This is a genomic window from Granulicella mallensis MP5ACTX8 (assembly GCF_000178955.2).
Taxonomy (GTDB): domain Bacteria; phylum Acidobacteriota; class Terriglobia; order Terriglobales; family Acidobacteriaceae; genus Granulicella; species Granulicella mallensis.
Window position 1 is genome coordinate 2,408,884 of record NC_016631.1, and the last position, 57,671, is coordinate 2,466,554.

General features: G+C 58.1%; 48 protein-coding genes (1 of these 48 running past the window's edge). 30 read left to right on the plus strand and 18 right to left on the minus strand.

What is annotated here, in order from left to right; genetic code table 11:
• From aroB to ACIX8_RS10090, 5 genes are all read right to left on the minus strand, one after another.
• Positions 1-963 carry the 5' portion of a 3-dehydroquinate synthase gene (aroB, locus tag ACIX8_RS10070; RefSeq protein ID WP_014265233.1) on the minus strand. The gene continues 165 nt to the left of window position 1, outside the view, so 963 of the gene's 1,128 nt are visible here — the first part of the coding sequence; the start codon lies at positions 961-963; its stop codon lies beyond the left edge, outside the window.
• 101 nt (positions 964-1,064) lie between these two features.
• Positions 1,065-1,982 (minus strand): TerC/Alx family metal homeostasis membrane protein, encoded by a 918-nt coding sequence (locus ACIX8_RS10075; RefSeq protein WP_014265234.1) that lies wholly within the window; start codon positions 1,980-1,982, stop codon positions 1,065-1,067.
• Positions 1,983-2,100: 118 nt separating this feature from the next.
• Positions 2,101-3,036: a M28 family peptidase gene (locus ACIX8_RS10080; RefSeq protein ID WP_014265235.1), complete on the minus strand. Its 936-nt coding sequence runs from the start codon at positions 3,034-3,036 to the stop codon at positions 2,101-2,103.
• On the minus strand, positions 3,036-3,830 hold the full coding sequence (tatC, locus tag ACIX8_RS10085; RefSeq protein WP_014265236.1) for a twin-arginine translocase subunit TatC: 795 nt from the start codon (positions 3,828-3,830) through the stop codon (positions 3,036-3,038). The genes ACIX8_RS10080 and tatC overlap by 1 nt, the downstream gene beginning before the upstream one ends.
• Positions 3,820-4,428: a Sec-independent protein translocase subunit TatA/TatB gene (locus tag ACIX8_RS10090; RefSeq protein WP_014265237.1), complete on the minus strand. Its 609-nt coding sequence runs from the start codon at positions 4,426-4,428 to the stop codon at positions 3,820-3,822. Before ACIX8_RS10090 ends, tatC begins: the two co-directional genes overlap by 11 nt.
• A gap of 198 nt (positions 4,429-4,626) precedes the next feature.
• Here ACIX8_RS10090 and ACIX8_RS10095 point away from each other — a divergent pair, with 198 nt between their 5' ends.
• Complete coding sequence (locus ACIX8_RS10095) at positions 4,627-5,796, plus strand: lactonase family protein (protein ID WP_014265238.1); 1,170 nt, start codon at positions 4,627-4,629, stop codon at positions 5,794-5,796.
• Positions 5,797-5,884: 88 nt separating this feature from the next.
• Positions 5,885-7,090 (plus strand): SH3 domain-containing protein, encoded by a 1,206-nt coding sequence (locus ACIX8_RS10100; protein ID WP_014265239.1) that lies wholly within the window; start codon positions 5,885-5,887, stop codon positions 7,088-7,090.
• A 494-nt stretch (positions 7,091-7,584) separates the two neighbouring features.
• Here the strand turns inward: ACIX8_RS10100 and ACIX8_RS10110 are convergent, their stop codons facing one another.
• Positions 7,585-8,721 carry a DegT/DnrJ/EryC1/StrS family aminotransferase gene (locus ACIX8_RS10110; RefSeq protein WP_014265241.1) on the minus strand — a complete coding sequence of 379 codons (1,137 nt, stop codon included), beginning with the start codon at positions 8,719-8,721 and terminating at the stop codon, positions 7,585-7,587.
• Positions 8,722-8,975: 254 nt separating this feature from the next.
• Here ACIX8_RS10110 and hfq point away from each other — a divergent pair, with 254 nt between their 5' ends.
• From hfq to ACIX8_RS10160, 10 genes are all read left to right on the plus strand, one after another.
• Entirely contained in the window at positions 8,976-9,281 is a 306-nt protein-coding gene (hfq, locus tag ACIX8_RS10115; protein ID WP_014265242.1) for an RNA chaperone Hfq, read from the plus strand.
• Between the two features lie 134 nt (positions 9,282-9,415).
• Positions 9,416-10,873 (plus strand): GTPase HflX, encoded by a 1,458-nt coding sequence (hflX, locus tag ACIX8_RS10120; RefSeq protein WP_014265243.1) that lies wholly within the window; start codon positions 9,416-9,418, stop codon positions 10,871-10,873.
• Positions 10,874-11,242: 369 nt separating this feature from the next.
• A complete protein-coding gene (locus ACIX8_RS10125) occupies positions 11,243-11,707 on the plus strand; it encodes a F0F1 ATP synthase subunit B family protein (protein WP_014265244.1) in 465 nt (154 codons plus the stop codon).
• Positions 11,707-12,450, plus strand: a complete 744-nt coding sequence (locus tag ACIX8_RS10130) for a F0F1 ATP synthase subunit B family protein (RefSeq protein ID WP_014265245.1) — start codon at positions 11,707-11,709, stop codon at positions 12,448-12,450. The genes ACIX8_RS10125 and ACIX8_RS10130 overlap by 1 nt, the downstream gene beginning before the upstream one ends.
• The gene (gene atpH, locus ACIX8_RS10135) at positions 12,450-12,998 is read left to right on the plus strand and encodes an ATP synthase F1 subunit delta (RefSeq protein ID WP_014265246.1); all 549 of its coding nucleotides are present in this window, start codon (positions 12,450-12,452) and stop codon (positions 12,996-12,998) included. The genes ACIX8_RS10130 and atpH overlap by 1 nt, the downstream gene beginning before the upstream one ends.
• Positions 12,999-13,054: 56 nt before the next feature.
• On the plus strand, positions 13,055-14,602 hold the full coding sequence (gene atpA, locus ACIX8_RS10140) for a F0F1 ATP synthase subunit alpha (protein WP_014265247.1): 1,548 nt from the start codon (positions 13,055-13,057) through the stop codon (positions 14,600-14,602).
• Between the two features lie 6 nt (positions 14,603-14,608).
• Positions 14,609-15,700 (plus strand): F0F1 ATP synthase subunit gamma, encoded by a 1,092-nt coding sequence (locus tag ACIX8_RS10145; protein ID WP_014265248.1) that lies wholly within the window; start codon positions 14,609-14,611, stop codon positions 15,698-15,700.
• A gap of 107 nt (positions 15,701-15,807) precedes the next feature.
• Complete coding sequence (gene atpD / locus ACIX8_RS10150; protein ID WP_014265249.1) at positions 15,808-17,250, plus strand: F0F1 ATP synthase subunit beta; 1,443 nt, start codon at positions 15,808-15,810, stop codon at positions 17,248-17,250.
• A gap of 68 nt (positions 17,251-17,318) precedes the next feature.
• Entirely contained in the window at positions 17,319-17,753 is a 435-nt protein-coding gene (atpC, locus tag ACIX8_RS10155; RefSeq protein WP_014265250.1) for an ATP synthase F1 subunit epsilon, read from the plus strand.
• 403 nt (positions 17,754-18,156) lie between these two features.
• Positions 18,157-20,445, plus strand: coding sequence for a PQQ-binding-like beta-propeller repeat protein (locus tag ACIX8_RS10160; protein WP_014265251.1), 2,289 nt, complete (start codon positions 18,157-18,159; stop codon positions 20,443-20,445).
• 114 nt (positions 20,446-20,559) lie between these two features.
• Here the strand turns inward: ACIX8_RS10160 and ACIX8_RS10165 are convergent, their stop codons facing one another.
• Both ACIX8_RS10165 and ACIX8_RS10170 read right to left on the minus strand, forming a co-directional pair.
• Positions 20,560-21,390, minus strand: coding sequence for a CPBP family intramembrane glutamic endopeptidase (locus ACIX8_RS10165; RefSeq protein WP_014265252.1), 831 nt, complete (start codon positions 21,388-21,390; stop codon positions 20,560-20,562).
• Positions 21,391-21,549: 159 nt separating this feature from the next.
• Entirely contained in the window at positions 21,550-22,053 is a 504-nt protein-coding gene (locus ACIX8_RS10170; RefSeq protein WP_014265253.1) for a GbsR/MarR family transcriptional regulator, read from the minus strand.
• A gap of 220 nt (positions 22,054-22,273) precedes the next feature.
• Here ACIX8_RS10170 and ACIX8_RS10175 point away from each other — a divergent pair, with 220 nt between their 5' ends.
• Positions 22,274-22,900 (plus strand): hypothetical protein, encoded by a 627-nt coding sequence (locus ACIX8_RS10175; protein ID WP_014265254.1) that lies wholly within the window; start codon positions 22,274-22,276, stop codon positions 22,898-22,900.
• Positions 22,901-23,013: 113 nt separating this feature from the next.
• Here ACIX8_RS10175 and ACIX8_RS10180 read toward each other — a convergent pair whose 3' ends face one another.
• On the minus strand, positions 23,014-23,436 hold the full coding sequence (locus ACIX8_RS10180) for a hypothetical protein (protein WP_014265255.1): 423 nt from the start codon (positions 23,434-23,436) through the stop codon (positions 23,014-23,016).
• A gap of 7 nt (positions 23,437-23,443) precedes the next feature.
• Complete coding sequence (locus ACIX8_RS10185; protein WP_014265256.1) at positions 23,444-24,244, minus strand: SDR family oxidoreductase; 801 nt, start codon at positions 24,242-24,244, stop codon at positions 23,444-23,446.
• Positions 24,245-24,349: 105 nt separating this feature from the next.
• Here ACIX8_RS10185 and ACIX8_RS10190 point away from each other — a divergent pair, with 105 nt between their 5' ends.
• The 3 genes from ACIX8_RS10190 (at position 24,350) to ACIX8_RS10200 (ending at position 26,628) form a co-directional block, all read left to right on the plus strand.
• Positions 24,350-24,976 (plus strand): TetR/AcrR family transcriptional regulator, encoded by a 627-nt coding sequence (locus ACIX8_RS10190; protein WP_223295506.1) that lies wholly within the window; start codon positions 24,350-24,352, stop codon positions 24,974-24,976.
• A 123-nt stretch (positions 24,977-25,099) separates the two neighbouring features.
• Positions 25,100-25,768, plus strand: coding sequence for a helix-turn-helix domain-containing protein (locus ACIX8_RS10195; RefSeq protein ID WP_190273763.1), 669 nt, complete (start codon positions 25,100-25,102; stop codon positions 25,766-25,768).
• A 140-nt stretch (positions 25,769-25,908) separates the two neighbouring features.
• Positions 25,909-26,628 (plus strand): TlpA family protein disulfide reductase, encoded by a 720-nt coding sequence (locus ACIX8_RS10200; protein WP_190273764.1) that lies wholly within the window; start codon positions 25,909-25,911, stop codon positions 26,626-26,628.
• A gap of 124 nt (positions 26,629-26,752) precedes the next feature.
• Here ACIX8_RS10200 and ACIX8_RS10205 read toward each other — a convergent pair whose 3' ends face one another.
• The 3 genes from ACIX8_RS10205 to ACIX8_RS10215 all read right to left on the minus strand — a co-directional run bounded on the left by ACIX8_RS10205 (position 26,753) and on the right by ACIX8_RS10215 (position 30,606).
• A complete protein-coding gene (locus tag ACIX8_RS10205; protein ID WP_044178323.1) occupies positions 26,753-27,973 on the minus strand; it encodes an amidohydrolase family protein in 1,221 nt (406 codons plus the stop codon).
• Positions 27,974-28,149: 176 nt separating this feature from the next.
• The gene (locus ACIX8_RS10210; protein WP_014265261.1) at positions 28,150-28,638 is read right to left on the minus strand and encodes a nuclear transport factor 2 family protein; all 489 of its coding nucleotides are present in this window, start codon (positions 28,636-28,638) and stop codon (positions 28,150-28,152) included.
• A 231-nt stretch (positions 28,639-28,869) separates the two neighbouring features.
• Positions 28,870-30,606, minus strand: a complete 1,737-nt coding sequence (locus ACIX8_RS10215; protein WP_014265262.1) for an FAD-dependent oxidoreductase — start codon at positions 30,604-30,606, stop codon at positions 28,870-28,872.
• 371 nt (positions 30,607-30,977) lie between these two features.
• Between ACIX8_RS10215 and ACIX8_RS10220 the strand changes: the two genes are divergently transcribed.
• The 5 genes from ACIX8_RS10220 (at position 30,978) to ACIX8_RS10240 (ending at position 37,386) form a co-directional block, all read left to right on the plus strand.
• The gene (locus ACIX8_RS10220; RefSeq protein WP_014265263.1) at positions 30,978-31,427 is read left to right on the plus strand and encodes a DUF1569 domain-containing protein; all 450 of its coding nucleotides are present in this window, start codon (positions 30,978-30,980) and stop codon (positions 31,425-31,427) included.
• A gap of 92 nt (positions 31,428-31,519) precedes the next feature.
• Positions 31,520-33,505 (plus strand): ATP-dependent DNA ligase, encoded by a 1,986-nt coding sequence (locus ACIX8_RS10225; RefSeq protein WP_014265264.1) that lies wholly within the window; start codon positions 31,520-31,522, stop codon positions 33,503-33,505.
• Positions 33,506-33,561: 56 nt separating this feature from the next.
• On the plus strand, positions 33,562-34,488 hold the full coding sequence (locus tag ACIX8_RS10230) for a metallophosphoesterase family protein (protein WP_014265265.1): 927 nt from the start codon (positions 33,562-33,564) through the stop codon (positions 34,486-34,488).
• A gap of 60 nt (positions 34,489-34,548) precedes the next feature.
• The gene (locus ACIX8_RS10235; RefSeq protein WP_044176522.1) at positions 34,549-35,379 is read left to right on the plus strand and encodes a helix-turn-helix domain-containing protein; all 831 of its coding nucleotides are present in this window, start codon (positions 34,549-34,551) and stop codon (positions 35,377-35,379) included.
• Between the two features lie 198 nt (positions 35,380-35,577).
• Positions 35,578-37,386: a serine hydrolase domain-containing protein gene (locus ACIX8_RS10240; RefSeq protein WP_052310592.1), complete on the plus strand. Its 1,809-nt coding sequence runs from the start codon at positions 35,578-35,580 to the stop codon at positions 37,384-37,386.
• Between the two features lie 60 nt (positions 37,387-37,446).
• Here the strand turns inward: ACIX8_RS10240 and ACIX8_RS10245 are convergent, their stop codons facing one another.
• Positions 37,447-38,283: a DNA-methyltransferase gene (locus ACIX8_RS10245; RefSeq protein WP_014265268.1), complete on the minus strand. Its 837-nt coding sequence runs from the start codon at positions 38,281-38,283 to the stop codon at positions 37,447-37,449.
• Positions 38,284-38,458: 175 nt separating this feature from the next.
• On the opposite strand from ACIX8_RS10245, the gene ACIX8_RS10250 reads away from it, so the two are divergent.
• From ACIX8_RS10250 to ACIX8_RS10270, 5 genes are all read left to right on the plus strand, one after another.
• Positions 38,459-39,325: a 3-hydroxybutyryl-CoA dehydrogenase gene (locus tag ACIX8_RS10250; RefSeq protein WP_014265269.1), complete on the plus strand. Its 867-nt coding sequence runs from the start codon at positions 38,459-38,461 to the stop codon at positions 39,323-39,325.
• 62 nt (positions 39,326-39,387) lie between these two features.
• Positions 39,388-39,843, plus strand: coding sequence for a MaoC family dehydratase (locus tag ACIX8_RS10255; protein WP_014265270.1), 456 nt, complete (start codon positions 39,388-39,390; stop codon positions 39,841-39,843).
• Between the two features lie 52 nt (positions 39,844-39,895).
• Positions 39,896-40,849 (plus strand): MBL fold metallo-hydrolase, encoded by a 954-nt coding sequence (locus tag ACIX8_RS10260; RefSeq protein ID WP_014265271.1) that lies wholly within the window; start codon positions 39,896-39,898, stop codon positions 40,847-40,849.
• A gap of 95 nt (positions 40,850-40,944) precedes the next feature.
• Positions 40,945-41,454 carry a hypothetical protein gene (locus tag ACIX8_RS10265; protein ID WP_014265272.1) on the plus strand — a complete coding sequence of 170 codons (510 nt, stop codon included), beginning with the start codon at positions 40,945-40,947 and terminating at the stop codon, positions 41,452-41,454.
• Between the two features lie 26 nt (positions 41,455-41,480).
• Positions 41,481-42,392: a rhomboid family intramembrane serine protease gene (locus ACIX8_RS10270; RefSeq protein WP_223295507.1), complete on the plus strand. Its 912-nt coding sequence runs from the start codon at positions 41,481-41,483 to the stop codon at positions 42,390-42,392.
• A 123-nt stretch (positions 42,393-42,515) separates the two neighbouring features.
• On the opposite strand, the gene ACIX8_RS10275 is transcribed toward ACIX8_RS10270, so the two are convergent.
• Together ACIX8_RS10275 and fabG are read right to left on the minus strand one after the other, a co-directional pair.
• On the minus strand, positions 42,516-42,929 hold the full coding sequence (locus ACIX8_RS10275; protein ID WP_014265274.1) for a helix-turn-helix domain-containing protein: 414 nt from the start codon (positions 42,927-42,929) through the stop codon (positions 42,516-42,518).
• Positions 42,930-43,112: 183 nt separating this feature from the next.
• Positions 43,113-43,859: a 3-oxoacyl-[acyl-carrier-protein] reductase gene (fabG, locus tag ACIX8_RS10280; protein ID WP_014265275.1), complete on the minus strand. Its 747-nt coding sequence runs from the start codon at positions 43,857-43,859 to the stop codon at positions 43,113-43,115.
• Between the two features lie 523 nt (positions 43,860-44,382).
• On the opposite strand from fabG, the gene ACIX8_RS10290 reads away from it, so the two are divergent.
• On the plus strand, positions 44,383-45,960 hold the full coding sequence (locus ACIX8_RS10290; RefSeq protein ID WP_014265276.1) for an FAD-dependent thymidylate synthase: 1,578 nt from the start codon (positions 44,383-44,385) through the stop codon (positions 45,958-45,960).
• Between the two features lie 264 nt (positions 45,961-46,224).
• Here ACIX8_RS10290 and ACIX8_RS10295 read toward each other — a convergent pair whose 3' ends face one another.
• The gene (locus ACIX8_RS10295; protein WP_014265277.1) at positions 46,225-46,932 is read right to left on the minus strand and encodes a queuosine precursor transporter; all 708 of its coding nucleotides are present in this window, start codon (positions 46,930-46,932) and stop codon (positions 46,225-46,227) included.
• Positions 46,933-47,067: 135 nt separating this feature from the next.
• Between ACIX8_RS10295 and recA the strand changes: the two genes are divergently transcribed.
• Positions 47,068-48,141, plus strand: a complete 1,074-nt coding sequence (gene recA / locus ACIX8_RS10300) for a recombinase RecA (RefSeq protein ID WP_014265278.1) — start codon at positions 47,068-47,070, stop codon at positions 48,139-48,141.
• Positions 48,142-48,209: 68 nt separating this feature from the next.
• Here recA and ACIX8_RS10305 read toward each other — a convergent pair whose 3' ends face one another.
• Positions 48,210-50,465 (minus strand): winged helix-turn-helix domain-containing protein, encoded by a 2,256-nt coding sequence (locus tag ACIX8_RS10305; protein WP_083836657.1) that lies wholly within the window; start codon positions 50,463-50,465, stop codon positions 48,210-48,212.
• Positions 50,466-50,763: 298 nt separating this feature from the next.
• Between ACIX8_RS10305 and ACIX8_RS10310 the strand changes: the two genes are divergently transcribed.
• Together ACIX8_RS10310 and ACIX8_RS10315 are read left to right on the plus strand one after the other, a co-directional pair.
• Complete coding sequence (locus tag ACIX8_RS10310) at positions 50,764-53,595, plus strand: beta strand repeat-containing protein (RefSeq protein WP_014265280.1); 2,832 nt, start codon at positions 50,764-50,766, stop codon at positions 53,593-53,595.
• Between the two features lie 153 nt (positions 53,596-53,748).
• Entirely contained in the window at positions 53,749-57,582 is a 3,834-nt protein-coding gene (locus ACIX8_RS10315) for an Ig-like domain repeat protein (RefSeq protein ID WP_223295508.1), read from the plus strand.
• The last annotated feature ends 89 nt before the right edge of the window (positions 57,583-57,671 follow it).

The window sequence follows — 57,671 nt, forward strand, 5'->3', positions numbered from 1 at the left end:
GACGAGCTCCGTGGCGTTTGCCGTGAAGCTGCGCAGGGGGCCATAAGCTCGAACGACGCGTTCTATCTGGGCCGCTTCGTCAGCGGTGATGAGGTTGCGATGGGCTGCGATTCCAGTTGCTGCGATCATTCCCCAGGCGATGGCTTCGCCATGCAGCAGTTGTTTGTACTGTGTTGCGGCTTCGATGGCGTGGCCGAGGGTGTGGCCGAGATTGAGAATCATGCGCAGGCCCAGCTCGCGCTCGTCCGCGCTGACGACATCGGCCTTGACGCGTACGCTGTCGGCGACGACGCGGGTCAGGGCGTCGCGATCGCCACGGAGTACGGCTGCGCTTTCGGTGTCCAGGAAGTCGAAGAGGGCACGGTCGCGAATGATGCCCGCCTTCACGGATTCCTGCAGGCCCGCGCGCAGCTCGGCAGGAGGGAGCGTGGAGAGGATGCTGGTATCGGCATAGACCGCGAGTGGATGATGGAATGCGCCGGCGAGGTTCTTGCCTGCGGCGAGATTGACGCCGGTCTTGCCGCCGATGGAGCTGTCGACCTGTGCCAGCAGCGTGGTCGGCACCTGCACATAGCGAATGCCGCGCATGTACATCGCAGCGAGGAAGCCGGTCATGTCGCCGATGACACCGCCGCCGAAGGCCAGGAGGACGCTGTCGCGGTCTGCGCCGTGCTGGGCCATCTCTTCGGCGAGGCGTTCGACTGTGGCGAGGCGCTTATGCTGCTCGCCCGCGGGAACACTGAGAAGGACGGGGGCGGAAGGAAAGCCGCTCGCAAGGCGTTCGCCGTGCAGCTTCCAGATCTCCGGCGAGGTGACGACGAAGACGCGCTGTTTGCCCGCGCACAGACCGCCGTTGAGCAGGGAGTCGACGCGCGCTCCGATATGGGGCAACAGGTCGCTGCCGATCTCGACCTCATAGGTGGAGGACGCTGTGCGTACTGCAATCTTTGTGTTGTTGCTCATCTTTATGAGGATATCGTGCCGGGTTGGATTTGGTTTATGCGGGTGTTTGGGATGCGGGGAAAAGAGGGGATCTGTAGAGCAGAGAGCGATGAGGGAGGGAGCTAAGAGGAGACTGATTGTGTTGGGGGGTGGGTGAAGATCAGCGACGCTCCAATGGTTACGCTGAGCAGGCCTGCGATTACCGCAAGCGATACCAGGGGGCCGATCTCAATCCAGGCGGCAAGCAGCATTTTGATGGCGGCGAAGGCCAGTACGGCCGCGAGGCCGAAGTGTAGAAAGCGCAGCTTGGCGAGCATCGCCGCCAATAGTACGTAGAGCGAGCGAAGGCCCATGACCGCCATGATGTTCGAGGTGTAGGCGAGGAAGGGCTGGCGTGTGATGCTCAGGACCGCAGGGATGGAGTCGAGGGCGAAGACGATGTCGGTGAGCTCGACGGCGACCAGCGCCAGCAGCAGGATGGTGCCCATTACGCGCCCGTTCTGGCGGACGAAGAAGTGGTCCTGGCTTTCGCTGATCGGAGAGAGCTTGGAGAGCCAGCGAATCCAGCCGGGGGTCTGCGTGGCGTCGTTCGGGTTTTCGGGGCGGAGCAGGCGGATGGCGCCGAACAAGAGAATGGCGCCGAAGGCGTAGCTGATCCAGTGGAAGCGGTGCAACAGGCCGAGGCCCGCGGCGATAAAGGCGCCGCGCATGACGATGGCTCCGGCGACTCCCCAGAAGAGCACGCGCGGCTGGCGAACCTCCGGAATGCGGAAGAGCCGAAAGAGCAGGAGGAAGACGAAGAGGTTATCGATGGAGAGCGCTTCTTCGATCGCGTAGCCGGCCAGATACTGTACCGCTCCGGCGGAGGTATAGAAGCGCACCAGAACGGCTGCAAGCGAGAGCGCGGCGGCGACCCAGAGGATGGTCGCGTAGATGGCCTTGCGTTTGGTGTTGGGGACCGCGAGGTGCAGGAGGTACTCAAGTGCCAGAAGAGCGACGATGGCGACGTGAAACCAGATCCAGTGGGAGAGAGGTGTCAAGGTGAATAGATGTTCTTAATTTAGCCCACATATTTTCTGGGCGATACGAACAAAGAACGGGAGGAAGCAGATTCGCTCACTCCGCTCGGAATGACAAACAAGAAAAGCAAAAGCGAGATTAGTGCTGATCGATGAGCTTGACGACGTCCAGGAAGAGATCGGCTGAGACCTGCAGGCTTGCCGGGCTGATCTTGTCGATGGTGTCCTTTTCGGTGTGGTGAAAGGCCTCGGGGTCCTGCGAGGTTCCGTACTGGTAGTCGATGATGTCGAGAACTGGAACGCTACGCTGCTTGAACGGCAGGTGATCGTCTTCGATCGCCTGCGAGTCGCGGAAGAGATAGCTGACGTGGCCGGTGTCCTTGCCGGACTTTGCCAGCAGGTCGAGCAGCCAGGGGGTCGAGTTGCTCTCCTTCGTGATGTTCATGCTCTTCCAGCCGATCATGTCGGCGACGATGAAGGCCTTGATGTGGCTGATGGTGCCGTCGCCCGACCACTTGGCGGCGAGGTGGCGCGTGCCGTAGAGGGAGTCGGAGCTGGACCATTCCTTGATGGCTTCTTCGCCGTCGTCGAAGACCAGCCAGACGGAGTAGCCTTGCGGCGGATGCTCGCGATAGTACTGACCGAGCGCGATGAGCAGCGCCGTGGTGCAGGCGCCGTCATTGGCTCCGAAGAAGTTGATGTCCTTGAGCGGGTAGTTGGTCTCGTAGTGCGTGGCGAGGACGATGATGCCGTCCTTCTTGCCGGGGAACTTGACGATGTAGTTCGTCATGCTGAGCTGCCCGATGGGCGTATGCGCGGAAAAGTTGTCGGTGATGAGGTTGCCCTTGGCGGCCTCAGGCTTGAAGTGCTGCTTGATGAAGCCTTCCGCGGCGGTATGGCCGGGCGAGCCGATGTAACGCTTCGGCGCGGCTGCAAGATATTCCTGCGTGAGCTTGTAGACGGCCTGGCCGGAGACGGCATGTGCCTGGGCTCTGGCTGACGGCATCGACACGCAGGAGACTGCGAGCGTGAGCAGAACTGTCAGTCGACGCAGGGCTCTTGAGCGAAAGTTCATTAGGCGGCTCCCTTTGCCTGTTTGCGCTTGTCGCGTGCCGCCGGATGGACGAGGAATGCGACGGCGACGCCGATGAAGTACAGCGCGAGCATGGGCGATGCGAAGAGGCACATGCCGATGGGATCGGGCGTCGGGCAGATTACTGCGGCGATGAGAAAGATCGCCAGCACGGCATAGCGGAAGTGCTTCAGCAGGAACTTGGCATCGACGATGCCGAAGAGCGCCAGAAAGAAGATCAGGATGGGCAGCTCGAAGGTGATTCCCAGGCCGAGGATCACCGCGAGGAAGAAGCCTGTATAGTCCTCAATCGTGAGGATGGGGTGGAACTGCTTGCCGAAGTCCAGAACGAGTACCTTGATGGCCTCGGGCAGCACCCAGACATAGCCGAACCAGGCCCCGGCCAGGAAGAGGAGGACCGTCGCCGACATAAAAGGCCAGACGTACTTCTTTTCGTTGGCGTACATGCCGGGCGAGATGAAGAGCCAGATCTGGTACAGGATGAAGGGCGAAGCCAGGATCACACCGCCGACGAACGACGTTTTGATGTAGAGGTTGAGGCCGTCCGTGGGGTGAGTGAAGTTGAGCTTGAGGCCCAGGTTCGTGACCGGGGCCTGTACGTAGTTGTAGAGGCGGACGTGGAAGACGTAGGCCACGGCAAAGCCTATGAGAAGAAACCCGACGGACCAGATCAGGCGTTTGCGCAACTCTTCCAGGTGCTCCATCAGGCTCATGCCCGGAAGTTCGGCTCGGTCCTGTACGGCGGAGCGCGCGCGGTCGATCAGATCAGTCTCCATGTGACGCACTCTCCCGGGCGTACTCAAGCATTTCAGGTGAAACATTTTCAGCAGCAGGCTCTGCGGCCTGAGGTTCAGTTTGAGGCTGGTGTTCCTCGGTAACCGGGATCGACTCCAGCAGCCCTCCGAGAGCATCGGTGTTCCTGGTCTGCGGTACAGGCAGGCCGGTGGACGGAGGCATGATGTTCAACTCCCCGGAGGTCGCAATGGGCAGCGGCTTCGGGCTTTCTGTCGCCTCGGCGAGGTGCTCCGTGGAGGCGGTTTCTGTGTGGTGGGTCACCGAAGTCTGAGTCTCCTCGGAGGAAGTCTCGGACGGAATGGCCAGATGGGGATGCTCGGGCTCCGCTATCGCGGGCGTGACAGGCGCGGCGGCTTCCATGGCGGCGATCTGTTTTTGACGATCGGCCTGCTCGGACTGGCGGAGCTCCTCTTCCATCTGCATCTTGAATTCGTTGGAAGCACGGCGGAACTCACCCACCCACTTGCCGATCTCTCGGGCCAGGACAGGCAGCTTCTTCGGCCCAAAGAGCAGAAGCGCGAGGATAAATAGGAAGATGCTGTCGGAAAAACTGGGCATACAGGCTAGATGATACGGCATCGCAAGGATGCTTCGCACCGAAGAAACGCATGCGGTTGCTTCAATATGCAAGAAACCGCGAAACGGTTGCGGCGCTATTGCGTCCTACTCTCTATACGAATGATTGCCATCGTCTGGGACCGTATCCGGAATAGATTCTGACTGTCCCCAGGCAATCCTGAGAAAATCATAGAACGACCAGTTATGGAGACTCGACGCATGGCCATCCCCTCTCGACAAACCTCAATTCGTTTCATCGTCGCCCTGCTGGGAGCAGCCACGGCACTCGGCCTGACTGGGTGCGGCAACTTCTTCCAATGCGAGGGAAAGCCGAGTTGTCCTGCGTCGTCGTCCGGTGGTGGGACGGGAACAACGAGCGGAGACTATGCCTATGTCTCCAACAGCACGTCGAGCACGAGCTCCATCAGCGTCTTTGACGTGTCGACCGGTGCGCCGCTGGCGCTTTCGAATTCCCCGATCTCCCTGGGCTATGAGCCGACCGCCATGGCCATTACGCCGAACAATTCCTTCTTATTTGTCTCGTCCACAGTGAATACAGCGGTCTACACGTATTCGATTGGTTCAACCGGCACATTGTCGAATGTGAATGGCACCCAAGCCGCAGTGACCCTCAATGCGTCCGCCATGGATATCTCGCCTGACAGCAAATATCTGTACGTTCTTGATTTCTCTACGGTCGGTACAAGTCTGGACCAATATTCGATCGGTTCGAACGGTGCTCTCACGGCCGTAACGTCAGGTTTTCCGCTGCCTCTTATCGGTACCAGCGGAGCTTCGATCAAGGTCGCTCCCACGGGCGATTTCCTGGTGGTGACACTCGGCACGGCGGGGGATGTGATTGTTCCCCTTACGAACGAAGTCATCGACTCCATCACCGCGAATCCGATTACCTTTACCACTTCGACTGTTGGCGATTTTGGAGTGGCTATCGACGAAAACGATCAAGTGTACTTTTCCCGAACAGGCTCGGTCTCTGTCTATCAAGTTGCATCGAACGGTGGTTCTTATAAGGAGATTACGAATACGGCGGCCAACTCCGATACAGGGGCAGGCAATCGTGCCATTCTGGTCAACGGAAGCAATGTATACACTGCGAACCTGACGGCGAATAATCTTTCCGGTTTTTCGGCTACTACAGCCGGTATCCTTGCCCAATTGACAGGGTCTCCCTATGCTGGTCCATCGACGGTTGGTGCCATCGGGGTGGACAGTAGTGGCAAATATCTCGTTGCTGCAGGGTATGGCACGGCCGGAGTCCAGGTGTATGCCATTGGTTCTACAGGAGCTCTTACGGCTTCGAGTACTACGGCGAACAACGGTACATCCACCAGCGTTCCGGTTGTGATGGCGGTGACACCCCTGCAATAGAAAGCACGACATCAACCTGCCGGGTTACCCTGTTGATGTCGCTATTTTTATTGCGCTGGATCTTCTTTCACAAAGGCACCGCCTGAACATGCTTGGTATCAACCCGAAGTCAGTTGCATTGCTTGCGGTAACAGTGATTCTTTCGCTGGGACTGGCGGGGTGTTCGCACTTCAGGGTCAAGCCTGCGGACGCCTATGTCTACGTGACCGCGAAAGAAGACACCCTTCGAGACCGGGTGGCCCCGGTCTCGAACCGTACAGGGACCGTGTCCAATGGCGAGAAACTGGTGGTGCTCGAACGCGCTCGGCGCTTCGTCAAGGTGCGGACGCCGCGCGGGGAAGTCGGCTGGATCAAGGAAAAGAACGTCGCCGACCAGGGCCTGGTCGACCAGTTCGAGGCGTTGCGGCTGAAGCATCTTAGCGATCATGCGATTACCTCTGCGGCTACTCGCGACGAGGTGTACATGCACATCGCCCCGGGCCTGAAGACGGACCGATTCTTTCTTCTGGCCGAGGGCGACAAGCTGAGTTTGCTGGGGCGTGCCACGATTGCAAAGCCTGTTACTCCCGGGGCTGCCACGCCAGCTACAAAACCGGTGGGGAGTGGCCGAGGCAAGGCCGGTGCAGGGAAGGACGCGGCGGCGGACCAGCCTGAAGGACCTCCGGCGCCTGTGATGGAGGATTGGTGGCTGGTTCGGGATGCGAAGGGCGATACGGGGTGGCTGTACTCCCACCTGATCGATGTCGACGCTCCCGATACCCTGGTGCGCTACGCCGAAGGGCAGCGGATCATTGGTGCCTATGTGCTGACCATGGTGGACGACCCCGATTCAGGCATCCTGAACAACGGGCAGACCGTTACCAGTATTCCGGAGTATCTGACCCTGCTCAGCCCCTACAAGGCGGGCTTGCCGTACGACTTCAACCAGGTTCGGGTCTTTATCTGGAATACGAAGAAACATCGCTATGAGACGGCGTTTCGCGAGCACAACATCGCAGGCTATCTGCCGGTCGTCGTAGGCGCCAATATCGATCCGTACGGCCATGCGCCGAACTCGTCGATTCAGTTGCCGGCCTTCAGCTATCGCGTGCTGGCGGGAGATGCTTCGATTCCGACTCCTGATCCTGTGACGGGAATCTACTCTCCCGCGAAGACGATCGAGAAGACGTATCGTCTCGAAGGCAATATCTGCCGGAGGATTCTGATCGCTCCCGGAACGGAGCCTCCAGCGGAGGCTCATCCCGATCCTGAGCCGGTGAAAAAGGCGAAGGAAGCTAAGAAGCGCAGGCGGTAACGGAGAGCGGTTTCCCAGCCTGAATAGATTGGCAAATCCAGCCCAGACAGCTCCTTCAGGTAGACGTACTTTTTGCTTGCCTCTTCGGGTTCAAGACTGAAAGTATGGCTGGCATGAAGCTCACAGTGCTTGTCCTCTCCCTCTGTTGCATAACGCCGCCCTCGCTTGTGTCTCAAGAGGCAAAGCAACCACCAGTGCCAGAGAAGACTGGCCGTTATCAGATTCTGAACACAGAGTCTGGACAAAAAATGGGCTACTTCAAGATCGTCTTGCTGCTTGATACGGCGACGGGGATCACCTGGAAGTATGAGCCCGAAAGCGCATATACCGGTTCAGATGGGAAAGAGCATGCTTCTCCAGGAGGCCATTGGGTCAGAGTGGACTTTCTTCCCGGGGACTCGTCCGCGCCAGCGCACTGAGACTGGACGTGGGTACGAGCACAGAAGCAGATTCCCTTCGGGAATGACAGAAAGAAAAACAAGTGTCCCGGGCGGCTATGAATGGAAGCGTCTGATGGCCTCGACGACCGTATCCACTTCGTCCTCACGCAGTTCCGGATAGATCGGAAGGGCCAGGACCTCTTCCGAGGCGCGTTCGCTGATGGGGAAATCGCCTTTTTTATACCCAAGAGATTTGAGACTCTCCTGCAGGTGCAGCGGCAGGGGATAGTAGATTTCTGTCCCAATCTTGTGTTCTGAGAGGAAAGTTCGCAATTCATCGCGGCGTGGGGCGCGGATTACGTATTGGTGGAAGACGTGTTCTGCACGCGAATCGGTGAAGGGGAGTACCACTCCTTCTGCTGTAGAAGCACCCACCAGGCCAGCCTCGCGGAAGCGCTGGTCGTACAGGGCGGCGAGTTCACGGCGGCGCTGGTTTCCGGCGGCCACAAGGCGTAGTTTTACTTCAAGAACGGCCGCTTGCAGGGTATCCAGCCGGGAGTTCCAGCCGACTTCGTCGTGGAAGTAGCGCTGCCGCATGCCGTGGGCGCGCAGCATTCTGGCGCGTTCGTCGGACTTTGCCTCGCGGGTGGTCATCATGCCTGCATCGCCGAAGGCACTGAGGTTTTTCGTCGGATAGAAGCTGAACGCGGCAGCGTCGCCGAGGCCGCCGGCTACGACTCCATTCCAGCTCGCCCCGAAGGCCTGGGCGGCGTCTTCTACGAGGCGGAAGCCATATTTCCGGCCAAGGGTGGTGAATTCGTCCATCTCCGCGCATTGGCCGTAGAGATGCACCGGCATGACCGCAGCCACCCTGCCTGCCCCCGCCGGGAGGGGGGCGTTGAGGACCTCTGCGACTGCGTGGGGGGAGAGATTGAAGGTGCGCTCGTCGATGTCCGCCAGGAGAGGGGTTGCGCCCGCGCGAAGGATCGAGCTGACGGTGGCAAAAAAGCTGAAAGGGGTCGTAATCACCGCATCGCCCGGGCCAATCTCAAGGGCTGCCATGGCCAGCCAGAGGGCATCGGTGCCGCTGGCACAGCCGATAGCGAAAGGCACTCCACAGGCCGCGGCGGCGGCTTGTTCGAAGCGAGCGACCTCCGGGCCAAGGATAAAGCGTTGCGATTCGCAGACCGCGGCGATGGCCGCCATCACTTCTTCACGAATCGTAGCAAACTCGCGCGAGAAATCGAGCATCGGAACAGGTTGCAGAGAGCTTTGTCGAACGTTATGAACCATCGTTCAACATTGTAGTTGGAACCATTGCAGCGCAGGCCCGTCTAACCATCAGACAAGGCGTTGAAATCTCTCGAAGGGCGCGGCCCTATCCAGAGAAGCTTTGTCAGGGTGAATACCTGCAAACTCTGTAGAGCTGCACGTCTTAGCTCGCGTCTGAGTCTGAGACGGGTTGTCACTTTGGAATGTATCGAATGAAAAAGGAGATCGGCCTTATGGATTCAAAGCCGGCACAGAACATTCAGGACACGTTTCTGAATACGGTCCGCAAGGACAAAAGCCCTATCACCATCTACCTCGTCAGCGGTGTCAAGCTAACAGGCAAGATTCGTTCGTTCGATAAGTACTCCGTCCTGCTAGAAAACAACGCGCAGGAGCAGCTCATCTTCAAGCATGCGATCTCTACCGTGGTCAGCGGCCGCTCCGGCTTGCACGGCGAAAGCCGTCCTACCGAGCTGCGTGACCATCGCGTTCCGCCTACAGGCGTGGCGCCGGTGGAAGCTGTGCTGCGCAACGGTTGATCGACGAGCCTGAGGTTTGGCTGGAAACTGTCTGCAAGCGAAAGAGATTCGCCAGGGTAGCTCTAGTTCTGTTCCTTATGGCTTGTCGTCCCCTTTTGCGATAGTTTGATAGTTTCTGAACAGGTTCTCAAACTTTGTCGAGTAAATATTCACCGAGCATCAAAGACTCCCGCCTTGTCGCAGCGCAGGAGCAGGCGCTTCTGCGGGCACGTCAGCAGGCAACCAGGGAGCAGGCAGTTCTGGTTGCCATCGAATTCACGGCGGACCGTCGGCGGCTCTCTCCTGCCGCGCAGCAGGCACGTGCCGCTGCGGCCATTCTCAATCGCTCTGCCCTAGGCGAAGAGCCGGAGATCGACGCTTCGTCCGGCCCGCCGAAGCCGGCGGACCTGGACTTCGATGCCTCTCTGGCCGAGTTCCAGGAGTTGGCGCGGTCGGCTGGTGCGACTATAGCGGCGGTGCTGATCCAGCGCCGTCCTCATCCCGATCCGGCAACGCTGGTGGGCGGCGGCAAGCTCGACGAGATCGTCGCCACCGTGGCCGCTACCGGGGCGAGCCTTGTGCTCTTCGACCATGACCTGACGCCCTCCCAGGCGCGTAACGTGGAGGCGCGGCTGCCTTGCACGGTCATCGACCGTACGCAGTTGATTCTCGACATCTTTGCGCGCCACGCCCGGACGAGAGAAGGCATGCTGCAGGTGGAGCTGGCGCAGTTGGAATATCAGCTCCCACGGCTGGCGGGAAAGGGCAAATCGATGTCGCAGCTTGGCGGCGGCATCGGAACGCGCGGGCCCGGTGAGACACAGCTCGAAACCGATCGCCGCAGGATCAATCTTCGCCTCGACCGGATCAAGCAGCAACTCGAAGCCGTACGGCGGATTCGCCGCCAGCAGCGTGGCCGCAGGGAAGCTGTGCCGGTGCCGACGGTCGCCCTGGTGGGCTATACCAATGCCGGCAAGTCGACCCTGTTCAACTCCCTGACGGGAGCGGAGGTTCTGGCCTCCGAACGCATGTTCGCTACGCTCGATCCGAAGCTGCGGCAGCTCACTCTGCCCTCGCGGCGCAAGGTTTTGTTGTCGGATACGGTGGGGTTCCTGCGTAATCTTCCGCATGCGCTGGTCACCAGCTTTCGCGCGACGCTCGAAGAGGTGGAACGCGCCGAGCTGCTGCTGCACGTTCGCGATGCCGCCAGTCCGACGCTCGACGAGCAGCGCTCGCAGGTAGAGGCTGTGTTGTCCGAGCTGAATGTCGGGGAGAAGCAGACGCTGCAGGTGCTGAATAAGACCGATTTGCTGCCGCCTGAAACGCCTTTTGCGCCGGGGACGATCCCTGTTTCCGGACTGACAGGGGCGGGGTTGGATGATCTGCTGCATGCGATTGACGCGGCTTTGACCTCCGATCCCCTGATCGAGGTTCGGTTCCGGATTCCGCAGTCGGAGGGACGAATTTTGTCGGCGCTGGAGCGGGGGGCGACGCTTTCGGGACAGCGTTTTGACGGCAATCTCGTCTATCTGACAGCGCTGGGGCCGGCGACGTTGTTGCGGCGCTATCGGCAGTACCAACTCCGCGAGGAGGAGGCATTGTCTGAGGGATGAAATTGCAGGGAAAACTGTACAAAAACAATACAGGCCGCCTGAGCGGGGAGCGGAGGTGGTGTCCCCTTATCACGCGGCCTGCACGACCCGGAACGGGTCCCGGCTGGTGCATTTAGTGTATGCCTTTCATATCACGATGGCGTAAATTTCAGCCCTGGCGGCGCGATTTCTTTTGCTATTCTGAATACGGCTGTTAACCGGTCAGGCGCATCGTTTACCGCACCGCGTTTTTGACTTTCCACTTATGCGTTTGTTACAACTAACTCGTAACAACCCCAGTAATTTGCGCCGCAATCTCTACTCGCCGCGCGAGAGCCGGCAAAGGGCACGAGTCTATGCCCCTTGTCCTCTGTAAGACCCTGAAAATTCATGGAAATACTTAATCAACTTGGCGGTCTTGTGCTCGGCTCTGTGCCGACGATGATCATGTTCGTTCTGCTGGTGATCGCGTACAACCTGCTGGTGCAGAAGCCGCTGGAGCGTACCCTCGCAGAGCGTCGCGCACGCACCACCGGTGCAGTCGAGCAGGCTCGTGGAGCGATCTCCGCGGCTGAAGCCGAGACGGCGGCCTACGAGGAAAAACTGCGGGCCGCGCGTGCTGAGATCGTCGCCGCACGTGAGCAGAAGCTGCATCAGTGGAATAGCGAGCGCGATGCCGCATTGGCCTCCGCCCGTGAAGTTGCCCAGGAGCGCATTCGTATGGCGCGCAAGGACATTGAAACCTCCGCTGCTACAGCACGTATTCAGATTGAAAGCGCGACCGCGCAGTTGAGCGATAGCATTCTCCGTGCCGTGCTCCCCGCCGGAACCAACATCTCGGAGGCGCACCAGTAATGCTTCGTTTCTCACTCCGTACCGGGCTTCGTGGGCTCGCACTGCTTTCACTTGCTACTGTTCTACTTTCGGCGCCAACTCATGTCCTGTTTGCGCAGGCTGCAAGCCTGCCTCAGTCGCAACCTCTTGCCAATGGCGGAGAGCGCAGCGCGCCGGATAGCGCTGTTCCCGAGAAGAAGGAAGAGATCAAGGACGAGAACGAGGCGTATCGCCAGTCTCCGACGGTGCAGAAGTTTGGCGCCATGCTGGGGATGAAGCCTGGTCAGGCTGCAACGGCCTTCGAGGTCTTCAACTTTATCGTTCTGGCAATTCTGGTCGGTTACGGCCTGCTGAAGACGTTGCCGAAGACCTTTCGCAATCGCAGCACCTCGATCCAGAAGAAGCTTGTCGATGCTCGTACGGCAACGCAGGAGGCTGCGGCTCGCCTGAGTTCGGTTGAAGAGCGGTTGGCCAAGCTCGATGCGCAGATCGCAGGAATGCGCTCGCAGGCTGAGGCCGACTCTGTTCGCGACGAGCAGCGTATCAAGGCCACTGTCGAAGACGAGAAAGCGAAGATTATCGCTGCGGCTGAGGCTGAGATTCAAGCTGCGACTACGCTGGCCCAGCGCCAGATTCAGCAGTACGCTGCGGAGCTTGCTGTGGAGCAGGCTGCGCGCAAGCTGGTGGTTACGGCTGAGACGGACCGGTTGCTGGTCGAAAGCTTTGCGCATCGTCTGGGCGCGGATAAGGGAGGCCAGAACTAATGGCAATCGTCGATCTCCGCTATGCCCGTGCCTTTGCCGCTGTTGTCTCCGAGCAGAAGCTTGATGCCGTTGCTGTTCAGGGACAGCTCAATGATTTTGCCGCTACCCTTGAGGGCAGCGCCGATCTGCGTGAGGTCCTTGAGGACCCCTCCATTCCCGAGCAGCAGAAACTACGGGTGCTGGATGCGATTGCGGGACGGCTCGGCATGAGCCCGGCGACACGCAATTTTCTTGCGGTGATTACGCATCATCAGCGTCTGCATGAACTGCGGCAGATTCTGGAAGCCTACCTGGCGCTTGCGGATGAGGCGACGGGAGTGGCGGAGGCCGAGATTGTTACGGCGCGTCCGCTGGACGATAGCAATCGTCATCTGCTGGAGCAGCAGGTGGCAAAGCTTGCGGGTGGCCAGCATGTGCGGGCTACGTATCGTGAGGATGCCTCGTTGCTGGGCGGCGCGGTGGTCCGTATCGGATCGACTGTGTACGATGGTTCGGTTCGCGGACAGTTGCAACAGTTGAAGCAGCGGCTAGTTGCCGCACGGGCTTAGACAGTACAAAGCGCAGCATATAAGAGTTTGGAAGAGACGGAAGAAAAGGGAAGAGCATGGCACAGATTCAGGCAAACGAGATCACAGAACTCCTTCGCCAGCAGATCGAGAACTACGAGCAGCGCGTGCAGGTCGACGAGGTCGGCACGATCATCACCCTCGGCGACGGTATCGCACGCGTTCATGGCCTGGACAAGGTTATGGCCGGTGAGTTGATCGAGTTCCCGCACGGCATCATGGGTCTCGCGATGAACCTCGACGAAGATCAGGTCGGAACGGTCGTTCTCGGTGATTACAGCGAGCTGAAGGAAGGCGATGAGGTCAAGCGTACGGGCAAGATTATGTCCGTGCCCGTGGGCGAAGCGCTGATCGGCCGCGTGGTTAACGCGCTCGGCCAGCCCATCGACGACAAGGGTCCGATCAATACGCCGCACACGCTTCCGGTTGAGCGTCTCGCTCCCGGTGTGATTGCGCGCCAGTCGGTTACGGAGCCGATGGCGACGGGCATCAAGGCTATCGACACGATGATTCCTATCGGCCGTGGTCAGCGCGAGCTGCTGATCGGCGATCGCCAGACCGGCAAGACCTCGGTCGCGCTGGATACGATCATCAACTCGGCGAAGAACGACCTGATCTGCATCTACTGCGCGATCGGTCAGAAGCGCTCGTCGGTTGCCGCTGTGGTGCAGACGCTCGAAGAGTACGGTGCGATGGCTTACACGATCGTGGTCGCCGCAACTGCTTCCGAGCCGGCTCCGATGCAGTACCTTGCCCCGTTCGCCGCGACGGCGATGGGCGAGTACTTCCGCGACAACGGCAAGCATGCGCTGATCATCTATGACGATCTCTCGAAGCACGCCGCTTCGTACCGCGAGATCTCGCTGCTGCTGCGCCGTCCGCCAGGCCGCGAAGCGTACCCCGGCGATGTGTTTTATCTGCATTCGCGTCTGCTTGAGCGTTCGTCGAAGATGTCGAAGGAGCTGGGCGGCGGTTCGCTGACCGCACTGCCGATCATCGAGACGCAGGCCGGCGACGTTTCGGCCTACATTCCGACCAACGTGATTTCGATCACCGACGGCCAGATCTTCTTCGAGACCGATCTGTTCAACTCGGGCGTTCGCCCTGCCGTAAACGTCGGTCTGTCGGTGTCGCGCGTAGGATTTGCGGCGGCGATCAAGGCGACCAAGCAGGTTGGATCGACGCTGAAGCTCGACCTCGCTCAGTATCGCGAGCTGGCGGCTTTCGCCCAGTTCGGTTCCGATCTCGATAAGGTTACGCAGAACCAGTTGAACCGTGGCGCTCGCCTGACGGAGCTGCTGAAGCAGCCCCAGTTCAAGCCGCTGACATGGGTTCAGCAGGTGGCGATCATCTTCGCCGGAACGCAGGGTCTGCTGGACGATGTTGAAGTGAAGGACATTCGCGCGTTTGAGGATGGCTTCTATTCGTACATGGATTCGGCTGCTCCCCAGGTTCTGTCCGGCATCGAGTCGAAGAAGGCTCTGGACGACGATCTTCGCAAGGGCTTGAAGGACGCAATCACCGCTTACAAGCAGGACTTCCTCGCAGCACGCAAGGAAGCCGCAACCGCGGGGGCAAAGGCCTAAGAACGCATGGCAAACGTACTCGACTTACGGCGTCGCATCCGCAGCGTGAAGAACACGCGGCAGATTACCAAGGCCATGAAGATGGTCTCGGCTGCCAAGCTGCGCCGCGCCCAGGAGCGCGCTATGCAGGCGCGGCCTTACGCGCAGATGCTGACCAACGTGTTGGAATCGCTGGTGCGCCGCACGGATCTCTTCAATGAAGCGACCGGCGATATCATGCATCCGCTGCTGGTGGAGCGCGAAGAGAAAAATGTGCTCGTGCTGGTAGTGGCGGGCGACAAGGGCTTTGCCGGCGGCTTTAACTCGAACATCGGCAAGGCTGCGCAGAAGTTCATCGACGAGCGCCGTGCCCAGGGACAGAACCTCGACCTGGAGCCGATCGGCAAGAAGGCGATCGGTTTTTACAAGAAGCGTTTTCCGGCTGCGGTGTATGAGCACACGGAAGAGCTTTACGATAACGAGCTCTCGAAGCATATCGAGAACATCCGGCATCGTGAGGCTCCGATTGAAGTGGCGGCTGAACATCCGACACTGCTGGTGAAGACCGACTTTGACGAAGTGACCAAACTGGCGCATTCGATCGTCGACCGGTACGAGCACTGTGAGATCGATTCGGTTTACATCGTCTTCAACGAGTTCAAGTCGGTGATTTCGCAACGCGTTGTGGTGGAAAAGCTGCTGCCGATCCGCAAGCTGGGATCGCACGAAGTGACGGCTCTCGAAGAGATGACCGAAGAGCAGAAGGAAGCAGCGGGCAAGGCTGCACAGAGCGCTGGTGTCTCGATCAATGAGCCGGAAGAGACGGAGATCGATCAAGAGGCGAAGAAGTTTGGCACGGCTGAAGTCGATTACATCTTCGACCAGGCTCCCGAACGGTTGTTCCGCCACCTGATGCCACGTTATGTGACGACGCAGATCTTCCATGCGCTTCTGGAATCGACGGCTGCGGAACATGCGGCCCGTATGACCGCGACCGATGCGGCCACGAAGAATGCAGGCGATCTGATCGATAAGCTTTCGCTCACCATGAACCGTGTTCGTCAGGCTGCGATTACCAAGGAAATTATCGAAATTGTTAGTGGTGCCGCGGCTCTGTAGGGAAGCAGATTCCCTGCGGGAATGACAACAAGAAAAGCAAGAGCAAAAGCTGACCCCGTAGGGCTGACAGAAAGAAAAGCAACAGCGAGTTCGGAGTAAGACAAGTTATGGCAGAGAACATCGGAAAAGTGATCAGCATCAGCGGCCCGGCCGTTGACGTGCAATTTGAAGAGGCGCACATGCCTCCTATCTTCCAGGCGCTGCGCATCGTCGGAGACGGCTTTGTCACGCCGCAGCCGGTGAACGTCATTGTCGAGGTGCAGCAGCATCTCGGTGAAGGCCGCGTGCGTTGCATCGCCATGGTGGCGACCGAAGGTATGGTTCGCGGCATGAAGGCCATCGATACCGGAGCAGGCATCACGGTGCCGGTCGGTCGCGAGACGCTTGGTCGTGTGCTCAATGTGCTGGGTGAACCTGTAGACGAGCTCGGCCCGGTGAATGCAAAGACTCACATGCCGATTCACCGTCAGGCTCCCGCGTTCGACGAGCAGTCGACCTCGGAGGAGATGTTCGAGACGGGCATCAAGGTCGTCGACCTGATCCTGCCCTTCTTGAAGGGCGGCAAGATCGGCCTGTTCGGCGGCGCCGGCGTCGGCAAGACCGTCGTGATTCAGGAGCTCATCAATAACGTTGCGATGAAGCACGGTGGCTTCTCGGTGTTTGCCGGAGTCGGCGAGCGTACCCGTGAGGGCAACGATCTGTGGCATGAGTTCCAGGAGTCGGGCGTTATCGACGTACACGACTTCAATAAGAGCAAAGCCGCACTGATTTACGGCCAGATGACCGAGCCGCCGGGGGCACGTTTGCGCGTGGCTCTGACCGGTCTGACGGTTGCGGAGTACTTCCGCGACGTCGAGGGCGCCGACACGCTGCTGTTCATCGACAACATCTTCCGCTTCACGCAGGCAGGTTCCGAGGTTTCCACGCTGCTGGGCCGTATGCCTTCGGCCGTGGGTTACCAGCCGAACCTCGCGACCGAAATGGGTGAGCTGCAGGAGCGCATTACTTCGACCAAAAAGGGCTCGGTTACATCCGTGCAGGCCGTCTACGTGCCCGCCGACGATATTACCGATCCGGCTCCCGCGACGACCTTCGCTCACTTGGACGCGACCATGTTGCTCTCGCGTCCTCTGTCGGAGCTTGGTATCTATCCGGCTGTGGACCCGCTGACCTCGACCTCGCGTGTGCTTTCGGCTCGCGTTGTGGGCCAGGAGCACTACGATGTGGCGCAGGGTGTGAAGCGTATTCTGCAGCGCTACAAGGACCTGCAGGACATCATCGCGATCCTTGGCATCGACGAGCTCTCGGAAGAGGACAAGCTCACCGTGTCGCGTGCGCGTAAGGTGCAGCGCTTCCTCTCGCAGCCTTTCCACGTCGCCGAGATCTTCACCGGTATCCCCGGTGCGTACGTCAAGGTCGAGGATACGGTGCGCAGCTTCAAGGAGATCATCGAAGGCAAGCATGATTCGATTCCGGAGCAGGCTTTCTATCTGAAGGGTGGCATTGAGGACGTTCTCGCCGCCGCCGAGAAGATGAAGCAGACAGCTTAAAGGCAGGGATTAGGGAACAGGGCTTAGGGATTAGTAAACGCTAATTCCTAAGCCGAGGCTTCAAAAGAATGGCTGATACTACGAACAACTCGGGGTTGCTGCAGGTACGGCTGGTGACGCCGGATCGTGTGCTGCTCGATGCAACGGCGGCGGCGGTGGAATTGCCTTCGATGTCGGGTTATCTTGAGGCGCTGTACGGCGCGGCTCCGCTGCTGGCGGAGCTTGGTGCGGGCGAGGTTCGTCTGCACGGCGGCACTGCCGGTGAGCAGATCTTTTTCGTGGCCTGGGGCTTTGTCGAAGTGCTCCCTGAGCGCGTGACGATCCTCGCTGAGACGGCTCTGCATCCGGAAGAGATTGATCTGGCCGAGGCGGAGTCGGAGCTGAAGCACTCGCAGGAACTCTGGAACGAGGCCGGCGACGATCAGGTCAAGTACGACGAGGCTAACGCTGTGGCACGCGTGGCGGAAGAGAAGCTGGCTTCGGCACAAGGCAAGAGCCACTAAGAACAGGAAGTACAAAAGCGACGGCGGCTGCGATTTTATCGTAGCCGCCGTCGCTTTTTCGTTTGCGCTGGGCTGTTGGGTTAATTGCGTATGAGGTTTGCTTTAAAACAACAACCAATTTCTCGTCTCCGAAATAAGGTTTTTCTACATCTCTCTATCGTGGAGCGAGCGGCTGCTTCTCGCCCAGGTTATCCCCGGGATCATTGCCCAAGTCAGCCCGCTTCTAAACCGGCTTGAAGGGCGCAGACAACATTCAGACATTTCAGTGACAACTGGTGGTCCGAAGTGGATGTACCTTTGGCTTGTCTTGAATGGGCAGGCTTGGATAGTCGGCTATTCAGTTGCGGGTAAATGAACGACAAACTGTGTATTGATGTTTGGCTAGTGGATTGGGAGAGTGGTTATGGGTCCTGTCTCGAAGGTCATGCGTGGGTGCCTTGCTCGTTGGTTCCGTACTGGATTTAGTGCTGGACTCGGTTTGATTGTCCTTTGCGCAGCCTTGACGTCCTGTGGCGGCAAAAAAGCTGCGGCAGACTTTTCCCTCTCGTCTACGCCTGTGGCGATCACGCTTGTGCCGGGTGCGACGGGGCAGCAGGTGAGTGTGACGGCGACTGCTGCGAACGGCTTTAGTGGCATGGTGGCGGTCGCGATTACGGGACTGCCGTCGGGAGTGACTGCGCAGCCGGCTACGCTTACGCTGACCCCGGGGATGGCACAGAGTGTGATCATAACTGCCGCAGCGAGCGCAATGGCAGGGAACGCTACGCTTACGCTGACAGGGAGTTCGGGGGCGTTGACGCACACCTCGACGGTGATGGCGACGATCTCCGCGCCGCCACCGGACTTTACGCTGACGCTGGCGCCTGCATCGCTGACCGTGGTGGGTGGGGCGACGGGTGTACCGGTGAGTGTGACTGCAAGCGCCGTGAATGGGTTCAGTAGCACTGTGGCGGTTGCACTTAAGGGGCTGCCTGCGGGTGTGACTGCGAATCCTGCGACGCTGAGTCTTGTTCCAGGGACGGCGCAGAGCACCGTTCTGACGGCGGCGCTGAGTGTGATGCCGTCTACGGCTACGGTGACCTTTACGGGAACGTCGGGCAGCATCGTCCATACTGCGTCACTGGCTTTGACGGTGCAGGGTGTCGCTTTGACGAACGCGCCGGATGTGACGACGTTCCACTATGACCTTGCACGGGATGGACTGAATGCGCAGGAGACGATTCTGACGCAGGGCAATGTGAACTCCACGCAGTTCGGCAAGATCGGATTCGATACGGTCGACGGCAAGGTGGATGCGCAGCCGCTATATCTTGCGAATGTATCGATACGTGGACAGCTGCACAATGTGCTGTACGTGGCGACGGAGCATGACAGCGTGTATGCGTTCGACGCGGATACGGGCACGCAGCTATGGATGACGTCGATCCTTGGAAGCGGCGAGACGACGAGCGACGATCATGGTTGTTCGCAGATTACACCGGAGATCGGGATCACTTCGACGCCGGTGATCGATCGCAAGCAGGGGTCGAATGGGACTCTGTTTACGATTGGCATGACCAAGGATGCGGGTGGGGGATACCACCATCGGCTGCATGCGCTGGACCTGACGACAGGTGCGGATCTAAGCACGCCAACGGAGATTGCCGCGAGCTATCCGGGAACGGGAGACAACAGCCAGAACGGGAACGTGGTCTTCGATCCTTCTCAGTATGCGGAGCGGGCAGCGCTGCTCCTGGTGAACGGCACAATCTACACGGGCTGGACGTCGCACTGCGATGTGGGTTTGTATACGGGATGGGTAATGGGGTATAGCGAATCGACGCTGCTGCAGACGCAGTTGTTGAACCTTGTGCCGAATGGGCACGAGGGTTCGATATGGATGAGCGGCAATGGAATGGCTGCAGACAGCAGCGGATTCATCTATCTGCTGGATGCGAATGGGACGTTTGACACGACGCTGACGTCGACCGGATTTCCGACGCAGGGCGACTACGGGAATGCGATGGTGAAGCTTTCGACCGCGAGTGGGAAGCTGGCGGTGGTGGACTACTTCGAGACCTATAACGGGAGCGCGGAGTCGAGTGAGGACCTTGACCTGGGATCGGGTGGGGAGATGCTGCTGCCTGACCAGATGGATGCGCGAGGCGGGGTGCATCACCTGATTGTGGGTGCGGGCAAGGATAAGAATATCTATCTGGCCGACAGGGACAACATGGGCAAGTTCAATCAGGCGAGCGCTCCGATGGACAGCAATATTTATCAGGAGATTCCGGGTGCGATGGCGGGGCTGGTGTACTCGACGCCAGCATACTTCAATGGGGTCGTGTACTACGCGGCTGACGGCGATGTGCTGAAGGCGTTTCCATTGACGAATGCGGACATGGCGACGAGCCCTTCGAGCAAGACATCGGTGATCTTCCAACATCCGGGGCCGACGCCAACGATCTCGGCGAATGGGACGCAAAATGGGATTGTGTGGGCGCTGGAGTCGGGCTTGACGATGCCGGGGGTGCTGCATGCCTACGATCCGGCGAACCTGGCGCATGAGTTGTACAACAGCGGCCAGGCTGCGAATGGGCGCGACAGCTTTGGGAACGGCAACAAGTTTATTGCGCCGGTGATCGTAAACGGGAAGGTGTATGTCGGCACGCAAAACGGGGTGGCTGTGTTTGGATTGCTGCCGACGCAGTGAGTGGACTAGAGAAGCTCGCCAGCCGATTCATGCCTTCAGAATGTTGGAATAGTGCGCGAACCCTAACTTGATTTAGCGCGCTGCTTCTGGAAACGAAGCTTGTATGCTCCTTTGCTAGCGCCATAACCAAGTCATCAAAAACAGCAAGGCGTACTCAATTCCGTCACTTATGTTGTGCCCGAGAATGGGCGCTAACAAGCTGCCAGACTTTTCGCGCCAATAGGCATACACGATGCCGAGCACAAAGCCGTAAGATTGCTGGCCAACGGCTAGCCAAACGTTTCCCTGCCAGAAACTGGTGATGTGAGCAAGTGCAAACAATAGCGCCAGGATCACTCCAGCCACGTGCATGTCGAACTTCCCACAACGTATTCGACCTGAGGTGTGTCGCATGAGGAATGTTTGGAGCAAACCGCGGAACGGAATTTCTTCAGTGAACCCAACAACGATCCCATACGCGCCAAGCCATCCAATCAGGCTTAAAGGAGTTAGTGAAAGATGCTCCGGCGGAGGAATACGTTTCAGTATCTGCGGGAAATAGTCTACCGCCGTCATCAACACCCCGAACAAAGTGCCCCAGACCAGCGCAGGCAGCACGTAACTCTTGCCTTGCGGCCATCGCAGTCCATACTCAGCAAGCCGGCCTTTGCTCAACCAAGCGGACAGCACCAGTGCAATGACCAGCATGACCGCATGGTCAATATAGCCACCCAACCACGGCATCGTATTACTGGTTTCGGTGCTGATGTGTCGTGCGACCCACATATATACGAAGCCGCCCGGCAATAGAACCAGAAGACCAAGCCCCAGCGTCGCGAAGATCGACCAGACGGGAATTCGCAGATCCGATATCGAAAACACCGAGGTTTCACTGCCCACAAGATATTTCCCGGCTGCGGTTGTGTTTTCGCTAGTGACCTGAATTCTCTGGTTGTTTAAAATCATGCCAGCCTTTCCGTGTTTTGAATCCCATTGTGGAGACTTAGTCGACTAGAGGAGGGATGCCTGTGATCTCTTTCACTCTTGATACCGTTTGCAAACTTCACCATTCTCGATGGTTCGCTCCGCTCCGTTGAGTGTCACAGCAGTTCGTAAGGGTTTCTACTACTTGCGCGCAGCCCATTCCTGCAGTGCTAACTCCAATGCATTGCGATTCAGCAAGTAGAAGTCGGCCATGACATCCAGTCGATTGCGTGCCGCTTTGCTGCTGGTCTTGCGAGCGCCCTGTCTGAGGAGTTCAGTCAATTGCCCCATATACCGCATTTGGCCCTTGAGAATGCCGTCGAAATCATCCGAAGCCTCGTACAAAATGCTGCGCGTACCACGCTGGCTCTGACGGCGCGCAAGTGTAAACGTCTCCAATAGCCGCGCTGCTACGCTTGCGGTGCTCTTACTGACTTCGAGTTCGGCAACAATATCATCCAGGCTGACTGGGCTTTCACTCAGCAGCAGATATCCGTATAGCCGCGCCGCAGCCTCTGGAACTCCGGCTGAAACGAGGATCCTGGCAATATCCCGAATGAAATGTTGGCGATTCTCTCTCTCCCGTATATTCGCTATATTCGACATATGCCGAATATAGCGAATATGAAAGAGCAGCGCAAACACCAAATACTGAACGACCTGATCTCAAGCTTATAAGAGAGCGCAGTGTTGCAAGGCCTGTCAATGGAATCGATTGCTCCTGCAAGTCGTGTGGAGGGATTGCCACTACAAGGAGAGGTCAATTGTTGCCATAAGGATGCAGTACTTCCTAAATGCCGACTTCCGGGGAACTATCCTAGAGCTACAGCGACGTGCTGCCGTGGCGTAAGGAGACTCCGATCGAATGAACGTATCAACCTTCGCGGCCATCACAGTCGTTCTGCTCGTTTTCTACGTGGGCGCTCGCTACTGTACGAAGCTTATCCGTAAAGAGATTTCTCCCCGAATCGCTACATGGCTGATCTTCGAAATAGGGGTCGTCATGAGTCTGGCATCGTATCTTGCCGGGAACGATCATAGCCTCATCAAAGCTGCGCTCAACGCGGCGGACAGCCTCCAAGTCACTGTGATCCTGTTAGCGCTTGTGATCGAACAGTGGGGGCGAAAGATCCAGTTCACTCGAAATGAGCTGGTCTCGCTTGGGATTTCATGCGTAGCAGCCGTAGCCTGGATGGTTACCAAAACCGGATGGATAGGTTTTATCGGATTTCAGTCGGTCATGTCTATCGCTTACCTGCCGACAATCGAAAGCCTTTGGCGCTGGAAGTCAGGGCCGTCGCCCGAGCCGATGGAAAAGTGGGGTATTAACGTGATCATCGCTCTGATCGGAATTGTTGTAGACATCACCGGCCGACATGACTATCTCGCAATGGTCTATCCACTCCGTGCATTAATCCTTTGCGTTGTCGTCGTAGTTCTGATCACCCGATGGGAACAGAAGAGCAACGCAGAGCTATCGTCGGTCCGGTGATAGCGGGATAAAAGAAGGCCCCCAAAAAATCTAGGCTGCTTCCAAATGCCAACTTATCGCTCCTAATCAGGAGTACGCAATTGGCTTGGCAACGTTGCAAAACTCTACCCCATCTAGTGCGTTCCGATATAGGCGGCAGCCAAGACCGCTATGACAACGGACAGCGACGATGAAGCAAGCTCTTCGGTAGTCGCGTATGGGTAATCTTTGCCATTTCCGGCATGTTTGCGAATGCCTTCTCTGCTCCAAAGGCGATAATGAGCCGCCGTCGTGAGTGGATGGAAGACTATTAACACATAACCGGCGGCCAGGACTACTCGCGAGAGCCAGAGGTACGTGTCTGTTGCGATGGGGAGTACGATCAGGCAAATTACCGCAGCGAGCAAACTCATAACGTTGAGCACGTCCGGTATGAGAACGAAGGCTTCCCTCTCAGCGTGGCCGAGGTTGAGCTCTCGATTCACTCGCCACCCGAAGGCGGCGAGCTGCAGGGCGATTAAGGGGGGAGCGAGTCTGTAGAGGGTGTCTGGAGTCATACGAGCGCTACTTCACCATGACTTTCACCAGCAACGGGCGCCAAATCGCATCCGGCAGAATTCGATTCATCCAAAAAAATGGGCCGGGTTTGGCGAGGTAACGTAATCGATTGCTCGAATCGTTCGCAGCACGGTAGATGATCTTCGCAACTTCCTCCGGCCTGGCTGCTCTAGAGCTGCTTTTCGTGAATACATTCAGGAACTTGTTCATGCTTTCTCGATAAGGGTCACTTACCGCCATTTGCATGCTGCCTTTGCCGAACTCGGTGCTGATGCTGCCGGGTTCGATTAGCTTGACCCGGATATGAAACGGCTCCAACTCATAGCGCATCGATTCGCTTACCCCTTCCACTGCGAATTTTGTCGCGACATAAGACGACGCGTAAGGAAGCGCCATGCGGCCAACGATGGAAGAGACATTGAGGATCAAACCTTCGCCCGCGGCCCGCATGATGGGAAGAACCTGCTGCGTGACCGAGATCAGGCCGAAGAGATTCGTTGCAAATTGCTGCTGGATTTGCTGACTGCCCAGAGCTTCCACCGGGCCGAACAGTCCGTAGCCTGCGTTGTTCAGCAGCACATCGATCTTTTGATAGCGGCTCAATGTATCGGAGATCGCCTGTGCGATGGAATCCGCATTCGTTACATCCAGAGCGAACAGGCTGATTGGCGGATGCTGAAGAATGGGGTCGGCCTTGAGCGGGTCGCGCAGGGTTGCTGCGACATTCCAGCCCTTTTCGGCGAAATATAGCGCGGTAGCTCGTCCGATACCGCTGGAGGCGCCGGTTATCAAAATTGTTTTAGCCATTAGCTGCTGATCCTCGTGTTCGTTGTTTTCTATACATCCTATTCAGTATAGATATACCGAACGGTATTTGAGTTGCAAATAGTTTTCGTGCGCTATGCTGGAAACGTGGCTAAAGCGATGAAGCAGAGATTGACCCGGCAGGAGAGCCGGCTCGAAACCAGGACGAGGCTTCTGGATTCCGCAGCGCAATTGTTTGCACGGGGCGGCTATGAAGGGGCATCGGTTGATTTGATCGCGGAGAGTGCGGGCTACTCCAAGGGAGCGTTCTACTCCAATTTTGAGAGCAAAGAAGCTATCTTTCTGGAACTTCTCGACGCCCATAAGCGGCGCGAGATTGAAGCCCTGGCTCAGCTTCTTGCGCAGGACATTCCCGCGCCGGAGCTTCTCTCGCAAATCCGCAACTCTGAAACCATCCGTGGTTCTGATTTCGACTTCGGTTTACTTTCTGCGGAGTTTCAGTTGCAAGCCTGCCGCGATAAGTCATTTGCTAAGACCTATGCCAAGCTGCACCGCACTCACCGGGATACTATGGCTGGATTGGTTACGAAACTGTTTGCCAAGCTTGATCGAAAGCCACCCTCTGACCCGAAAGATCTTGCCGACATCATTATGGCGTTGACGACCGGTCTTTCTTTACAAGGAACAAGCATGCAAGGACCCCTACGAAAAGGTTTCGTGACGGAGGCGATCCTGCTGGTTCTTGGTATCGAGCCCATCGAGGGCGATAGGTGACGAGAAACACCCTTCGCGTCATTGATGTGCCTGCGCAAGTGTACAAATCTTGCGATCTGAAGCGTGACGATGGGTTACGTCTTGGCGGAGAGGCATACTGTATTCAAGGGGACAACTATGCGCATGTGGCAGACAATCCGCTCTTCTGTTTTCAGTCGCCACAGCCATCAGCACGCTTACGCGGCGATTGTTCTCTCTGGTGGTTACGAAGAGGCTGGAGATCAAGGGCGATTTTGGGTAGAGGCCGGTGATGTTGTCTTACACGATCGTTTTGAAGCTCACCTAAACCGTTTTCCAGATTCGGGAGCCGTAGTAGTTAATTTGCCTTTGCCTATAGGGCATTCGTTCTCGCCAGGCCTGGCGAATGTTCCGGACCTCGACTTCGTTATTCAAACTGCGGAAACAAATCAAACGCAAGCAGCAGATCTTCTGCTCTCGACAGCTATAGTGCGGAAGGTAATACATGCAGACTGGCCGGATGAGTTAGCGGTAGCCTTAATTCAACGTCCATCTCTGAATTTATCTCGCTGGGGTGAGATGAACGGGCTCAGCCCTTGGGCGATATCGCGGGGTTTTATGCAGGTATTTGGGATCTCTCCGTCAGTATTTAGAGCGAGGACACGCTCACGCCATGCGTGGAAGGCCATTGAGTCGAGTGGAGAGCCGTTGGCACAGATCGCAGCTTCTCTTGGTTTTTCCGACCAACCTCATATGACTCGCAGTGTGAAACAGATGACAGGCTTGGGGCCGCAGGCATGGCGGGCTGCTGCAAATAGATTCAAGACAACTTGAATCCCAATCGGTACAACAACAGCATGGTATGTGACTTTTCCACTCGCTGCGTTCGACGTATGCTTGTTTTTTGCGTGGTTCTTCTGTCTGCGGGGTGGACTGCCACAGCTCAACAAGGAACCAAAGTTCAGTTCAGTACGGTGTTACTGATCCAGGAGAAGAGCGGTTGGCAGGTCGAGTTGCTCGATCATGTGATCAACAAATATGGTCTACTTCCCGGTGATCTTTTGGTTAGTGTGGATGGCAACGATGCCTCTACCTTCGGCCCGCTGGTGATGACCGCATTCATGAATAATGCGTCTGTTCGAGCATTCCCGATTACCGTAGTCCGTGGTGGATACCGTAGAGAACTCATTCTGTACAGAGGCGAGGGGAAAGTTCCAGCACCAAAGGCGCTCGCAAAGAAGAGCCTTGTTGCCAGCGGTGCTGAGGCACCCGATTTGCACCTTCCATCGCTGCAAGGAAAGACAGTCATTTTGAAAGACTATCGAGGCAAATGGGTGCTCCTGAACTTTTGGGCTACCTGGTGCTTGCCATGCCAGGAAGAATCGCCAATTCTGAGCAAATTAGCCCTGGCTTACCCTCAGCAACTTCAAGTTCTCGCTATTGCGGTGCAAGATGATCATAAGAGCCTGGAGACATTCGCCACTCGAATGAAACCTGCATATACGATTCTTGAGTCCGGCGATTTAAAGAGTGCGGTCGCTCTCTCGTATGGCGTCAATAACGGCATGGGGTCGGCTACGGTGCCATTTAGCGTCCTGGTCCGCCCGGACGGCTCAGTTGCTTATGTCCAAGGAGGCTATGAGGCCCCGTCTCCATTGGAGAAACAGGTTCGTGCCTTCATCACAGGGAAGTGATTCGCCCCTTCTGAGATGGTTCATCTCTACCTCGCACTATCGCTGAAAATGCTTTAGCACTACGGAGATGGATCGCAACCGCCCCCGCTTTGACAAGGGTTGGTTCTGCACTTCTTTGCTTTATCTACTGACCTTCTGCTCGATAGATGATGTGTCCTTGCCGCAGGGTCATCTTGATGCGCGAAAATGCCGTTATGTCATCGGCTGGATCGCTATCAAGGACGGCCAGATCGGCATCTTGACCGGTAGTAATGCGACCAGCTGTTGCGGCGAACCCGAGCCGCTTGGCAGGCGTGGTCGTGAGCGTCGCCAGAACCTGCCGATAGTTCAGGCCTGCACGACCGAGCAACTCGTATTCCCTGGTAAGAAGACGATAGTCGGTGATGAAGCCGATGTCTGTACCGAAGAGAATCTGCCCGCCGGCATCCGAGTAGCTTTTCACCTCTTGCAGGATTCCTTGATGGTTGGCGTCAGGGCCATCTTCGCCACTAAATAAAGTGAGAGTCGGAATCAGGGAGACATTGGCCGCCTTCAGGCGGTTAACGATTGCTGGGGTCCACCCGACAGCTTCTTCCGTTGTGTGGGCGAGTACATCTACGTTGCCCTGAAGAACCAGTTCCACGCCCTCGTTAGTAGAAGGGTGTGCGAACACCAGCTTGCCCTTCCGGTGGGCCTCGGCGGTTGCGGCCTGCACAATCGGAAGGGACATGGGCAAAGTAGTGTGCTTTCCATCGCGGGTGACGATAGAGACCACGAACAACTTGATGATGTCTGCTCCCTGAGCGACGTCTTCATCCACGGCTCGTACTGCCTCTTCCGGCGTGGCCGGCTGAGGAAGTTGTTTCACCAACGCTGAAGGTACAGACTCGGTCACATAGTAGGGGATACCGTCGTGGGGATACAGCGGAAAACCGGCCGTCAGGATGCGCGGCCCGATCACATCACCTGATTGAATTCGCTTGCGAATGGCAACTGTATTGGGCAGATCGGAACCAGTATCAACGACTGAAGTGAAGCCATAGCGCGTGAGCATTTGCTGGAGCTGCGTATTGAGCTGCGTGGCCGGAAGACTTGCGGCACCTTCCCATTTTGGCTCGGTAAAATGAACGTGGCTGTTCCAGAAGCCGGCGACGATTGTCTTTCCGGTGCAATCCACGGTGTCGAAGCCCGGTGGGACATGCACTCTGCCTTTCGCTCCGACGGCGGTGATTTTCCCGTTCTCGATCAGGACGATGCCATCTGAGATTGGCTTGGAAAAAGGGTCAGGATAGATTCGGCCACCCACCAGGGCAAGATTTTGTCTGGCCGTATTGCTCTTCTCCTGCGCACAGAGGGAAGAGGACATGCAAAACAGAAATATGGCCAGCACGAACATAAGTCCCGGTGGCCGAACTTGGTAGCTACTCAAAGGCTTCAAAGTCGACTCCGTGACAGGTTATAGTTCGGTTGTAGGAAATCTGTGCCCCAAATGTTGCCGTTAGTTTATGCCTAAATCGCCTGTGCGCACGCCGAGTGCCAACTTTACGGCTCAGATTTTGTAAGCGTTGCTCCGTACCGCTGACGATAGCTTTCTCCGGCGGCAGCATCTTTGAATGCAAGTGCAATAAACAGCTCTGACCGCAGCTTCCAGCCGTGTTCCGTTCTGCGCCACATGGCCAGGTAGGTTCCGCCGAAAAGGGCCGGGCCGCCGGAGATGCATCCTGCCCAATGGCCGTGTTCGGCGGCCAGTGGAACCAGATCCGAGATTCCAATCGAATCGACGGTGCGTTCAAATCGAATCGAATGCGGGGCTTCAAAGTCTTTCGCGAACGCCGCGATGTAGGCCTCGCGGGTGAGCAGAGTTCCGTTTCCGGTGACGACCATAAAGTCTTCGTCCAGGCTGGCGGCGAAGTTGGTGGCATCGCCAGCGGCAATGGCTTGATTGGAGGCGTTGCGTATATCCCGAATCAGATTCTGGTCAGGAGTTCCTTGCGCACTGCCGGATATCGAGGCTGTTGCTGGAGAATTCATCCGGCGATTTTATCAATAGGTTGCAGCGCCCTATTCGTCAGAGTAACAATGCCCAACGAAAGTGTAGCTCTGAAAGTGAGATTGATCTCGTCGAGCATCGATGGGACGCCCTTTCAGGGCTCATCTTTTCTTCGCCACGGAACCCAGGGCTTTGCCCTGGGCTGGGATATATCGCCCCTTTGGGGCTTGGAGCGTTGCTTGCGTCTGGCTGAATAGTCCACGAGAGATGCGTTAGCTTTGCGGGGTAGCGGCTGCACTTACCGATCGCAAGGCTGCCAGCGCGGAGTTCGGCTCGGCGGCGAATTTGTTGCGATGATCTGCAAGGTAGCGATGAACGTCCGAGATGACCACGGAACCTTCGCCGACCGCTGATGCCACGCGCTTCACGGAGTTAGAGCGCACATCGCCCACGGCATACATTCCTGGCACGCTGGTCGCGTAGGGAGTACCGTCAAAGCCTTCTTCGCCTCCCGTGAGGATGAAGCCCTTCTTGTCCAGCCGTACCGTGCCGAAGAGCCAACCGGAGTTGGGTTCGGCGCCGATCATCACGAAGACGCTTCCGATCGGCTTCCTGGTCGACTCGCCAGTCCCGCGATTGATCCAGGTGACGCAGTCGAGGGACGATTCGCCTTCGAGCTTCACGATCTCCGAGTTGGTATAGAGCGTGATATGCGAAGAGCTTTCGATGCGCGAGATAAGATACTGCGACATGGTGTTCGCCAGCGATTTACCACGCACGATGTGATGCACATGTTTCGCGATGCCGGATAGAAACACCGCGGCTTGTCCCGCTGAGTTGCCACCACCCACCACGATCACCTCATGGTCGCGGCAGAGCAGGGACTCCATCGCAGTAGCCGCATAGTAGATTCCACGGTTTTCATACTGGGCGTAGTTCTCCACCGAAAGTTTGCGGTACTGCGCTCCGGAGGCCACCACGACAGATCGTGAGCAGACCGGGATACCACCCGCGAGGGTCAGCTTATGGATGCCATCGATCTGTTCCGCCGTGATCGTATCCCTGGAGATGGCGAAGCGTACGCCGAACTTCAACGCCTGCAACTGGGCGCGGCTCGCCAGGCGCTGGCCGGAGATCCCGGTTGGAAAGCCGAGGTAGTTCTCAATCTTGGAACTGGTGCCTGCCTGGCCCCCGGGAGCGGTGCCCTCGATCACAATGGTGCAGAGCCCCTCCGATGCCGCATAGACGGCGGCGGCGAGCCCTGAAGGCCCGGCGCCGACGACTGCTACGTCGTAGATCATCTCGGGGTCGGGAAGCTCGGTGATACCTAGTTCGTCGGCAAGTTGCGTGATGGTGGGCCGCCGCAGGATACGGCCATCGGAGAGGACCACCGCAGGTAGCGTCGGTGTGGGTTCGTGATCGGATAGGTCGTCGAGTTGTGCGGTCTCCTCGGCAGGCTCCTCAACGATCCTGTGGGGGTAGCTGTTGCGGATCAGGAAGCGCTGTAGTTGCGTCGTCTCCGCATCGTTGGCGCGTCCCATGAGGATGATTCCACTGGTCGCTTCGGCGATGATGCCGATGCGACGCCAGATGGTCGCTGAGGTGATGAGATTGGCGATATCGCCTTCTGCACGCATGAGTCTCTGCAACTCGTTGCGCGGGATGCGGAGGAGGCGGCTTGCGCGAACCGTCCGCGCTTCTACAAGCGAGCCCTGTGAGGTCAGAAGATTCAATTCGCCGGAGAAATCAAGTCTCTGATGATGGGCTATGACCTTGGATTCGCCATTCGTTGCGGGCAGAGAGATATCGACCTGCCCGTCGAGCACGACGTACATATCGACCTGCCGCTCCCCGTGCGTGAACAGCGGGACGTTGGCCGGGAAGGCCTCCTCCCGGCCATAGGAACGCAGGCGTTCGAGCATCTCTTCGGTGAGTTTGGCGAATGCGAGGTCCTGGCGATACTCGGGATTGTTCCAGACACTGTTCTCGGTGTTTTCATTGGCGGGCATGGCTTTGGAATATCCTCGCTGGGGTCGTGACCCTATTCTAGTCAGACCGTGGTTGAAAAGCGCACGGCCAAAAGTCCCGGTAGAAATCACCCTGCTTCGAGGCTTTCGCCGGTTCCTGCTCGATCGCCTTATCCTCTTCAGTCAGGACGCTAAGGTCGGCGCATTCCCAGGCTTGCTAACGATAGGGTGGTGGAACTTCCAGGCATTCGGATGGGTGCTTTCAGCTTCGAGTCGCGAGTTTCGAGATGCGAGATGTTCGTCAACTCGTGAGTCTGCCTTTCATGCCACTTAACCAGAAGACAGAACTTTCGAAGCTTCGTTATTCTCTTTCCATACAAGCCTTGAGCGAGATGACTGCGAGGAGAATTTCCATGCGAAATTTATTTGAAGCAGCAGCGGTAGAAGAGGTGAAGCGCCGGATCGCGAGGCTGCGGCCTGACAGCGAGCGGCTATGGGGTGAGATGAGTCCAGCCCAGGCGCTGGCCCATCTCTCTGCGCAGTTCGAGATGATCGCGGGACGAACCTTTCCGCCGCGCAGCATGCCTGGCCGGTTGTTTGGGCGGCTCGCGAAATCCATCTTGATGAGTGAGAAGCCGATTCGACGCAATATGCCGACGGACAAAGAGCTGATTGTGAATGACGATCGCGATTTCGATACAGAACGGCAAAAGCTGCAGGGGATGATTGACTGCTTCGCAGAAAACGGTCCCGCAGGGTGCACGAAGCATCCGCATAGCTTTTTGGGGCCGCTAACGCCGGAGGAGTGGGCGAGGTTGATGTACAAGCATGTGGACCATCATCTGCAGCAGTTTGGAGTTTAGGGTAGAAATTCTGGCTGTCCGCTGGAAAGAAAGGCCCTTCTCCCCGCAGCGGCTTGCTGCATCCTACTGAAGGACGAGGACCTGAAGGTTCTATGGCTTTCTTTGTGGCACTGGCGACGTTGGCGGAGAAGCTCTCGCAGGAGGGCAGCCGCCTGAAAAAACGTGCGGCGATCGCCGAGGCGATTGCGTCTTTACATGCGGCTGCGCCGGAGAGCTCCGACGCGGGACGGTTTGCGCTGTACCTGGCAGGCCAGCCCTTTGCGGAAAACGATGCGCGCAAGCTGAACGCAGGTGGTGCTCTGCTGAGTCGAGCTGTGCTGACGGTTGCAGGCGCGGACAATGCTCAACTCACAGCGGCCTATCGACGCCATGGCGATCTTGGAGCGGCGGCGCATGATCTGCTGGTGGCTCCTCATGGCAAAGCCCCGTCGACGGCTACTCTGACACTCGACGATGTGGCGGATGCCTTTGCCGCGATGGCTGTGGCGCGTACGACGGCTGCGCGCTCGTCGCTGGTGGAAGGGCTGCTGACGCGTGCTACGGCGGTGGAAGCGAAGTACCTGTTGAAGCTGATGCTCGGCGATATGCGGATCGGCGTGAAGCAATCGTTGATTGAAGAGGCGATTGCTGTGGCATCGGGCACTGAGGTGGCTGCGGTACGTCATGGTGTCATGCTGGAGGCGGACCTGGTGTGTGCCGTAGGGCGTGCTTTTGCAGGGACGCTGGCTGCGGCACGCATGACCCTGTTCCATCCCCTGGGGTTCATGCTGGCGTCGCCGGTGGAGACCCCCGAGGCTGCGGTGGAACGATTTACCGAAGCCCCCGCGAAGGAAAAGCCTGCGAAGGTTGCGAAGCCGAAGAAGGCACGGAAGAAGCGTGTTGGCGAGGACTTTGTCGATCTTGCTCCCGTGCAGGAGGTGGTCGCGAGGGATGCGCCAGAGGAGGGGCTCGCAGAGGATGCGCAGATCGAGGCATTGGCGAGCGGAGAGCTGTCTGCCGGGAGTTCTGGAGTGCTTGCCTTTCTGGAAGACAAGTATGACGGTATGCGGGCACAGGTGCATTGCGGTGATCCCTCGCAGCCGGGTCGTGTCGCGATCTACTCGCGCAATCGCGAGGACATTACGCAGAGCTTTCCGGAGCTTGCCGAAGCCTTCGCGCAGGTAGAGGAGCCCATGATTCTGGACGGAGAGATTCTGGGCTGGGATTTTGGAAAGTCGCAGGCGCTGCCGTTTGCGGTGATGGGGCAGAGAATCGGACGCAAGGTAGTGAGCGATGAAGTGCGTCGGCAGATTCCAGCCGTCTTCATGGCCTTCGACCTGCTCTTTGTGGGAGACGAGCTTTTGTTGCCTCTTCCGCTGACCAGGAGGCGCATGCTTCTGGAGGAAGTTGTAGCGCGATGGAGCGAGCATGCGCGTTCAGCTTTGGCCGCTGACTCGACTCGCAAGGCAGACCAGGCTGGATTGTTCTCGGAGACGGCTCCCGTTGCGGAACAGAAGACCCGATGGATGCTGTCACCCTCTCAACCTGTGACGGACGCGGCTGCCATCGACCAGGCGTACCGGGATGCGCGTGCACGAGCGAACGAAGGCGTGATGCTGAAGCGGGCCGACTCGGCGTATCTGCCGGGACGCCGTGGTCTGGCGTGGGTGAAGCTGAAGCGCGAACTCGCGACGCTGGATGTGGTCATTACCGGGGCGGAGTTCGGTCACGGCAAACGTGCGGGTTTGCTCTCTGACTATACCTTTGCCGTGCGGGGACAAGCTGGCCAATTGCTGAACGTTGGTAAAGCGTACTCTGGCCTGACCGATGCGGAGATCCTGGAGATGACCGCATGGCTTAAGGCCCACACGCTGGAGGATCGCGGATACTTTCGCACGGTCGAGCCGCAGATTGTGCTGGAGGTGGCCTTCAACAACATCATGCGGTCCTCGCGCCATGCCTCCGGTTTTGCGCTACGCTTTCCACGCATCCTGCATATCCGGCGGGACAAGCCGGTCAGTGAGATCGACACGCTGGAGCAGGTGGAGGCGGTGTATCAAACGCAGCCCGACCGGCCTGACGAGAGTCTTGAGGAGTAGTCGAAGGCAAGATTTACGCCAATGCAACATTCAATTCATAAGCTGAAATTATGTCTATGGATCGTCGTCACTTTCTCTCCCTTCTCGGGGCTGCTGGAACCGTTGCTACACTCGGCCATTCGCCGGTCGCCCAGGCTGAACCTGCTTCCGCTCAGGACTTCGACTTTATCTTCCTGACGGATACGCATATTCAGCCGGAACTCGATGCCACCAAGGGCTGCGATATGGCGTTCAAGAAGATGCGCACATTCAAGGCTGACTTTGCCATCCAGGGCGGAGACCACATCTTCGACGGCCTTGCGGTGCCTAAATCCCGTTCGATCAGCCTCTTCGACCTCTACGACAAGACGCAGCAGGATCTGAGCCTGCCGGTCTATCACACGATCGGCAACCACGACTGCCTTGGCATTTACACCAAGAGCGGCATCGAGCCCACGGACCCGCAGTACGGCAAAAAGTACTACGAAGAGCACGTCAGCAAGCTGTACTACAGCTTCGAGCACAAGGGCACGCACTTCATCGTGCTGGACTCCATCGGCCTCACGCCCGACCGTGCGTACGAGGGCCGCATCGATGCGGCGCAGTTGCAGTGGCTTGCGGACGATCTGAAGGCGCAGCCTGCCGGAACGCCGATCATTGTTACCAGCCATATTCCCATCGTCAGTGCCATCGATTCCTATTCCCCAGTGCCGGCGACGCCCCCGGCGCACCACGGGAATACGGTGGCCAACTCCAGCGAAGTGATTCAGCTCTTCGAAGGACATAATGTGCTCGGCGTTCTGCAAGGCCATACGCACGTCAACGAGCGTGTGGAGTGGCACGGTGTTCCTTACATCACCAGCGGTGCGGTCAGCGGCAACTGGTGGCAGGGAATTCGCCTGGGTGCGGCGGAGGGCTTTACGGTGGTGTCGCTGCGCGGTGGCAAGCTTACGACGCGGTATGAGACCTATGGGTTCAAGAGCATCGATCCGCATAACACCTAAGGCGTTGATGGCATAGGGTGGATGGCTCGTTGCGAATCGAGTAACGCGTATAACTTGTATATGCTTACCGGCGCAACGAGCCTTCCTTATGGAGTCTATTTTGGCTCCGGCCAGATTCGCCGGGAGGTTCCAGGCTTTTCCGCGTCGCTTCTGACGCCTGCGCTCCGCGCGGAGGATGTGCCGCTTCACACTCACGAAAACGCGTCGTTTGTGTTCGTGATGTCGGGAGCGTATCACTCCAGTGCTGACGGTGCGGCACGGATCAAGTCGGAGCCGATGCTTATCTTCAACCCCGCCGGGACGACGCATCGCGATAGCTTTGTGAGAGCGAGCGGTCGCTTTCTGGCAGTTTCGATCTCCGACCAGAGTTTAAAAGTTGCGTTGAATGGGGCTGTTCTGCCGACTGCGGCCCGGGCGTTTGCTTCCGGTACTGGTTTCAACACCGCACTGCGGTTCGCGGAGGAGTGCGCCTCACCGGGAACTGCCGGCATCGCTACGATGGAGGCGATGGGCTGGGAGTTACTTGCCGCTCTGTCTGGCGCAAAGCTCTGGCCAGCCCAGGACCGGCCCTATGGGCCCTCCTGGATCGGCAGGGCACGCGAACTTTTACACCAACGATGCAGCGACTCTTTGCAGATCGGGGAGATGGCGCAGCAGCTCGGAGTTCATCCGGTGTACTTCGCACGGATGTTTCGCCAGGTGTTTCACTGCACGCCGGGAGAATATCGGCTACGGTGCCGTCTGCGTGACGCTTTGTCTTCTATGCGCAGTTCGAGTCTTACGCTGTCGGAGATCGCGTTAGCCGCCGGTTTTTTCGATCAGAGCCACTTCAGCCATGCATTCCGGGAGCACTTCGGAATCTCGCCACAGGCCTATCGAAGGCAGCTTTAGAGTAAATCTCCTGTTACTGGGAAGTTGAATCGGGCGTGCAGTACCGTTTTTCTGGGGAAAAACGGCCATAAATGTCGTGGCTTCGCTTTACACCTACAGGAGATTTACTTTAGCGGAGATGCGATGGCTTTGAAGTTCAATTGGTACAAGACTAGTCGCAGCAATCTGATGATATTGAGATCTGGAGATGCTCACCCGATGCCGCTTTCCTCTTCTCTCGCACGCAATACTCTGCGGTGTTTTGTGGCTTTGGCTGCAGCACTGATACCTGTGGCCGGTTTTTCGCAGACGGCAGGGATGGATCCGCTGACTGGCGTGTGGGGAGCTGAGGCGCGTCTTGGCGTACCCGCGCAAGGTGAATTGTTTCTGGACGAAGACAAAGGCGTATGGCACGCCTCTATCGCCGGCTATCAGGTCGTCGCGGAGACGAAAGGCAACGAGATTCGGTTTACGCTGCCTGACGGTAGCGCGGAGTTTCGCGGAGTCGTAGACGCGGCTGCGAAGGTTGTTCACGGTGAGTGGATACAGCAAGGTGGCGTGATCCTCGATTCGCAGTATGCAAGTCCCGTCGAACTGCGTTCGGCCGCGCCATCTGTCTGGCGCGGCACGGTAGTTCCGCTCGAACAGCGCGTATCTGTGTACGTCATCTTCTCTTCGAAAGATGGGAAGATGACCGCGACGATCAGCAATCCAGAAGGGAACTTCTTCCGAAGGCGCGTTTACGTTGTGACCCAAGAGGGGGACAGAGTCTTCTTAGAATTGAATGGCAAGAAAGTTGAAGGCAGGCTCGACGAGAAGGCCGGGACTCTTTCTCTCCAGTTGGTCAATTGGCTTCCGCCGTTTCAGTTCACGCATCGGACGGCAAAGGACGCTGACGGATTCTACCCGAGGACCCCGGCCGATAAGGAAGAATGGCGTTATCGCAAGCCGCTCCCGGAGGGAGATGGGTGGACCACGGCGTCGATGCAGGCTGAGGGATTAGAAGCAGCACCTATCGGAGAGCTGATAAAACAGATTCTCACGGCCGACCCGACCAGCACCGCACTGAAGATCCAGAGTCTCCTGATCGCACGCCACGGTCATCTGGTGCTTGAGGAGTATTTCTACGGGTTCAGCCAGGAAAGAGTCCACGATATGCGTTCCGCAGGCAAGACGTTTGCTCCCGCGCTTGTGGGAGTGGCACGAGAGCATGGAGCGACGTTGACGCCTCAGACGCCTATCTACCCGTTGTTCGCGCAGTACAGTTCGTTTGCCAACTGGGACATCCGCAAGCAGAAGATGACTCTGCGCGACGTGATGACGATGACTGCGGGAAATGCCTGCGATGACAACAATGACGACTCGCCGGGGAACGAAGACCGGATGCAGAGCGACGCGCAGCAGCGGGATTGGTATAAGTATTCGCTTGATCTTCCGATGTTGAAGAATCCGGGCGGGGAGGACGCGATCTATTGCTCTGGGGATTTGAACCTGGTTGGGGGAGCGGTTGCCGCTGCGACACATTGCTGGATTCCGGAGTTCTTTGAAGCGAATCTTGCGAGGCCGCTGCAGTTTGGCCGTTATTATCTGAACCTGATGCCCGACGGCCAGGCGTATATGGGTGGGGGAGCGTATCTTCGTCCGCGCGACCAGTTGAAACTGGGGCAGCTCTACCTGGATGGGGGCATTTGGAACGGCAAGCGAATTGTCAGCAAGAGCTGGGTGACGGAGTCGACCTCGGTGCACTCACGATTTTCGCCGACGTACAGCCTTGGGCAAATCCATCAGTACGGCTACGGATGGCACATCCACGATTTGAAGAGTGGTGAGAAGACATACCGGGTCTTCGCTGCAGAAGGAAATGGCGGGCAGTTTGTTATTGTCGTGCCTGAGCTCGACATGGTCGTGGGAATCACTGGCGGCAGCTATGGTGAGTTCGACCAGTGGTATCGGTGGGAGCTGGAGCTTGTTCCTGAATTCATCCTTCCAGCTGCTGGTTCGAGACGCAATCATCCGCACAAACCATAGCTGTATGGTCTCTCTCAGGCACACTCGATTTCGTGCTACCGCCGTGAGCTGGACGGCGTTCTAGCGCAACGGTAGCTTGAGGCGTTTCTTCATCAGCGTTACGGCTTCCTTGCTTTCGTCTACCAGGATGTAACTGCGGCCGTTGCGTGCGGCGGCGAGGCCTGTGGTGCCGCTGCCTGCGAAGAAGTCCAGTACCGTGTCGTCCGGGTTGGAATGCACGCGGACGATGCGTTCCAGGATGCCCAGCGGCTTCTGCGTGGGGTAGCCTGTCTTTTCCTTGCCCGTAGGCGAGACGATGGTGTGCCACCAGACGTCGGTGGGCGTCTTGCCGCGGCGGGCTTTTTCAGCGCCCACGAGGCCGGGAGCCATGTAGGGAATCCGGTCACTGGCTTCCAGGTTGAAGGTGTAGTCCTTCGGGTCCTTGGTGTACCAGAGGATGTTGTCGTGCTTGGCGGGCCAGCGTTTGGTGGAGCGTGCGCCGTAGTCGTAGGCCCAGATGATCTCGTTCTGAAAGCAGGCGCGGCCTGAGACGCCCGGCGTTGTAAAGACCTCGTCGAGCATGATCTTGCAGTAGTGAACCTCGCGCGGGTCTACATGGAAGAAGAGAGAGCCGGTGGCTGACAGTACGCGGTGCGCTTCGATCATGCGCGGGCGCAGGAAGCCGAGGTAATCGTCGAAGCGATCGGTGTAGTTGGGCGCGATGGCCAGCTTCTCGGTGCGGTAGCGTTTGCCGCCGAAGCCGATGCGATCGCCCGCATCGTCGCGAACGGTTTTCATGCGGGCGCGGCGCTGGGTCGTGCCGGTGTTGAAGGGCGGGTCGATGTAGATCAACTGCACGCTGGCATCCGGCAGGGAACGCAGCGCGGTGAGGTTTTCACGATGGAGGATGCGGTTCAAAGGGGAGCCTCTGCAAGCAGTCTATTATCGGCCGCGGTACTTTGGCAGGAGATGTCTGTGCTTCGAGTTACGAGTGATGAGTTTCGAGTTGCGAGATTCGTGCGTGGTTCGCAGGATATTGAAGCCACACTTTCGCGGTTCTTGCTACACTCTCATCTTTGCAGGGAGCGAGCGCATGAATGTGACGCAGCATCGTCTTGGGGTTATCGGAGCTGGAACGATGGGAAACGGCATTGCGCATGTCTTTGCGCGGGCGGGTTTCGATGTAGTGCTCTATGAGGTGAATCAGTTGGCGCTCGATCGCGGAATGGCGACGATTCGCACGAACCTCGATCGGGAAGCGGCCAAGGGCAAGATCGATCCGGCTGAGGTGCCCGCGATCCATGCGCGCCTGAGACCGACTCTGAAGCTGCGCGATCTGGGCAACTGCACGCTGGTTGTGGAAGCGGCTACCGAGCGCCTTGCGGTCAAGCAGCAGATCTTTCGTGAACTCGATGCACTGCTTGCGCCTGAAGGTATTCTCGCGACCAATACGTCCTCCATCTCGATTACAAAGCTGGCGGGAGGCACGACGCGGCCCGATCAGGTGATCGGCATGCACTTCTTCAACCCTGTGCCGATCATGTCGCTGGTGGAAGTCGTTCGTGGCCTGCAGACCTCGGACGCGACGTACGAGACGGTGCGGCTGCTGGCGCTGGAGGCAGGGAAGTCACCGGTTGCGGTCAACGATGCGGCCGGGTTTGTCTCCAACCGCGTGCTGATGCCGCTCATCAATGAGGCGATCTTTGCGGTGATGGAAGGGGTTGCGACGGCTGAGGCGGTGGACGAGATCTTCCGGCTCGGGATGGCGCATCCGATGGGGCCGCTGACGTTGGCCGACTTCATTGGGCTCGATGTCTGCCTGGACATCATGCGGGTGCTGGAGGACGGGCTGGGTGACCCAAAGTATCGCCCGTGTCCGCTGCTGGTGCGCATGGTCGATGCCGGTTGGCTGGGGCGGAAATCCGGACAGGGCTTCTATACCTATCCCGTGAAGCTCTGATCGGACGAACCTGAACTACACTTAACTACATCTCATAGGCAGACTGTTGCAGGAGAAGTGCTTTGTCGAACGAATTGTACTTTGAAGATTTACATCCGGGGCTGAAGTTCAACTCCAGCCGCAGCTACAAGGTCACCGCGGAAGAGATCAAAGAGTTTGCGGAGCGCTACGATCCGCAGCCGTTCCACCTGGACGAGGCGGCGGGCGAGAGCTCGTTCTTCAAGGGACTGGCGGCGTCGGGCTGGTTGACAGCGGCTATCGTGATGCGGCTGCGCGTGGAGTCCATCCACATTGCGGGTGGCATGATCGGCGCGGGTGTTGAGGAGATTCGCTGGACGCAGCCTGTGCGCCCCGGAGACTCGCTGCGTACCGAGGCGGAGATTCTGAATGTGCGGCACTCGGCTTCACGGCCTGCTTTCGGTGTCGTGCGCTCGCGAACCCTGGTCTTCAATCAGCGCGACGAGATCATTATGCGTTCGGTGGTGAACTTCCTGGCACCGTTGCGTCACCCGGCGTAGCTAGTTTGGTTCATCTTGCACAGAAAGCGGGCGTATTCTGTAAGTTGTGCGGATGACAGTTTTAGCTTCGGGATCGAAAGGTAACTCTACTGTAGTTGCCTCAGGCTCGACGCGCATTCTGGTGGACGCGGGCCTTTCGTGCCGTGAGATCCTGCGCCGTATGGCCCTGGCAGGCGAAGACCCCGCCGAGCTGAACGCGATCCTGATCACGCATGAGCATGTAGACCATATCTCGGGTCTGGCTGTGCTGGCGCGCCGGCTTCGTATCCCGGTCTTCTTTACCGAGCAGACGCATCGCGCCTGGGTGCGGATGCTTACGCCGCGAACGACGATGTCCTACACCAAGTGGATGGAGATGATGCAGCGGGAGAAAGAGGCCCGTGCTGCTTCAGTGGCTGCGCAGGTGGAAGCCAACGTCCTGGTGGAGGAGAAGCCGGCCGAGGAGGAATCACCGGCAGCAGAGGAGGCTCATCCCGCGGCGAAAGCCGATGCCGCGTTTCTTCCGGCGGTCGAATACTTTCGCGCGGGGCAGAACTTCTGCATCGGCGATATCGATGTAAACCCCTTTACGATTCCCCACGATGCGGTCGATCCTTGCGGCTTCGTCTTCCATGCGCGGCACGAGTCCATCCGTATGGCGATTGCGACTGACCTTGGATATATTCCGCCCAACGTGAAGCAGGCGCTGCGGAATGTCGATGTGCTGCTGCTGGAGTCGAACCACGACCTGGAGATGCTCAAGGATGGCCCCTATCCGTGGTCGGTGAAGCAGCGCGTGCTTTCGCGGGTCGGCCATCTTTCCAATGATGCTGCCGCGGAGTTTCTGATGCGTGATTACGATGGCGGTGCGCACACCATCGTGCTTGGCCATCTCTCGGCCCATAACAATCTCCCGGAGCTTGCCCGTTTGGCCGCCGAACAGGCCATCGGCAGCCGCATGACGCTGCTGGGCAACCGCGTGCTACTGGCTGCCCAGGACACGCCTCTCGAACCTATTTGTCTTTAGAATGAGCGCGGTATCACCCCGGATTCCCACATACGGAAGAAAAAGGTGGTTCCTGCTGCTCCCTGAATTCATCTAAACTAGAAAGTACTGCACGAATGCCGATCGCACCCTATCCTCGCTCCCATCGCCACGAGACCTGTAACGATCAGGTGATCGGAGCCATCCTCTCGGGCTGGCGTTATGACATCTCAGGCATTCCCAAGGACCTCCGTGGCGACTACGAGGACCATCTTCGCAGCTGCACTTACTGCCGGAGACGCCAGCGCCTGCACCGGACGGTCGATATTCTGCTCCTGGCGGCGACTACTCTGTCCTTTGCGGCGTTCCTGATGGCGGCGCTGGTCATGCACAAGATCGAGGCCTACAGCCACATCAGCGGCAGCGTCCATGTGCATCTGCACGGCGAAGGCCGAGCTGCCCTGGCCCGGATTCCCGACAGCATCGCGATCAGCCTGGAGGCTGTTGCCTGCACGGGCGTCTTCGTCTCCCTGCTGCTCTGGGTGCTGGTAGCCATCGCAACGCCGATTCCGGGCATGCTGTCGACCATGTTCCGCGAGCGTATCTCCCCGGAAGAGCGCGATCGTCTGCGCAAGCAGGCAGCCTGAACCGCCCCGCGATTTCGGCATCAAATTTGAGCGACCCCAATTCATCTTCCCTTACTCCTTCCTCCACCGGGCAGCTTCTGTCCGTGGAAGCGGAGAGGGCTGCGCGGGAGTCAACGCGGAGGCGCAACGACGACAGGCACTCCTCTCTGCTCGACTATCCGGCGACGTATCTGCTGATCGGCATCAATCTTCTGGTCTTCGCGATCATGTTTCGGTACAGCCCTGCGCTTCCGTTGATGCGGCAGCATATAAGCTGGCAGATCCTTACCGCCTCTTTTGATGTGAATACACTGCTCCGCTTCGGCGGAAGCGATGCCGCGTATGTCATGAACGGCCAGTGGTGGCGGCTGATTACCTCTACCTTCGTCCATGTGACGATCCTGCATCTTGTTTTGAATATGTGGTGCCTGTGGAACCTGGGGCTCTTTGGCGAGCCCCTGCTGGGCCGGCCCGGATTGATTGCGGTGTATCTCCTGACGGGCACGGCGGGCATGATGCTTTCGCTCACTTTGAGTGTCGCCCAGCAGCAGGACTCCCTGGTGGCCGGGGCCTCAGGGGCGATCTTTGGACTTGCGGGAATCCTGATTGTTCTGCTCTCCAACCGCAAGCTCGCCGCGCCGTGGAAAGAGTTGCGCAGTTTGAGGCGCTCGGTAATCTGGTTTGCGGTGCTTAATCTGGTGATTGGACTTCTGCCCCAGGCTCTGCCGGCGTTCTCAGACGGTCAACTGGCGAGACTGCATCTCTCCCCAGACTCTTTGCCGCACATCGACAATTCAGCCCATCTCGGAGGCTTCCTCAGCGGGTTGGCGCTTGGATTTCCTTTATTTCCCCGTATGACCTCGGGGAAGTCGAGCTATCGCGCCCGGCAGGCATGGGTGTTTGCTGTCGCTGCTTTCCTGCTTTGCCTGTTTGGCTATGGTCTGGCTAAATTTGCCTAGAAATCCACAATTGTGCCAATATCTCCACAGGCATGCTCTGGAGATAGAGGTCTATACTTGCGCCAAAGGAAAAAGCCTCCGGGTGGCCGGGGGCTTTTCCTTGTCTGAAATTAACGTCAGAGATTAGCTGATCGAGAGTGTCGCGGTGGCCGCAAACTTTCGTACCATCGCCAGCAGCAGACGGCGATCGCTTTCGCCGAGGTTGGAAGAGTAGCGCTGCACCTGGGTGAGGAAGCGGATCTCGTCCTCCTTGAGGCTTATACCCGGAACATCCTTAACGGAATCCTCCGCGAAGAACTGGCTTAACGGCAGATCAAGCGCCGCGGCGATCTTCTGCAGTGTCTCCAGCGAGGGCACGGTGTGGCCGTTTTCGACACGCGAGAGATAGCAACGCAGCAGACCTGTGCGTTTTTCAATGTCTCCCTGCGACATGCCCTTCTGCAGACGAAAGTCACGAATCGTCATTCCGATGTTGATCGGTGCTGGTCCGGGTGAAACCGCCATCTCCGACGGCAGAGCTGTTTGCATATGTGCCATTAGCGGTAAAGTAACGATCTCTTACGAAGGTAGCAAGAGCTAAGTTCAAGAATCGTCAGCTTTGTACCACGCGAGATTCGTGCATTTGACGGCACCGGTAAAGCAGAGTGTAGAGAGTAGAGGATAGAGCGTAGACGAAAGCGGTTCTCTCTACGCTCTACACTCTATTCTCTACTCTCTGCTTTACCCCATGTACATGCCGCCGTTGACGTCCAGCGTGTGTCCGGTGATGTAGCTGGCAGCTTCGGAGGCCAGGAAGGCGACTGCTGCTGCGGCTTCCTGTTCCGTGCCGACGCGGCCGAGAGGGACCTGCGCGATCATGGCTGCCTTGTGTTCGTCGGGCAGGATGGCGGTCATGGCTGTCTCGATGTAGCCAGGGGCGACGGCATTGACAGTGATGCTGCGGCTGGCGAGTTCGCGGGCCATGGCCTTGGTCATGCCGATCATTCCGGCTTTGGAGGCGGCATAGTTGATCTGTCCGGCTTGTCCTACTTCGCCCACGATCGAGGTGATGTTGATGATGCGTCCCCAGCGTGCCTTGAGCATGGAGGAGCAGCAGACCTGCGACAGCAGGTACGCGCCGGTGAGGTTGGTGTTGAGGACGTCGTCCCAGTCCTGGCGCTTCATGCGCAGCATCAGGCCGTCCTTGGTGATGCCGGCGTTGTTGACCAGGATCTCGACCTTGCCGAACTCGGCGATGACGGCCTTGGCGCAGGCCTTGATCGACTCTTCATTCGCAACGTCGAGGGCAAAGGTCTTGGCCTGGCCACCGGCGGCTACGATCTCGGCGGCGACAGATTCGAGCTTTTCCGCGTTTCGCGCCGCCAGGGCGAGGGTTGCTCCGGCTTTGGCGAGTTCAAGGGCACATGCCCGGCCGATACCCTGCGACGCGCCGGTTACCAGCGCGATTCTTCCTGTTGATTCGTTCAAATGATCCTCCAACTTAGGGCTGCTGCAGCCTCTTTAGTGCGTTTCGTAAAGCCATGATTTTGCCAGCGGTGAACAACAAAGCCATAGCCGACCCTGCCAAGCGAGGCGCCAAGGGTCCGCCTCTAGTTTCCCATAGGCAGAAGATGATAAACAGCGGGACGAGGACAACCCAAACTTTTAGCCTTCGCACCGCACGTTGAAGCTCCTCATGAGATGAGGAATCAATGGAAGCTCCAGTGGTTTCGACGAGGAGCCGATTGCGGGTCCTCATCTTCCCGAAAAAGATCGTAAAGGCGATGAAAAATACAATCGCCAACAGAAGGACGTCCATCCCAAAGCTACGCGGCGAAAGGTATTTGGTTATAGAGGCAATAGTAAGCAAACAAAGCGCACCCGATAGTGAAAGGGTGAGGGCCAGGAAGCGCTTTAGAAACCATCTGTCCAACGTGTCTACCCTTCCTACGGATTGTTTGGCATTCCAACGTATCAAATCACAGGGGGGCACGATATTCTTGTGCGAGTCATGTCCGAACGCCCCACACCTCGCCCCGTCCCCCAACATCCCGAAAATACCACCGAAGTCTACGCTATTCACGGCGCAGAGCCGGAGGTTCTTGCCTATGCGATGGCCAAGTACTCGCGTTCGGCCCTGACTCTGCGCGAATCGCTGGCTGAGATCAGCTCGCAGCGGGCTGAGCAGTTCCTGAATACGTTCTACTTCCAGTACGGTCACCGCTCCATCGCCGACCTGGCGCACATACCGTTCGCGGTGGAGAAGCTCTCGTTGCTGGCGGCGATTTGCCTGGTCGATGAGACGCGCTGGGACGGGCAGGAGCGCTCTACGCGCTACCAGGACTTCCGTCGCAGCGGATGGTTTACACCGGAACTTGCGACCAAGCAGCGCAAGCTGTACACGCATGCGATTGAGGATCTCTTCAAGGCGTACGACTCGCTGAGCGCGGGAATGCTGAGTGCGCTCAAGCGTGCGATTCCGCAGCCGGAGTCGATGAAGGCCGACAGCTACGAGCGTACGCTGAAGGCCCGCGCCTTCGATGCGGCGCGTTATCTGCTGCCGCTTGCGACGAACACTTCGCTTGGACAGATCGTGAATGCGCGCACGCTGGAGACGCAGGTCTCGCGGCTGCTCTCCAGTCCGTTCGCGGAGATTCGCGATCTTGGCACGAAGCTGCGTAACGCGGCCAGCGAGCCCGCATGGAACGCTCAGCGCGACAAGCTGGAGCAGCTTGCAGGCGAGGGAAGCGTTGCCGCGGATGCGACGACGGAGATCCTCAACGAACTGATGCCTCCTGTGCGCACCGCTCCCACGCTGGTGAAGTACGCCGAGAAGAACGACTACCAGTGCAAGAGCCGCGTAGAACTGGCTCAGGCCGCGCGTGAGTTGATGAAGGATGCGCCGATCTATCCGGCGCCTATCGTTGACCTGCTCGATGACGACGAAGATCTTGAGGTGGAGATTGCGACCTCGCTGGTCTATCCGCACTGTCATTACTCGTACCGCCAGCTTCGTGGGGCGGTGGCGTCTCTGACCGAGACGCGGCGCAATGAGCTGCTGAAGCTGGGAGCGGTGCATCGCGGACGCCACGACGAGTTGGTGCGCGCCTTTAATGCCGGTCATGGCTTCCGCTTCGACATCCTGATGGACATCGGCGGCTTCAGGGATATGCACCGCCATCGTCGCTGCGTGCAGCTGCTGCAGGAGTTTTCGGACGTTCATGGCTATGACGAGCCGGTCTGCCCGGGGCAGCCGACGCTTGCCGAGGCGGGTCTTGGAGAGCAATATCGCGACGCGATGAATGCAGCGCTGGCTGCCTATCGCACGGTCTGCGACAGTGGCGAACCCGAGGCAAAGCAGAGTGCGCAGTATCTGCTGCCGCTGGGCATGCGCTGCCGCAGCCTGTTCAAGATGGACTTTGCCGAGGCGCTGTACATTGCCGAACTGCGTTCGGGAATTGCGGGGCACTTCAGCTATCGGCGTGTGGCGTGGGAGATGTATCAGGCGATTGCCACTCGGCATCCGGCGCTGGCGGGATTGTTCCGGATTGAGGATGTGAATGTGCCGATGGATTTGCTGAAGAGGTAGTGCCTGGCAGTATCTTCAACGATAGTGTGAGGTAGGAATGAACTACCCCAGAACTGTCATCTCGACCGAAGCATGATGGCTTTATCGTCATGCGCAGTGGAGAGACCTGCAGGCTGTTAGTGCTGGCAGTAGTGCTTGCACGAGCAAGCTGCAGGTCTCTCCACTACGGCGGCAAAAAGCGCCGCCTCCGGTCGAGATGACAATGTTTAGGGTTGTATCGAAAATATGGTGTCTCTGCGAGACTTGGTTTTCCCGCCTTCTGCGTTAAAGATTTTGTTCCTGTCTGCCGGTAAAGCGGAACGGATTGAAGTTCGTGTGCGCATCGAAGGTATCGATGCCTTCTGCACGCTTTAGCCAGCCGATCACGAGATAGGTCAGGGGCGTCGCCAGCACCTCATAGCCGACCTTCAGCAGGTAGCCCACCACGATAATCTCGATGAGCTTATGGGCGGAGAATACCCCGGCGAAGGTGATGACAATGACCAGCGTGGTGTCGACGGCCTGACCTACGACAGTTGAGCCCACGGTGCGCGTCCAGAGCATGCGGCCTTTCGTCAGGAGCTTGAGCTTGGCCATGGTGAAGGAGTTGGCGAACTCGCCGGCCCAGAAGGCGATCAGGCTGGCGATGAGGATACGCGGCAGAAAGCCGAAGACCGTAACGAACGCCGCCTGGTTGTGGAACTCCGGATCGGAGGGCAGTGCGATGACCAGGGCCGAGACGGCGTAGAGCAGCGCGGTTCCGAAGAATCCCAGCCAGATGGCCCGCCGCGAGGCTGCGTAGCCGTAAATCTCGGTGAAGATGTCGCCGAAGATGTAGGTGATGGGGAAGAGCACCATCGCTCCGCTGGTGGAGAAGGCAGGAATATGCCAGAACGGCCCAATCCGGATGACCTTCTGCGCGAGCAGGTTCGATACCAGCAGGATGACGACGAAGGCGGTCGTCAGGGCGTCGAGATAGCGGAATCGAGACATGAGATCAGGGTATCGCAGGATGCTGGCGACTTTCGCTTTTCTTTTGCTATGGCCTGAGGTTTAGTGCTAGACTCGGCTTTGACATTTCACCTCGGCGTGACCCCAGCTTGAACCTATCTTAAGGAGATAAACATCGTGGCAGATGACCGCAGCAAAGCCATAGAAACCGCACTTTCTCAGCTTGAAAAGCAATTTGGCAAGGGGTCGGTGATGCGGCTCGGCGCGAAAGAGGCGATTGGGCCAATTTCGGTAATCTCTACGGGGTCGATTTCCTTTGACGCGGCGTTGGGTGTCGGTGGCGTGCCTCGTGGGCGCGTGATCGAGATCTTTGGGCCGGAGAGTTCGGGAAAGACGACCATTACACTGCAGATCATCGCCGAGGCGCAGAAGAACGGCGGCCTAGCGGCATTTGTGGACGCGGAGCACGCTCTCGATCCGGCTTATGCAAAGAAGCTGGGTGTCGATACCGACAATCTGCTGGTGAGCCAGCCGGACTACGGCGAACAGGCACTGGAGATCGTCGAAGCGCTGGTTCGTTCGGGCGCCATCGACGTACTGGTGGTGGATTCGGTGGCCGCGCTGGTGCCGAAGGCTGAGCTTGATGGCGAGATGGGCGATTCGCACATGGGCCTGCAGGCCAGGCTGATGTCGCAGGCGTTGCGCAAATTGACCGGAACAGTGTCGAAGTCGCGCACCAGCCTGATCTTTATCAACCAGGTTCGCGAGAAGATCGGCGTCATGTTCGGCAACCCGGAGACGACGACCGGCGGACGGGCACTGAAGTTCTACTCCTCGGTGCGTATCGATATCCGTCGTGTCGGCGCGGTGAAGGAAGGCGATGTTGTCGTCGGCAACCGCACGAAGGTCAAGATTGTAAAGAACAAGGTAGCGGCACCCTTCCGCGATGCTGAGTTCGACATTCTCTTCGGTGAAGGTATCTCTCGTGAAGGCGACTCGCTGGATCTTGCTGTGCTGCACAATATCGTCGACAAGGCGGGTGCGTGGTACAGCTACCAGGGTGAGCGTATCGGACAGGGCCGTGAGAATGTACGCGGATTCCTGAAGGAAAATAAAGAGGTCTTCGGCCGGATCGATAGTGAACTGCGCAAGAAACTCGGAATCAAGCCTGCGGATGATGTTGAGATCCCCGCTGCACCCGTCGATGGCCCAGCCCAGGCGGTTGAAGCCGTAAAGACACGCCGCGGATAGTTTTGCCTGCAACCCAAGTAAAAGCCGTGACGGAAGATCGTCACGGCCTTTACTTTTTAAATTCCTTCTCAGCGGGCTGGGTGCAGGTGCTCGTAGAGGTGCAGGAGTTTTATCGGAGGGAAGTCTGTGTCGGCATTCTTCCAGACCTCTTCGAGTTGCTGGAACTGGGCGGTGGCCTCCTGCGAGTTGCCGCTGAGTTGTAGCGCATGGCCCAGCTCAAGCTGTGACAGAAGGATGTAGGGGGAGTTGGGAGAGGCGGCGCGGTGATCGAGTACGCTGCGGAACTCGGCGGACGCCTGTTGCCAGTGGCGGCCCTGGAGATAGGCGAGGCCTCGGTAGTAGGCGGGGGAGAGGCCCATGACGACGACCTGGTCATAGGGACGAGCTGGTTCCAGGGCTTTAACGGCTTCGTCAGGCTGGTTGTGTTGCATGGCAATCGCGGCATTGACGGAGGGCAGTTCCACAAATTGAAGCTGTGTGTCGAGTGGAGATTCGGCGGTTGCTTTCCTGGAGATTGCCTCCGCGCGGGCGATCTGTCCGATTCTGGCCAGGGCTAGCGCAGCGCCGGCTTCTACCTCGATATTGTGCGGTGCATAGTGCAAGGCCTCTTCCGCGAGCTGTGCTGCCTGAGCGGGGCGTCCGGCATCTGCGTCGAGGCCTGCCTGTTCCACGATGATCTCCGCGGCGAATTCGGGCAGATTGTTGGCAATGGCATTTTGCCTGGCGGTAACGAAGCCGCGGTCGGCTTCTGCCTGCCGTCCGCGATAGAACGATACGGCGGCGATTTCATTCAGCATGGCGCTTTGTTGCGCTGCGCCCTGCACGAATTGTGTCTGGTGCTGCATCACGGCTTCGTTATTCTGCACGAATGCACTCTTGTAGCAGGCGACATGGAAGGCGACGGCGCTATCGTTTGCATGGGCGGGGTCATTGCAGAGGCGGTTGAGTTCTGTGTAGTTGCCCGATCGCAGGTCGGCCTCGGCAAGTACGGAATAGGGCAGAAGGATAGACGGGTCGAGTTCAATCGCCTTGCGTGCATACGGGGCGGCCTTTTGAGGTTGTCCAAGTATGTTGTACTCGACCGCGAGATTATTGACCGGAACGATGTCGCGCGGGTAGAGGCTCATCCACAGTTGATAGACCTCGATGGCCCGGTGGACTTCGCCGGTGTAGAAGCTGTAGTAGGCGGAGGAGATGTAGAGCTTCTCCCGATCCGTGGTGCGCTCGCGAAGGTCGAATGCCTTCTGGGCATAGATGCGGCTGAGCGAGCTTTCTCCGGCATTGGAATAGCTGCGGCCCAACTGCAGATAGGCGAGTGCGAACTGCGGATCGAAGTCGATGGCGAGCTTGTAGAAGGTCTGCGACTCGGTGTACAGGCCGGTGGCATGTTTTTCTTCGCCGAGCCGGAAGGCATTCAATGCGGCGACAGAACTGGTTGTCGCCTGGACCAGCGGAACGCTGAACTTTTGCAATGATTCTTCAGACTCGCCGAGCCTGAGACGCATCTTCTCGCTGGCCTGACCCAGCGCATCGAGTATACCTGCCTGGGAGTCGGTCTTTACCGACTCTGTGCCAAGACGGCGGCCGTTGGAACATCGCCAGGCGTCGATCTGCAGTTCGTAGCCCTGGCCGTGCGAGGTGAGCTCGCCGGTCAACAGGGCATGTGCGTTGCTCTGCCGGCAGGCCTGCATCTCTTCCGCGAGGCTGGCATCGGCGTTCTTCAGGAGATGCGCAAAGCTGTCGCGAGACACCAGTCTGAGGTAGGGCGACTCCTCCATCTTGATGCGGAAGGGAAGCGACAGCACGTCGTCGTAGTTGTGATTGCCGCTGCGGTTGAGGAAGCCGCCGATGGCGACGCTGTCATGGCTATGAATGAGCGGCTGACGCTGACGCCAGATGTAAAAGAGTGCTGTCGCGAGCGGAAGAGCCGCTCCGCAGAGAGCGAGGAGGAGGCGGCGGCGTCCACGGCGCGGTGGGGTCCCGTCCAATGCTATCTGGGAAGGCGGAACGATCTGGAGGCTTGGTGCGACAGGGGCCAGAGGCTCCGAGGGGGCGAGGGCTGGGGTGTCGAAGATGGGAGAGGCCTCGCCGATGAACCTGTATCCGCGGCGGGCGATCGTCTCAATAAATTGGGGGGAGGCTGCGTCGTCGCGGAGTGCTTCGCGAAGCTTGGCGGCGGCGACGCGGAGATTATTGTCGAACTCGACGAAGGTCTTCTCGTCCCAAAGCCGGTTGCGAAGCTCTTCCCGGGTGACGATCTGGCCCGGCTGCTCGAGTAGAACGAGCAGCATCCGGAAGGGGATCTCCTGAAGGCGAACCCTCATGCCGTTGTGGAAAAGTACTCCCGCACCGATCCTGACCTCAAAGGGGCCGAAACGATAGCCGTCACAAGGCCGGGGAGATGGAGTTGAAGCGGGGTTCACGGAATCATGATATCAACCCCAAATGGCAGATAAGGCTGGACATGAAACCGGGTTGGATGTGGAAGAGGCTTCAGGAACGGGGTTAGAACTCGTCGAGTTGATTAAGTAAGTTTATGAAAAAGAATAGTTTGTTTGTTAATGGGCTCTTAATAATCAATTACTTTGACATCGAGGGGGGAGGAAAGTTTATTAGGGGGCAATGCCGACAACCAATCGTAGTGCCCGCGCCTTTGCGATGTCCTTTAGACGTATCCGTGGCCTAACCGTCGCTGTTGTGTGTCAACTTGGATTGCTGTTTACACCTTCTGCCTTGAAGGCTCAGACGGCGACCGTATCGATCCTGCACTCTTTTGCAGGGACTACGGATAGCCAGGGACCGTACGCTGGGGTGATCCAGGCGGGGGATGGGAACCTGTACGGTACGACCCTCGGGAATTTTTCTACGGACAATGGTTCCATCTTTCAGATCACTCCTTCGGGTACGTTAACTCCGCTCTATTCGTTCGTGGGTGGCAGTGATAGCGCCACCCCCTTTGCTGGGTTGATTCAGGGAGACGATGGCGGGTTCTATGGGACGACCTATGGAGACATCGGGGTTACCGATGGTTCAATTTTCAAGTTGCCCTTTGGGAGCACTACGCTGGACACTCTCTTTACGTTCACCGGCGATGCGAATGGAAGTATTCCTACTTCTGCTTTGGTAGAGAGCACTGATGGCAGCTACTACGGTGGGACCTCAAGTGGTGGTAGTGGGAATGGCACACTCTTCAAGATCACTTCAGACGGAACGTTGACGACGGTAGCCCCCTTTAAAAACAAGCTCCTTGGAGCCGCTCCTTCCGGTCCGCCTGTCGAATACACCGACGGCAACTTCTACGGCACGACCTCCGGCGGCGGAGGCAGTGATTTTGGGGCCTTCTACCAACTAACGCCAACAGGTGAGTACACGGTGCTCTATAGCTTTACTGGAACGGGGGATGGCGCGGCTCCTACAGGCACACCGGTGGTTGGAAGTGACGGTAATTTTTACGGAACGACAGGTCAGAGTGGAGCCGTTACAACACCTGACAAGAATGGCACGATCTATAAGATGACTCCCGGCGGGGTTCTTACGACTCTGCATGTCTTCAATGGCACAACGGATGGTGCAGGTCCCGTAGGTCTATTTATGGGGAGCGATGGCAACTTGTACGGAGCTGCCGGCCTGGGTGTCAACGGCAACGGAACACTCTTCGAGATTACGACTTCGGGCGCATTTACGGTCTTATACTCCTTTGGCGGCACGGCGGGAGATGGGAATGGTCCCGCTGCCCTCGTTCAGGCAAGCGACGGCAACTTCTATGGAACGACCTCCGGCGGTGGTGCGAACGCCATGGGTACAGTCTTCAAGCTGACGACGGCGACAGCCTTACCCGCCCCCGTGCAAATCACTTCGAGTGCCAGCACGATTCCGCTGGGAACGCCTGTGACCTTGAACTGGCAGGTTCTGAATGCGTTTTCACAGACGCTGCGGAACTGCTATGCGAGCGTGCAGACGACGGCTTCAGGTCCCGGAGCCTGGACGGGGCTTCAGAAGGGTACATATAACGCTACGACGCATATCTACTCGGGTTCGGCCACGATTACACCGACGGCTTCAGGTCCCTATACCTATGGCCTGACCTGTGGTGGTGTTGAGTCCGGAACCGCGACCGTTACCGTGGGTGGAGCACAGACGCTTGTTGTCACTACCAGCAACCTGCCGCAGGCGCGTGTTGGTGTGGACTATTCGACAGCACTCGTTGCCTCGGGTGGCGTGCTGCCTTACACCTGGAGCCTGACGGTGGGCTCGCTTCCCGCGGGACTTACCTTGAATGCAAGCTCGGGTGTGATCTCAGGCAAGCCGACAGTGCCAGGGATGGCGAATTTTACGGTTCAGGTAAAGGACTCCGATCCGACTCCGGCGACGGCCACGGCAAGCCTGGGCATGACGGTTGTTCAGCCGCTGGTGATTACGACAATGAGCCTTCCCGCCGTGCGGGTGGGATCGACCTATTCGCAGACCCTGACGGCTACAGGCGGCACGCCGCCTTATATCTGGAAGCAATCCAGCGGAAATCTTCCCGCAGGCCTCCAACTGTCCTCCGCCGGTGTGATCTCAGGTACAGTGACGGCGGCAGGTCCCGCGACGTTTGCCGTGAGCGTATCGGATTCTGCTGCTCCCGTTACACAGTCTGTGACGGGCAACCTGAGCATCGTTGCGGAGCCGCTCATCGTTCCTACAGGTGCTGTGACCCTGAGTCCGTCGACGATCTCGATCGGGCAGACGACCACGGTGACGCTGAACCTTTCGGCTCCGGCAGGATCTCCTGTCGCGACGGGCAATGTTCAGTTCGTAGCCAATGGTGCGAACTTCGGCTCGCCGGTGCCGGTGATGAATGGTTCGGCTTCGCTGACGAGTCCGGCGTTCAACGCGACGGGCAGCTATGAGATTACGGCGAACTACACGGGCGATCCGAACTACGTAGCTCTGAACTTTCCGCCCGCCATCCTGGCGGTGACGACAGCTCCGGCGTTGGCGATCCAGGCGACGCCCAGTGTGCTGAGTGCGACGTCGGGGACAGCGGCTATGACGAGCATCGCGGTCTATAACGCGAATGGTGCGGCAATCAAGTTTGCGTGCAGTGGACTGCCCGTGAATGCTGTCTGCAATTTTGGCCCGCTGAGCTCTACGGGTACGACGTCGCTACAGATTGCCGCTTACACCACAGCCAGCCTGTCCCGGCCTGAGTTGCGCGGACGGTCCATCGCTCTGAATCTCGCATGGCTGTTGCCCGGAGTGCTTGCACTGGGAGCTTTCGCGCGCAAGCGACGGCGGGTCGTACTGCTGGGAATAGCGGCCCTGTTGCTGGTGGCTACGACGTCTCTGAGTGGATGCTCTGGAGGCAGTCCTGCCACGGCGGATTCGCCGAAGGGAACCAGCTCTGTCGTGGTGACAGCGACTGTGGGATCACAGACGGCTTCCACCCTGATTACGTTGACCGTGCAGTAAAGACACGAATGCAGGGCAGTCGATACTGACCCTCTTCCACTTCTCTTTCTCTAAGGATGGTTCATGACGCGCATTCGTTCTTTTACTTCAGCTTGCTGCAAGGGTTCTCTGGCGTTGATGTTGTTAGGCGCCTCCATGGTGTCGGTTCAGAGGATGTCAGCTCAGAGCGTCAAGGTCGCCTCGCGCGTTACCGCCGCGGTGGACAACAACGTTCGTACAACGCTGAAGGGAAATACTCCCTTTCAGGTGCAGGCTTCCGTTGATCGCGGAGCGCTGCCAGATTCTACGCCGGCCAACAGCATGCTGATCGTGCTGAAGCGCTCGGAGACGCAGGAGATGCAGCTTCGGCAGACCATGAATGACCTGCATAATCCGGCGTCGGCCAGCTATCACAAATGGCTGAAGCCGTCGGATTTCGCGCAGCAGTTTGCTCCCGCGGACCAGGACGTTCAGGCGGTGTCGAACTGGCTGGCGAGCCAGGGCTTTACGGTAAACCAGGTCTCGAAGGGCAAAGCCGCGATTCAGTTTTCGGGCACGGCGGGACAGGTGCGCAATTCGTTTCATACGGAGTTACATACGTATGTAAGGAACGGTGTCACCTTCCACTCCAACAACCAGGACCCGCAGATTCCATCGGCACTGTATCCTGTTGTCTCGGGTATCGCGGCTTTGAACGACATCCAGCCCCAGAGCCACACACGCATCCTCGGCAAGGCCAGTTTCAATCCGAAGACGCATGCATCCGTGCCGCAGTGGAGCTATCCGGCTGATGCAGGCGGAGTGTACCTCACCGTGGCACCGGGCGATTTCGCTCTGCAGTATGACGTAAACCCCATCTACAAAGCGGGCTATACCGGAACCGGCGAAACCATCGGCATTGTGAGCCAGGCGAATGTCGACAATACCGTGGTGAGCAACTATCGCAAGCTCTTTGGCTTCTCTCCTACGAATCTGCCTTCGACGATTGTGGATGGATTCGATCCTGGAACCAACGGGGATGGTGCGGGAGATGAGGCGGATCTGGACGTCGAGGTGAGTGGCTCCGTAGCTCCCGATGCAAAGATCCTGCTGTATACGGGGTATGACACCTCGGTGACCTCGGGTCTGTTTACTGCGGCGATCCATGCCGTAGATGACGATACTGCGGATGTGATCAGCATGAGCTACGGCATCTGCGAGCCGACGCTGGGGCTGTCCGGTAACCTTCTCTTCAATAACCTGTGGTCGCAGGCCGCGGCGCAGGGTGAGTCTGTCTTTGTATCTACCGGTGACAGTGGTTCGGCAGGTTGCGACAATGGACAGCCACAGGCAGAGGGTGGGATTGCTGTAAATGGCATCGCCTCCACCCCCTATAACGTTGCCGTAGGCGGAACGGATTTCTACTACAGTAGTTACAACTCAGGCAACTTCCAAGGCCAGATCGATCAATATTGGAACACCACTGGAAGCACCGGTCCGATGGTTTCGTTGTTGCAACCCGCCCCGGAGCAGCCGTGGAATAACGCCTTCGGCCTGAATGTAGCCAGTGGTCCTACCGACCAGACGACCTCCAGTGGCAGTGGCGGCATGAGTAGCTGTACCGAGGGTACGGAAGACCCGTCTACCGCCAGCATCCTCTCCCCGACGGGCAAGTACATCTCCTGCAGCGGTGGGTATGCCAAGCCTTCATGGCAGACGGGTGTGGGTGTGCCGAAGGATGGCGCGCGCGATATCCCCGACGTGAGCTTGTTTGCTGCGAATGGATATAACTTCTCTTACTGGCCTATCTGCGTCGCGCCGACAGATTGCTCCACCGCGAATCTTGATCCGACCACGGGCGCTGTCACGATTACTGGTATCGGCGGTACCTCGGCTTCTGCTCCAGCCATGGCCGGTATCATGACGCTGATCGATCAGGCACAAAAGGGCCGGCAGGGAAATCCGAACTATGTGTTGTATGCCCTGGCGGCACAGGTGCCTTCGGCCTTCCACGATGTGACGGTGGGCAGCAACAACGTTCCCTGTGTGACGGGTTCTGCCAATTGCACGCTGGATACGAATGGCGATGGTTTCTATTCTCTGCAGGTATATCCCGCAGGCGTCGGATACGATCTTGCCACTGGTCTGGGATCGATCGATGCCAATGTTCTGCTGACGAACTGGAACAAGGTCACCTTCAAATCCACCGCAACGAACCTGACACTTTCATCGACAACCTTTGCGCATGGCACACCGGTTACGGTGACATCGACGGTTGTCTCCTCCGGTGGAACACCCACCGGTTCGGTGGCCCTGGTGAACACGACCACTCCGGCCGGTGCGGGGATCGGCACGATTGCCCTGGCCTCGGGAACAGGGCAGGCGCTGCTGACCTCTCTCCCTGCGGGGAACTATAACCTGGTGGCGCAATACGGCGGCGATGGCACCTTTGCTGCCAGTACGTCCATGCCCGTCAGCCTGATGGTGACGCCTGAGAGTTCAGCCGTGGCCGTTTCGGGCACTTACTTTGGTGTGGACGCGAACGGAAACACGTTGCCGGGCGTTCCATTCACGAACGGCATCACTGCACAGTACGGAAGCTTCTTCGATATTGATGCGAAGGTGTATGGAGCTTCGTCGAGCGCGGCTGCTCCGGATGGAATTGCCACGGGAGTGATCACGGTCATCGATAACGGCACTCCACTCACGACGTTGAACCTGAACTCTTATGGGTTAGCGGAACTCCAGACGGGCTCACTGGGAGCTGGAACACATAGCCTGGTCTTCTCCTACGGTGGAGATGGTAGCTTCAATGCTTCACAGTCGGCGGCGTACACGATCACCGTGGTGAAGGGGGTACCGCAGATTTATATCGGCAATTCGGTGCCGGCGGCTGTCCCGGTCAATGGAACGCTGTCAGTTCCGGTTGAGGTTTCAAGTGACAACGGTCAGTTGCCTGTAGGCGGAACAGTCACTGTAACGTTCGGGAGCCAATCGCAGACAGTTACCTTGACGCAGTTCAATTTTGGCGGCCTGGTCAATACAGGTACAGGAACGGCTACGTTCAACGTAGGAGACGTAGGCCCCGCAGGCAGCTATAACCTGGACGCTTCTTATAGCGGCGATGCGAACCTGCAGACGGTGAGCAGTGCTTTCGATCCCAGTACGATTACGGTGTATAACAACACGCTGCCAACAACGACAACGACTGTAACGCCCAGCGCCACTTCACTCAATGCCGATGGAACGCTGAACATAACCGTCAAGGTAACAACGACAGGGCCACAGATACCGACGGGGAGTATCGACCTCTTTCAGAATGTGTTTTACCAGAAAATCGTTGTGCCGCTGGATGCTACCGGAACGGCTGTCATCCCGACACCTCCCTCTGCGATCCTTGGAAATGGGCCGGTGCAGTTTACGGCGTCGTACACGGGCGATCACTACAACTCCCCCAGCGTAAGTGCGCCGGTTACGGTGAACGCGAACGTTGGCGATTTCTCCCTGGTCCCCGGCAGCTCGCTGGTCAGCCTCAAGAGCGGCAGCACAGGGAGCACCACTGTGGCAGTCGGCGCGCCATATGGGCAGCGTCTGACTGGTTTGGTTGCACTGCAGTGCGCTACCTCGTCGCCCAACCTGACGTGTGCCTTCTCCAGTTCCACATTGACTCTGCCTTCCGATCCGACCCTGGTAGCGACGACGACACTGACTTTTACCGCCGTGCCTCCAGACTCTGCAAAACTTACCCTGCACGGCGAATGGTTTGGCGGAGGCGCGACCCTGGCGCTGCTGGCACTCATCCTGCCGATGCGTCGGCGGGGGCGGCGGTTTGTGGGTGTGTTCGCTTTGCTCCTGCTGGCGAATGTTGCCGTGCTTGGACTGAGTGGGTGCTCCGGAAGCACTCCCGCTTCCATCCCGACAACTCCTCCCGCGAGTGCCCCAAGTGCGGCTGGAAACTACACGGCAACGGTGACGGCAACTACCTCGGGGATCACTCATACCGTGGTTGTGCGGGTCGCTGTGAAATAACGGGTGTTGTTCTTTGAAGGCGGAATGAGAGCGGTTTTCGTCTCTCATTCCGCCTTTTTTGTAACGAGGAGGACAAGATGCTCACGTAA

Coding starts and splice junctions, on each gene's coding strand:
- ACIX8_RS10080 (WP_014265235.1), bottom strand. CDS start 3,036: ATGAACTTTCGCTCAAGAGCCCTGCGTCGACTGACAGTTCTGCTCACG.
- tatC (WP_014265236.1), bottom strand. CDS start 3,830: ATGGAGACTGATCTGATCGACCGCGCGCGCTCCGCCGTACAGGACCGA.
- ACIX8_RS10090 (WP_014265237.1), bottom strand. CDS start 4,428: ATGCCGTATCATCTAGCCTGTATGCCCAGTTTTTCCGACAGCATCTTC.
- ACIX8_RS10095 (WP_014265238.1), top strand. CDS start 4,627: ATGGCCATCCCCTCTCGACAAACCTCAATTCGTTTCATCGTCGCCCTG.
- ACIX8_RS10100 (WP_014265239.1), top strand. CDS start 5,885: ATGCTTGGTATCAACCCGAAGTCAGTTGCATTGCTTGCGGTAACAGTG.
- ACIX8_RS10110 (WP_014265241.1), bottom strand. CDS start 8,721: ATGCTCGATTTCTCGCGCGAGTTTGCTACGATTCGTGAAGAAGTGATG.
- hfq (WP_014265242.1), top strand. CDS start 8,976: ATGGATTCAAAGCCGGCACAGAACATTCAGGACACGTTTCTGAATACG.
- ACIX8_RS10125 (WP_014265244.1), top strand. CDS start 11,243: ATGGAAATACTTAATCAACTTGGCGGTCTTGTGCTCGGCTCTGTGCCG.
- ACIX8_RS10130 (WP_014265245.1), top strand. CDS start 11,707: ATGCTTCGTTTCTCACTCCGTACCGGGCTTCGTGGGCTCGCACTGCTT.
- atpH (WP_014265246.1), top strand. CDS start 12,450: ATGGCAATCGTCGATCTCCGCTATGCCCGTGCCTTTGCCGCTGTTGTC.
- atpA (WP_014265247.1), top strand. CDS start 13,055: ATGGCACAGATTCAGGCAAACGAGATCACAGAACTCCTTCGCCAGCAG.
- ACIX8_RS10145 (WP_014265248.1), top strand. CDS start 14,609: ATGGCAAACGTACTCGACTTACGGCGTCGCATCCGCAGCGTGAAGAAC.
- atpD (WP_014265249.1), top strand. CDS start 15,808: ATGGCAGAGAACATCGGAAAAGTGATCAGCATCAGCGGCCCGGCCGTT.
- atpC (WP_014265250.1), top strand. CDS start 17,319: ATGGCTGATACTACGAACAACTCGGGGTTGCTGCAGGTACGGCTGGTG.
- ACIX8_RS10160 (WP_014265251.1), top strand. CDS start 18,157: ATGGGTCCTGTCTCGAAGGTCATGCGTGGGTGCCTTGCTCGTTGGTTC.
- ACIX8_RS10165 (WP_014265252.1), bottom strand. CDS start 21,390: ATGATTTTAAACAACCAGAGAATTCAGGTCACTAGCGAAAACACAACC.
- ACIX8_RS10175 (WP_014265254.1), top strand. CDS start 22,274: ATGAACGTATCAACCTTCGCGGCCATCACAGTCGTTCTGCTCGTTTTC.
- ACIX8_RS10180 (WP_014265255.1), bottom strand. CDS start 23,436: ATGACTCCAGACACCCTCTACAGACTCGCTCCCCCCTTAATCGCCCTG.
- ACIX8_RS10185 (WP_014265256.1), bottom strand. CDS start 24,244: ATGGCTAAAACAATTTTGATAACCGGCGCCTCCAGCGGTATCGGACGA.
- ACIX8_RS10195 (WP_190273763.1), top strand. CDS start 25,100: ATGTGGCAGACAATCCGCTCTTCTGTTTTCAGTCGCCACAGCCATCAG.
- ACIX8_RS10205 (WP_044178323.1), bottom strand. CDS start 27,973: ATGTCCTCTTCCCTCTGTGCGCAGGAGAAGAGCAATACGGCCAGACAA.
- ACIX8_RS10210 (WP_014265261.1), bottom strand. CDS start 28,638: ATGAATTCTCCAGCAACAGCCTCGATATCCGGCAGTGCGCAAGGAACT.
- ACIX8_RS10215 (WP_014265262.1), bottom strand. CDS start 30,606: ATGCCCGCCAATGAAAACACCGAGAACAGTGTCTGGAACAATCCCGAG.
- ACIX8_RS10220 (WP_014265263.1), top strand. CDS start 30,978: ATGCGAAATTTATTTGAAGCAGCAGCGGTAGAAGAGGTGAAGCGCCGG.
- ACIX8_RS10225 (WP_014265264.1), top strand. CDS start 31,520: ATGGCTTTCTTTGTGGCACTGGCGACGTTGGCGGAGAAGCTCTCGCAG.
- ACIX8_RS10230 (WP_014265265.1), top strand. CDS start 33,562: ATGGATCGTCGTCACTTTCTCTCCCTTCTCGGGGCTGCTGGAACCGTT.
- ACIX8_RS10235 (WP_044176522.1), top strand. CDS start 34,549: ATGCTTACCGGCGCAACGAGCCTTCCTTATGGAGTCTATTTTGGCTCC.
- ACIX8_RS10240 (WP_052310592.1), top strand. CDS start 35,578: ATGCCGCTTTCCTCTTCTCTCGCACGCAATACTCTGCGGTGTTTTGTG.
- ACIX8_RS10250 (WP_014265269.1), top strand. CDS start 38,459: ATGAATGTGACGCAGCATCGTCTTGGGGTTATCGGAGCTGGAACGATG.
- ACIX8_RS10260 (WP_014265271.1), top strand. CDS start 39,896: ATGACAGTTTTAGCTTCGGGATCGAAAGGTAACTCTACTGTAGTTGCC.
- ACIX8_RS10265 (WP_014265272.1), top strand. CDS start 40,945: ATGCCGATCGCACCCTATCCTCGCTCCCATCGCCACGAGACCTGTAAC.
- ACIX8_RS10275 (WP_014265274.1), bottom strand. CDS start 42,929: ATGGCACATATGCAAACAGCTCTGCCGTCGGAGATGGCGGTTTCACCC.
- ACIX8_RS10290 (WP_014265276.1), top strand. CDS start 44,383: ATGTCCGAACGCCCCACACCTCGCCCCGTCCCCCAACATCCCGAAAAT.
- ACIX8_RS10295 (WP_014265277.1), bottom strand. CDS start 46,932: ATGTCTCGATTCCGCTATCTCGACGCCCTGACGACCGCCTTCGTCGTC.
- ACIX8_RS10305 (WP_083836657.1), bottom strand. CDS start 50,465: ATGAGGGTTCGCCTTCAGGAGATCCCCTTCCGGATGCTGCTCGTTCTA.
- ACIX8_RS10310 (WP_014265280.1), top strand. CDS start 50,764: ATGCCGACAACCAATCGTAGTGCCCGCGCCTTTGCGATGTCCTTTAGA.
- ACIX8_RS10315 (WP_223295508.1), top strand. CDS start 53,749: ATGTCAGCTCAGAGCGTCAAGGTCGCCTCGCGCGTTACCGCCGCGGTG.